The organism is Nocardioides hwasunensis, assembly GCF_014779665.1.
Lineage (GTDB): Bacteria > Actinomycetota > Actinomycetes > Propionibacteriales > Nocardioidaceae > Nocardioides > Nocardioides hwasunensis.
In genome coordinates, this window is sequence record NZ_JACXYY010000005.1 from 284,622 (window position 1) to 340,472 (window position 55,851).

The window sequence follows — 55,851 nt, forward strand, 5'->3', positions numbered from 1 at the left end:
GAGACCGGCCGATGAGGCGCGCGGCTGCGACGCTGCTCGTCGCGACCCTCGCCCTGGCCGGGTGCTCGGGGAGCACGTCGTCCGACGGCCCGCAGGTCGTGGTGACCACCAACATCCTGGGCGACGTCGTCCGCACCGTGGTCGGCGACGAGGCCGAGGTGACCGTGCTGATGAAGCCCGACGCCGACCCGCACTCCTTCGAGATCTCAGCCCAGGAGGCCGCCCTCCTGCGCGGCGCCGACCTGGTCGTCTCCAACGGCCTCGGGCTCGAGGAGGGACTGCAGCGCCACCTCGACGGCGCCGTCGAGGCCGGGGTGGAGACGTTCGTCGCGGGCGACCACGTCGAGGTGCTCGACTACTCCGCCGAGCAGGGCGGTGCGCCGGACCCGCACTTCTGGACCGACCCGACGCAGATGGCCGGCGTCGTCGATGCGCTGACCGACGAGCTCACCGACGTCGAGGGCCTGGACGGTGCCGTCGTCGCGGAGCAGGCGGCGGCCTACCGGGCCGAGCTGGAGAACCTCGACGCCGACATGGAGAGCGCCTTCGCCGCGATAGCCGAGGAGCGGCGCAGCCTGGTGACCAACCACCACGTCTTCGGCTACCTCGCCGACCGGTTCGGCTTCCGGGTGGTGGGTGCCGTCGTCCCGGGCGGCACCACGCTCGCCTCGCCGAGCGCCGCGGACCTCGAGGACCTCGCTCGGGCGATCGAGGACGCCGGGGTGCCGACGATCTTCGCCGAGTCCTCCCAGCCCGACCGACTGGTGCAGGTGCTGGCCGACGAGGCCGGCGTCGACGTCGAGGTCGTCGAGCTCTTCACCGAGTCGCTCACCGCCGCGGGCGGTGGCGCCGAGACCTACCTGGACATGCAACGCGCCAACACCGAGCGCATCGCCGCAGGCCTCTCGCAGTGAGGGCCTCGACCGAAAGGAACACCATGCAGCACCGACAGATCCGGGGCCTGCGGGCCGCCGCCCCCGTGGCGGTCCTCGCCCTGGCCCTCACGGCCTGCGGGTCCGACGGGGAGGCCGACCCGGCCACCTCGGCGGGCTCGGAGGAGACCACCGCGGCCACCAGCACACCCACCACGAGCGAGGCGGCCGCCGAGGCGGGCAGCCGGCTCGCGGTGTCGTACGAGGGTGGCGTCGCCGTCCTCGACGCCGACACGCTCGAGGTCGTCGACGAGTTCGACTCCGAGGAGTTCACCCGCCTCAACGCCGCCGGCGACGGGCGCCACGTCTTCGTCACCACGACCGCCGGCTTCCAGGTGCTCGACACCGCGACGCCCGAGCTGACCGACGTCGTCCTCCCCGCCGAGGCGGCCGGGCACGTCGTGCGCCACGGCGGGAAGACGGTCCTGTTCGCCGACGGGACCGGCGAGACGACGATCTTCGACACCGACGCGCTGCTCGCAGCCGACGGAGCTCTCCCCGAGTCCGAGACCTGGACCGCGCCCGAGGCGCACCACGGTGTCTCGATCGTGCTCGAGGACGGCACCCTGGTGACCACCGTGGGCGACGAGGAGTCGCGCTCCGGTGCGGTCGCGCTGGCCGACGAGGGCACCGGCGACGAGATCGCCAGCAGCGACCAGTGCCCGAGCATCCACGGCGAGGGCACGGCCGCCGGCGAGGCCGTCGTCTTCGGCTGCGAGGACGGCGCGCTGCTCTTCAAGGACGGCGCCTTCGAGAAGCTCCAGGCGCCCGACGACTACGGCCGGATGGGCAACGCCTACGTCTCGGAGACCAGCCCGCTCGTCGTCGGCGACTACAAGACCGACCCCGACGCCGAGGGCTACCTCCTCGACCAGGTCGCGCTGATCGACACCGAGGCCGCCACCCTCGAGCCCGTCAGCCTGCCGAAGGGCGTCGAGTACACCTGGCGCGGCGTCGTCCGCGGCCCGGACGACCTGGCCTACCTGCTCGGCACCGACGGCGCGATCCACGTCCTCGACCCCGCCACCGGCGAGCTCACGCGGGACTTCCCGGTCGTCGAGCCGTGGGAGGGGCCGGCCGACTGGCAGAACCCGCACCCGGCGCTGATCGTCCACGAGGGCACGGCGTACGTCGCCGAGCCCGCGAGCAACCAGGTGCACGCGGTCGACCTGGCCACCGGAGAGGTGACCGCCTCGGTCGAGCTCGACCACGAGCCCAACGAGATGGCGGTTGCACTGGGCTGACCTCCCGCGAGCAGGCCCGACGGGGCGTCCCGGGAGATCGCTTCCCGGGGCGCCCTCGTGGCGCTCCGCCTACGATCTGCGCATGCAGCCGTACCCGCCCGTCGGCCCCGTCGCCACCCGCAGGCCCCCGAAGTGGCTCTGGCTCCTGCCGGTGCTGTCCATCGGCCTGCTGGCGTTCGTCCCACCCATCGCCATCGCCGCCAAGGCGAGGACGCGCAGGACATGGGCGTGGGCGATCGGCCTCTCCGCGGCCTGGCTGGTCGGCTTCGCCACCATCGGCTCCAGCGAGTCCGACAGCGCCACGTCGGACCTCGGCGGCTTCATCTACTTCGGGACGTGGATCGCGTGCGTGGTCTACGCGCTCGTGATGGGACCCAAGGTCCCGTGGCCGGCCAAGGGTGCCTACGTCCCCGCCGGACCGCCGCCCTTCGACCCCAACGCCGCCGCGGTGGCCGGTGTGCACGCCGGGCGGCAGAAGCGCCACGAGGCGCGCGAGCTGGCGCGACGCGACCCGATGATGGCGCGCGACCTGCGCATCGGCCGCCCCGACCTGCCGCGGCAGTACGACGACGGCGGGCTGGTCGACGTCAACAGCGCCCCGGCCGAGGTGATGGGCCAGTGGCTCGGGCTCGCTCCCGCCGAGGCCGCGCAGGTCTTCGACGCCCGCCAGCAGCTCGGCCGGTTCGAGCACGCGGAGGACCTGGTCAACCTCGCCGGCCTCGAGCCGAGCACCTTCGACCGGGTCAGCGAGCGCGTCATCGTGATGTGAGGCCGGCTGGCACACTCGTGCCGTGACCGACACCCTTGCGGCCGTCCTGTGGGACATGGACGGCACCCTCATCGACTCCGAGCCGATCTGGATCGCGCAGCAGTTCGTGATGGTCGAGGCCCACGGCGGCACGTGGTCGCACGAGCAGGGCCTCGAGCTCGTCGGCTCCGACATGATGACGACCGCCGTCGCCATGCAGGCCGCCGGCGTCGACCTGGAGGCCGGCCCGCTCGTCGCCGACCTCGAGCAGCGGGTGCTCGAGTCGTTGCGCACGACGGTCCCGTGGTGTCCGGGTGTGCCGGGCCTGCTGGCCGCGCTGCGGGCCGAGGGGGTGCTGTGCGCGATCGCCACGACGTCCTCGCACGAGATGGCAGCACTGGTGGCCGCCGCCGCGCCCGAGGGGACCTTCGGCGCGATCGTCGGCGGAGACGACGTCACGCAGACCAAGCCGTCGCCGGAGCCCTACCTCCGCGCGGCCGAGCTGCTCGGCGTACGCATCGAGCAGTGCGTCGCGGTCGAGGACTCGCCCAACGGCCTGCGCTCGGCCGTCGCCTCCGGCGCCGCCAGCCTCGCGATCCCCCACGACGCCGCCCTCCCGACCGAGGGCGACTTCACCACCTGGCCGACCCTCGAGGGCCGGACGGTCGCCGACCTGGCCTCGCTGGTCCTCTGAGGGTGGCGGCCTGCGACATCTCGCAGGCGGGATCCGCCGTCGTACGCCGCCAGGGTGGCGGCAGATCGCCTGCCGGGGTGGCTCGGGGGTGCGATGTGCCGCGACCTCAGCAGATGACGGGCTACTCCCGGTGCCCGAGCGACGTCGGCACGACGAGGGGCGTGCCGGAGACGGGGTCCTCGATCACGACGCAGGGCAGCCCGAAGACGTCGTGCACGAGCTCGGGGGTGAAGACGTCGCGCGGCGCGCCCTCGGCGGCGATCGCGCCGTCCTTCATCACGATGAGGTGCGTGGCGTAGCGGGTGGCCTGGTTGAGGTCGTGGAGCACGGCGACGAGGGTGCTGCCGGCCCGGTTGAGCTGGGCGAGGAGATCGAGCAGGTCGATCTGGTGGGCGATGTCGAGATAGGTCGTCGGCTCGTCGAGCAGGAGCAGCGGCGTCTCCTGCGCGAGGGCCATCGCGACCCACACGCGCTGGCGCTGGCCACCGGAGAGCTGGTCGACCGGGCGGGAGGCGAGGTCGGCGACGCCGGTGGCGGCCATGGCCCGGTCGACGGCCTCCTTGTCGGCCGGTGACCACTGGCGGATCAGGCCCTGGTGGGGATAGCGGCCGCGGCCGACGAGGTCGGCGACCGTGATGCCGTCCGGCGCCTGCGAGGTCTGGGGGAGCAGGCCCACCAGCCGGGCCGCCTCCTTGGCGCGGTAGTCGGAGACGGCCCTGCCGTCCAGCACGACCTGGCCCGACGACGGCTTGAGCAGCCGGACGAGCGAGCGGAGCAGGGTGGACTTGCCGCACCCGTTGGGGCCGATGATCACGGTGAAGGAGCCGTCGGGGATCTCGACGGTGAGGTCGGTGGAGACGACTCGCCGGTCGTAGGCCAGTGTCACCGCCTCCGCAGCGAGCCTGCTGGTGCGGGCCTCGCCCGTGGGGGAGATCTCGGTCATGCGGCCTTCCTTCGGGCTTCGTGGGCCAGCAGCCACAGGAGGTAGACGCCGCCGACGACCACCGTGACCACGCCGACGGGCAGGGCCTGCGGCATCCAGTGTTGCGCGGCGAAGTCGGCGAGCAGGAGGAGGAACGCCCCGGTCAGCGCCGAGGCGGTCAGCGGCAGGCCGGCCGAGCGGCACAGCCGGTGCGCGACCTGCGGCGCCGACAGGGCGACGAACGCGATCGGTCCGGCGACCGCGGTGACGGCGGCCGTCAGCCCGACGGCGGTGACGATCAGCGCCAGCCGCACCGGCTCGACGCGTACGCCGTGCGCGCGGGCCGCGTCGTCGCCGAGCTCGAGCTGGCGCAGTGGGCCGCTCAGCGCGGCGACGACGGGCAGGAGCAGGCCGATGAGGACGAGCGCGGGGACGACGTCTCCCCAGGTGAGCAGGTTGAGCGAGCCGGCGCCCCAGGTGGCGGCCGCGACGGCGACCTCGAGCTTGGCGCGCAAAAGGAGGTAGGTGTTGACCGACGCGAGGAGTGCGGTGACCGCGATGCCGACGATGATCAGCCGGAAGCCGGCCACGCCGCCCTGCCAGGCGAGGGCGTAGACGAGCAGCGCCGTGCCGATGCCGCCGACGAGGGCGCCCCCCGCCACCGCGGACGCCGAGGTGCCGATGGTCGTGATCACGACCAGGGCGCCGGTGTAGGAGCCGGTCGAGAAGCCGATCACGTCGGGCGAGCCGAGCGGGTTGCGGGTCAGGCTCTGGAAGACCGCACCTGCCAGGCCGAGCGCCGCGCCGAACACCGCGGCGGCGAGGATGCGCGGCAGCCGCTCGTGCAGCACGACGTAGCGCGGATAGCCGGCGCCGAGGTCGCGGATGCTGTCGACCACCTCGAGCGGCGTCATCCTCAGGCTGCCGGTGCCGAGGGCGACCAGGCCGAGCACGACGACGGCCGCGACGAGGGAGAGCGAGACGACACCGGCGCGGGTGCGCGTCCGACGTACGGCGCCGGCGCGTGCCTGCTCGGCCGACGCAGGCGCCTCGGGCAGGTCCAGCGACGCGCTCACAGGGCGGCCATCCGGTAGCGGCGGACCAGGAACACCAGCACCGGCGCGCCGATGAAGGCGGTGACGATGCCGGCCGGGATCTCGCCGACCGGCAGCAGCAGTCGACCGACGATGTCGGCGGTGACCAGCAGGACCGGTCCGAGCAGGACCGTGAACGCCATGATCCAGCGCTGGTCGGGCCCCGAGATCCGGCGGGCGACGTGGGGGACCATCAGGCCGATGAACGTGACCGGCCCGGCGATGGCGGTCGCCCCGCCGGCGAGCAGGGTGACCGCCACGACCGCGATCGTGCGGGTGCGGAGCACGCGGGCGCCGAGGCTGGCGGCGAGGTCGTCGCCGAGGGCGACGGCGTTCAGCGCGCGGCCCAGGAGGAGCGCGACGACCGCGCCCGCGACGATCCAGGGCGCGGCGGGCGCGACGACCTCCCAGCCGCGGTCCTTGAGCGAGCCGGCCTGCCAGGCGCGCAGCGCGTCGAAGGAGCGCGGGTTGGTCAGGACCAGGCCGGAGGTGACCCCGTTGAGCAGCGCGGCGAGGGCGACCCCGGCGAGGGTGAGCCGGGCGATGCTGACCGAGCCCCGGTGGACGGCGCCGATCAGGTAGACCACGACCGTGGCCGTCAGCGCGCCGAGGAAGGCCAGCCAGAGGTACGTCGACGGCGAGACGACACCGCCGAGCGCGATCCCCAGCGCGATCGCGAATGCCGAGCCCGAGGTGACGCCGAGGATGCCGGGATCGGCCAGCGGGTTGCGTGTCACCGCCTGCATCAGTGCCCCGGCGACACCGAGTCCGAGTCCGGCGGCGAGCGCCGCCACCGTGCGTGGCACCCGGTCGTCGAGGATCACCGTCGCGTCGAAGGAACCGTCCCCGGAGCCGGTGACGGTGCGCCACACGACGTCGAGGGGGATCGCCCGCGCGCCCACGGCCAGGCTGACCGCGCACGCGAGGAGCAGGACCGCGAGGCAGGCGGCGAGCGCCAGCACCCGCGTGCCCAGCGGGCGCTCGGTCTCGTCGGGACCCACGCCGACCGCCGCGGCGGGGGCGGCGGCGAGCGGTCCGTCCCCCCCGAGGGTGGACGGTTCGGCGACGGGCATAGGCAAAGGTTAGGCTCACCTAAGCCCGATCGACCAGACGGGCCCCAGGCTGACCTGCCGAGCTCCCGAGAGGCACCCCGACCATGATCACCACCCTGCGCCGCCCCGCGGCCGCCCTCGCCGCCGCCGCGCTCGCCCTGAGCCTGGCCGCGTGCACCAACTCCGCCGAGGACGCGGGCGCCGATGCGGCCGACGGCGAGTCGACGTCGGAGGGCCCGCGCACCGTCGACACCAAGTTCGGTGAGATCGAGGTCCCGGGCGACCCGCAGAAGGTCGTGGCCCTCGGGTGGGGCGACGCCGAGACCGCGCTCGCCCTCGGTGTCCAGCCGATCGGTGCCTCCGACTGGCTCGGCTTCGGCGAGGACGACGACGGCGTCGGCCCGTGGGCCCAGGGGCTCTACGACGAGTCGCCGGAGCTCTTCGGCACCCTCGAGCTCGACACCCAGGCGGTCGGCGCCCTCGAGCCCGACCTGATCCTCGACGTCCGCTCGTCGGGTGACCAGGACCGCTACGACGCGCTCAGCAAGATCGCACCGGTCATCGGCGTCCCCGAGGGCGGTGACTCCTACCTCACCACGACCGAGCAGCAGGTCACGATGATCGCCGCGGCGCTCGGCAAGGAGGAGCTCGGCCAGGAGCTGCTCGACGGTGTCGACGACGCGTTCGCGACCGCACGCGAGGAGCACCCCGAGCTCGACGGCCTCTCCTCCACCGTGTCGGCGTACTCCAGCGACGGCTGGGGCGTCTACACCGAGGGCGACGCCCGCGTGCAGTTCATGGAGAACCTCGGCCTCACCCAATCCGAGGACGTCGCGGCGATCGAGTCGGACTCGTTCTACGTGCCGGTCTCCAACGAGGAGCTCGACCTCCTCGACGCCGACGTGATGGTGAGCTTCCCGATCTTCGTCGAGGCCTCCGAGATCTCGAAGCAGAGGCTCTACAACGCCCTGCCCGCCGTCGAGGACGGCCGCGCGGTCCTCATCGACGACCTCGACCTGAGCAACGCCTTCTCGATCGCCACGACCCTCGGCATCGAGTACGCCATCGACAACGTCACCCCCCTGCTGGCCGACGCGGCCGCGAAGTAGCGGTACGTCGACCGCCGGTGCGGTGCGCGCCCGGTCCTGGAGGCGGACGACAGCTGTCCTCGGGGACGGCCGGTCGGCACCGCAGGTGGAGGTGTCGACCCCGCCTGCGTTGACACCGTCTCGGTGTGACCACGAACCGCGTCCCGTCCCTCCGTCCGCTCGCCGCCATCGTCCTCGCGCTCGGCCTGCTCGCCCTCGGCTGCCGCGCCGCAGACGTCCCGGTCGGCTCCCTGCTGTCGAGCAGCGAGACGCCGGATCTCTCCCGGCCGACGGGCAAGCCGGAGCTCGACCGGATCGACCCCGACCTGCGGGCGGCGTTCGAGTCCGCGCGCGCCGACGCCGCGCGCGACGGCGTACGCCTCCACATCACCAGCGGCTGGCGCAGCCGCGCCCACCAGGAGCGGCTCTTCGAGGACGCGCTGGTGAAGTACGGCAGTGCCGAGGAGGCGAACCGCTGGGTCGCGACGCCCGACACCTCGGCCCACGTCACCGGCGACGCCATCGACATCGGCCCCACCGACGGGGCCATCTGGGTCGGCCAGCACGGGTCGGCGTACGGGCTGTGCCAGACCTTCGCCAACGAGATCTGGCACTTCGAGCTGCTCACCGAGCCCGGCGGCACCTGCCCCGACATGCTCGCCGACGGGAGCGCCCTCCGCTGACCCGCCCCCGATATCTGAGGACGCCACGTACGGCCAAGGCCCTGGATGACGTACGCGCCGTCCTCAGATATCCGGAGGGACCTGTGCGGACTAGCCTGCAGGGCATGGCACCTCGCATCGCGACGAACACCTCGGTCGAGCTCGACGAGCTCCTGGACTTCGTCCGGCCCCGGCACCGGATGGTGCTGCTGACGAAGCGGGCCGACGGCGCCCCGCAGGCCTCGCCGGTGTCCGGCGGGGTCGACGACGCCGGGCGGATCGTCATCGCGACCTATCCCCAGCGTGCGAAGACGAGGAACGCCCGGCGGCGCCCGGAGGTCTCGGTCGTCGTGCTCTCCGACGAGTGGGACGACGCGTGGGTGCAGGTCGACGGCGAGGCCGAGGTGCTCGACGCCAGCGAGGGCGAGGCCGCGCTGGACGCGTTCGTGGAGTACTTCCGCAGCATCGCCGGCGAGCACTCCGACTGGGCGGAGTACCGGCAGGCGATGCTCGACCAGGGCAAGTCGCTGCTGCGGGTCACCCCCACCCGGTGGGGCACCGTGTCGACCGGTGGCTTCCCCGCCGAGATCGCCGACCGCACCTGAGCCCACGTCCGGGCTTTCACCCCGGCTGTCACCATGACAGGCATGCAGACCGCGACCCGCGAGCCCGACTGGAAGAGCGCCGCCCTGCTCACCGGCGGCTTCGTGGCGCTGCTCTGGGTGCTCGAGGTCGTCGACCTCGCGACCGGCAACGCGCTGGACGGCTACGGCGTGCAGCCCCGCTCGGAGGAGGGCCTGCTCGGCATCGTCTTCGCGCCGGTGCTGCACTTCGGCTTCGACCACCTCGTCAGCAACACCGTCCCGGTCCTGGTGCTCGGCTTCCTGACCCTCGCCACCGGCATCGCCCGCGGCCTGCTCGCAACGGCGATCATCTGGTTCGTCGGCGGCGTCGGCGTGTGGCTGTTCGCGCCGTCCCTCAGCAACCACGCCGGTGCCTCGGTGCTGGTCTTCGGCTGGATCGTCTACCTGGTGGTGCGCGGATTCCTCAACCGCCACACGACCGAGATCCTCATCGGCGTCGCGGTCTTCCTGCTCTACAGCACGGTGCTGCTCGGGGTCCTGCCCGGCCAGCCGGGTGTCTCGTGGCAGGGGCACCTCTTCGGCGCGATCGGCGGCTTCCTCGCCGCACGCCTGCTGACCCGGGGCGCGCGGCGAGGGGCCGAGGTCACCTACTGACGAGCCGGGCGCTCACGAGTCCGTGGCAGGGCCGTCCGGGGTCGCGCCGCCCTCGGAGCCCCACCCCTCGTCGTCCGTCTCGTGGGCGGGATCGTCCTGCAAGTCGGGGTTATTGGCGGGGTCGGTGTCGAGGTGGGTCTGGGGATCGTCGTGAGGGCTCTGCTGCTGGTCGGACGTGGTCATGCTGGCTCCTGGGCTGGTCTGGGTCGTCCCGTCATTCGTACTCCGCGCCACCGGATCGGCCAGCACCCCCACGGGTGGTGGTGGCCGGGTGCAGTCTCCGCCCGCCCGGGCGGGTGTGGTGTCGCAGGAGCCGCGGAGGGACCATCGAACGATCAGGCCACACCGATGCAAAGGGGATGCCGTGGAGCTGTTGCCCCAGAGCAGAGAGGCCCTGGACGAGTACGTCACCCCGTCGCTGGACGACGTGGAGGCGCTGCTGAGGGTGATCGAGGGCTGGGCCGTGCGCACCGTCCCCGAGTGCGTCGCGCTCAGCGTCACCCTCCTCGACGAGGACCTGACGTTCACGCTCGTCGACAGCGAGGCGGCGTCGCGAGCGCCCGTGCCCACGGTGACCGAGGTCGAGGCATCGAGCGAGGTGCACGCCCTCGACGAGCTGGGGTGGGCCGACATGGCTCGTGAACGGGCCTTCGCCGGCATCGCCAGCACCGTGTCCCTCCCCGTGGTGGAGCACGGCCGGGCGGTGCTCACCATCGACCTCTACGCCTCCACGGCGCACGCCTTCCACGACCGGATCGACGGCCTGGTGGAGGCGCTCGGCGCCTGGCAGGCGGGCGCGGTGACCAACGCCGACCTCGGCTTCGAGACCCTCAGGCGCGCCGAGGAGGCCCCCGAGCGGCTGCGCGAGCAGCGCCTCGTCGACGTGGCGGTGGGTCTGGTCGCCGCCCATGTCGGGGTGACGACCGACGAGGCGCTGATCCTGGTCCGCAACGCCGCCGAGCGTGCCGGCGTGGCCGAGACCCAGGTCGCCGTGGTGGCGCAGGCGCTCTTCGCCTGACCGGTGTCCGTCGCGAGCATGCATCGGCCCCGGGCGGGGTACGGGAGGCGATGGACAGCGAGACGACCGGGGTGGCGCGCCAGCTGAGGCTGGCGCTGCTCGACGACAGCGAGCTCGTCGTGCACGGGCTCCGCACGATGCTGGAGCCGTACGCCGCCCGGGTCTCGGTCGTGTCCTTCGACGCGGGTGGTTCGGGCGCGCCGGCCGACCTGGTCCTCTACGAGCCGGCAGCCCGCCGGAGGGCAGGGACGGGGGGAGGGACGCCGACGCGGGTCGCGCCCCGGATGGTCGCCTTCGGCTGGGACTGCAGTGCGCAGGCGGTGTCGACCGAGATGGCGCGAGGTGCGGTGGGATTCGTGAGCAAGTGGCTGCCGGCCCGCCGGCTGCTCCAGGACCTGGTGCACATCGCGGGCGGTCGCACAGTGGTCGACGCCTGGTCGGGCCAGCGAGAGGTGGAGCAGCCCGTCGCGCGCGAGTGGCACCTGACCCACCGGGAGGCCGAGGTCCTCGCGCTGATCGCCGCAGGTCGGTCCAACGCCCAGATCGCCCTGCACTGCCACCTGAGCATCAACTCGGTGAAGTCCTACATCCGGGGCGCCTACATCAAGATCGGCGTCGGCTCGCGGTCGCAGGCGGTGCTCTGGGCGATCCAGCACGGGATGCTCGTCTCCGAGGCCGCGCCGACGCGCGCGCAGGCGGAGCTCGCCGCGCCGGCGCCCGGGGACGGCAGTTCGTGAGCCACCCGGTCCCTCACGCGGGGTCGGGGGCAGGAGCGATGGGCGTGTCGCGGTCCGAGACGATCTGGGCCGCGAGATCGCGCAGCTTGCGGTTGTCCTGCGAGGAGATGCGTCGCATCGCGGCGAAGGCCGCGTGCTCGTCGAGGCCGTAGCGTTCCATCAGCATGCCCATGGCCTGTCCGATGACCGTCCGGGACTCGAGGGCCGTGGCGAGCTGGTGGTCGTTGATCGCCTTGGCCAGCGCGACCGCACACATCGCGGCGACCACCTGTCCGTGCTGCACGTCGACCTCGGAGAACGCGTGAGGCGTGCGGGAGTAGAGGTTGAGGGCGCCCCAGGAGCGGTCGTGCCGGGTGAAGAGCCGGAAGCTCAGGCTCGCACGCACCCCGAGCTCCAGCACCATCGCACGTCCCCAGATCGGCCACCGGCTGTCGGTGGCGAGGTCTCCGATGATGACCACGGGGTCGTTGCGGATCGCCTCGTAGCACGGCCCCTGCTCCAGCTCGAACTGCGAGTCGTCGAGCTGACGCAGCAGCTCGTTGGTGGCGGCGGGCGTCCGGATCCGGTCGGGCTCGATGAGCGAGACCCCGACGAAGTCGCAGGAGTCGAAGAACTCAGGAGTGATCTCGACCATCCGCTGCAGCGTGTGCGGCGGGTCCACCTGGTCGTGCAGCTCTCGCACGGCCTCGGCGAGCCGACGCTGGAAGTCCTCACGCCCCACGGTCCGGCCTTCCTGTCTCCGTCGACCGTCGCACCCGTCGTGCCGCGCGACAAGGGGCTCGCGCGGCGGATCTCGCCAGCTCCCCCCGAGGGGTGAGTGGCGTGGTTGCGCCGGGGGCCCCGGGGCCGCTCAGGCGGGAAGAGAACCGGTGTCGAGGAGGTGCTCGGCGATCGTGCCGATCTTGGTGCGCCGGTTGCGCGCGGTCGATCGGAGAGCCTGGAACGCGGTGACGGCGTCGGCGCCCATCGATGCCATCAGGTAGCCGACGGCGCGCTCGATCACGACCCGGTAGTCGAGGGCGTACTGCAGCTGCTTGGCCAGCTCGCCGGCCGTGTGGGCCTCGAGCGCGGCGGCGAGCGTGGTGGCGATGACCTCGGAGTAGCGGGCCAGCGCCGTCACCTCGCTGTCGTCCCAGTCGTGGACCCGCTCGCGGTAGACGTCGAGGGTGCCGACGGTGACGCCGCCGAGCTGGATGGGGGTGCCGAGCACCGCGCGGACCGGCTGACCCACCATTGCCTCGGCCAGCCGCGGCCAGCGGACGGTCTCGGTGGTGACGTCGCGACTGGTGATGACCTTCGCCTGCCAGAACGACTCCGTGCAGGGCCCCTCACCGGCCTCGGACTCCATGCGCTCCAGCAGCCGGCCCGGGCCGGCGCTGGCGGCGGCGTAGGAGAGCACGTCCTGCTCGTCGGCGATCAGGATGCCCGCACCGTCGACGTCGAAGAGGTCGACGCACGCCTCCACGACGAGCTTGAGCGAGGAGGAGAGGGTGCCGTCGTCGGCGGGGGACTGGACGAGCGTGCGAAGGCTGTCGGCAAGGGCGGTGGCGTCGATGGTCATCGCTCCAGATCATCTCGCGGCCACGGCCCGGCTGGCCAGCCCGCGGGCGGTAGGTGGTCCAGGAGGATCGTGAGGAGCCGCCGGTCCTCGGCCGTGGCCGTGCCGTCGTGCGTGCTCACGAGCACCTGCGCCACGGTCTGCACGTCCGTGCCCGTGCGATGGGAGACCCGGACCAGCAGGCGACGCGCCTGCGCCGTGGTGCACGCGAAGCGGACGGATGCCAGTCCGACGGCCATGCCGACGGCACGGTGCGACCGGCCCGTGTGGTGGAGGTGGGCGATCTCGTCGTGGAGAGCGTCGGCGGGCTGCGCGGGCTCGCCGGGGTGAGGGGGTGTCACGGGCATGCGTCATCACCTTTCAATGACGTCGGGACCGCGGACACAGGGCGGAGCGTTCGATCAGCACGAGCACCTTACAGGGGGTCTCCGCGGCGATTCGGCCATGGTCTCGTGGGTGGTCGGGCTAGGGTCGTGGGGGACTCGAGCCCGCGGTCTTCGTCACGATCTTCGTGAGGCCCTCGATGCCCGACTCCGCCCGCCGGTCCCTGCCCCACGCCTTCGACTTCGAGGGTGACGGGGAACGGGCGCACCACTGGCTCGAGTCCGCGTACGGCACCACGCTGCGCCTCCGCGGCCGCACGGGCACCGTGCGGCACCGCCGCACCGACCACGCCGCCATCGCGTTCGACCACCTCACGATCGGCGCGCGGTTCGAGTTCGGCTCCGACCCGATGCGCGGCCTGGTGGTGGTCGACGTCCTCTCCGGCGACCTGGAGTACACCCGCGACCACGTGACGGACCGTGGCCGCGACGGCGACACCGTGCTGGTCGCAGGTCTCGACATGCCGTTCCGCGGCCGCGTCGACAGCTGCGCCCTGCGGACCACCACCTTCGACGTCGACGCCGTGGGTGCCGCGGTGCAGGACCTCGTGCCGGACCACCCGCGGCAGCGGGTCAGCTTCAGCTCGTACGTCCCTCGTTCGGCTGTCGCGGGCGCCCGGTGGCGTGCGACGGTCGACGAGCTCGCCACCTTCTTCCCGGGCGAGGAGTCGCCCCTCGGGCGAGGCGAGGCCGCACGGCTGCTCGGCCACACGCTGCTGGACACCTTCCCCAACGACGTGGTGGGCGCCGGAGACCCGCTGCAGTCGGGTCGCGACGCGCGCGACGCCACGCCGTCCACGATCAGGCGCGCGGTGCGCGTGATCGAGGAGCGTGCCCACGAGGACCTCAGCCTCGCCGACCTGGCCCTCGCGTGCCGCGTGACGCCCCGGACGCTGCAGTACGCGTTCCGCCGACACCTCGGCTGCACACCGGCGTCCTACCTGCGCAGGGTCCGCCTGGACCTGGCCCGGCAGAGCCTTCGCGACGGCTCCTCGAGCTCGGTCGGCGACGTCGCGGCGCGCTTCGGCTTCTTCAACCCCGGACGCTTCGCGGCGGACTATCGCCGCCTGTTCGACGAGTACCCGAAGGACACCCTCGCGCGCGCGACTCGCTGAGGCTGGCACTTCGCTTTACGGCTTTTGTGGATCTTGCGTATATGACACGTTGATCTTCGGGGGTGCTGACGACCCCCGGCCAGGACCTCGGCGAAATGGGAAGGAGGAGCACGTCCATGGTGCCCGTGAGGCTCGTCCCGGACCGTGTGGTCCGCACCGAGGCGCGCACGACCGACCAGCTCATCGAGGACCACGTCCGGGTCGCCCGCTCGATGGCGGCCCGCTACCGCGGGCGGGGGATCGACCTCGACGACCTCGAGCAGGTCGCGCTCCTCGGGCTCACCAAGGCAGCGCACCGCTTCGACCCCGAGGCCGGGCACGAGTTCATGTCGTACGCCGCCCCCACTGTCCGTGGTGAGCTGCGCCGCTACTTCCGCGACCACGGCTGGATGGTCCGCCCCCCACGCCGCGTGCAGGAGAACCAGGCGCGCATCACGCACGCCCGGGACGACCTCGCCGCGCGGCTGGGTCGCTCTCCCCGACCCAGCGAGCTGGCCGAGCACCTCGGTGCCGAGCTGGCCGACATCGAGGAGGCGTTGGCGGCCGACGGCTGCTTCACCCCCTCGTCGCTGGACACCCCCGTCGGGGAGGGCGACACCACGCTCGGTGAGCTGCTCGCGGGTGACGACCGTGGGCTCGTGCAGGCAGAGGCACGAGCCGTGCTCGCCCCCGTCGTGGGCCGGCTCTCCCAGCGCGACCGCGAGATCGTGGGCCTCCGCTTCCGCGACGAGCTGACCCAGCGGCAGATCGCCGCGGAGGTCGGGCTCACCCAGGCCCAGGTCTCGCGGGTGCTGACCCGGGCGCTGGCCGAGATGCGGGCCGGCCTGCTCGGGCGGACCTCCGCCGCCTGACCGAGCCGCCCGAGTCGGTCAGGAGTGGGTCAGGAGTCGAAGCCCAGCCCGGCCCGGTCGAGCGTGCGCAGGAAGGCGTTGCGGCGACCACCGCGATGGTCGGCCCGGTCGAGGGACCAGCGCGTCAGGTTGATGCCGACCGACGCCAGCGGCTCCGGCGGGAAGGGCACCGGTCGCCGGCGCACCATCTGGAGCCCGGTGCGCTCGGTCGGCGTGCCGGCCAGCAGGTCGAGCAGCACGTCGGCGGCGAACCGCGTCGCCCCGACGCCGAGCCCGGTGAAGCCCGCCGCGTGCGCCACCCGGTCGCCGTGGGTCAGGCCGTAGAACGCGGTGAACTGCGTGCAGGTGTCGATCGCTCCCGCCCACCGGTGGGTGAACCGCACGTCCTCGAGCTGCGGGAAGGTCGCCAGGAAGTGCGCGGCCAGCCGGGCGTGGCTCTCGGGCCGGTCCTCGTGGCGCGCGGCCACCCGCCCGCCCGCGGGGTAGATCGCGTCGTAGCCGCCCCACAGGATCCGGTTGTCCCGGCTCAGGCGCGAGTAGTGGAACTGGTTGGCGAGGTCGCCGAGTCCTTGCCGGCCCGCCCACCCGATCGACGCGAGCTGCTCGTCGCTCAGCGGCTCGGTCATCAGGACGTAGTCGTAGACCGGCACCGTCATCAGCCGGTTGCGGCGCAGCAGCGACGAGAACACGTTGGTCGCGAGCACGACGTGCTCGGAGGTGACCACGGCCCGGTCGGTGTGCACCTCCATCCGGGAGCTTCCGGAGCCCGACGACGCACGTCGCAGCGCGGTCGCCGCCGAGTGCTCGTGGATCTCCACGCCCAGGTCGGCGGCCACGCGGGCGAGCTCCAGCACCAGGCGGGCCGGATGCACCAGGGCGACGCTGTCGGGCTCGAGCGCTCCGCCGAGGAACAGCGGGCTGTCGATCTCGGCGCGCACCTGGGCGGCGTCGAGCGCGTGCTCCTCCCCGCGCAGCCAGTCGAGCTGGTGCTGCTCGACCGCGACGGAGATCATCCCGGTGCGCTCCCAGTCGCACGCCAGCCCGAGGTCGCGCACGTCGGCCTCGAAGCCGTCGAGGTTCGCAGCGCCGAGGCGGTCGAGGACGTCGTACTCGTCGGGCCAGCGCGAGCGCCCGTTGTCCTCGCCGTGGGTGATCGAGGCCTCGCAGAAGCCGCCGTTGCGCCCGGACGCCGCCCAGCCGACGGTGTGCGCCTCGAGCAGCACCACCCGGCGGCCGGGGTCGCGCCGCTGGGCGTGGACGGCGGTCCAGAGCCCGAGGTAGCCCCCGCCCACGACGGTGAGGTCGGCGGTGGTCGAGGCGCTGAGGACGTCGTACGTCGTCCGCGCGTCGGCGTCGTCGAGCCAGAAGACGGCCTGCCGGCTGTCGGCGAGCGCCCGCTCCACGACCCGCGGGTCGGGAGCGTGGCGCTCGTAGGCGGTGCTGTGGGAGGGCACGGCTCAGGCCGTGGCCGACAGGGCCTCGTCGAGGATGGCGAGTCCCTCGCGGACCTCGTCCTCGCTCGTGGTGAGCGGTGGCACGACGTGGATCCGGTTGAAGTTCACGAAGGGCAGCATGCCGCGCTCCTGGCATCCCTTGACGATCGCGGTCATCTCCGGGCTGGACCCGCCGTAGGGGGCGAGCGGCTCACGGGTCTCGCGATCGCTGACGAGCTCGACGGCCCAGAAGACGCCGGTGCCGCGGATCTCGCCGATGCGCTCGTGCTTCTCCGCGAGCTCCCGCAGCCCGGGGCCGATCACGTCCTCGCCGAGGCGGGCGGCACGGCCGACGACGTCCTCGTCCTCCATCGTGCGGATGGTCGCGACGGCGGCGGCGCAGGCCAGCGGGTGGCCGGAGTAGGTGAGGCCGCCGGGGTAGGACCGGTGCGCGAAGGTCTCGTGGATGGCGTCGCTGATGGCGACGCCGCCGAGCGGGACGTAGCCGCTGTTGACGCCCTTGGCGAAGGTGAGCAGGTCAGGAGTCACGCCTCCGTGCTCGACGGCGAACCAGCGACCGGACCGGCCGAAGCCGGACATGACCTCGTCGGCGATCAGGACGATGCCGTGGCGGTCGCAGATCTCGCGCACGCCGGCGAGGTATCCCGGTGGCGGGATCATGATGCCGGCGGTGCCGGGGATGGCCTCGAGGACGATCGCGGCGACGGTCGAGGCTCCTTCGAGGGCGACGACCTGCTCGAGGTGCTCGAGTGCGCGCTGGCACTCCTCGGCCTCGGTGGTGGCGTGGAAGGCGCTGCGGTAGAGGAAGGGTCCGAAGAAGTGCACGGTGCCGGTGGAGGCGTGGTCGGAGGCCCAGCGCCGCGGGTCGCCGGTCATGTTCACCGCGAGGTGCGTGCCGCCGTGATAGCTGCGGTAGGTGGTGAGCACCTTGTGGCGGCCCGTGTGCAGCCGTGCCATGCGTACGGCGTGCTCGTTGGCGTCGGCGCCTCCGTTGGTGAAGAAGACGTGGCCGAGGTCGCCCGGGGTGTGGGAGGAGATGAGCCGGGCGGCCTCCGAGCGGGTGCCGTTGGCGACGGCCGGCGCGACCGTGGCGAGGTGGCCGGCCTGCTCCTGGATCGCGGCGACGATGCGCGGGTGCTGGTGGCCGAGGTTGGTGAAGACCAGCTGGGAGGTGAAGTCGAGGTAGCGACTGCCGGCACCGTCCCAGACGTGGGAGCCCTCGGCGCGGGTGATGACCATCGGCGAGATCTCGGCCTGGGCCGACCAGGAGTGGAAGACGTGCGCGCGGTCGAGCTCGTAGGCCCGCTCGGCGTCGTGGGTCGTGGCGAGGTCGCTGGCGATGCCGTTCATCACGGTGGTCTCAGTCATTGCGCGGGAACCCCAGCTCGAGGCCGCCCTCGGGGCGGTTGGCCGGGTCGATCCACCGGGTGGTGACGACCTTGCCGCGGGTGAAGAAGTGCACGCCCTCGGTGCCGTGGGCGTGGGTGTCGCCGAAGAGCGAGCGCTTCCAGCCGCCGAAGGAGTAGTAGGCGACCGGCACCGGGACGGGGACGTTGACGCCGATCATGCCGACGGTCACGTCGGCCTCGAAGCGACGTGCGGCGCCGCCGTCGTTGGTGAAGACCGCGGTGCCGTTGCCGTACTCGTTGGCGTTGATGAGCGCGACGGCCTCCTCGTAGGTCTTGACGCGCACCACGGACAGGACGGGGCCGAAGATCTCCTCGGTGTAGACGTCCATGTCGGTGGTGACGTCGTCGAAGAGCGTCGGGCCGAGCCAGAAGCCCTGCTCGCCGCCGCGCGCGGAGACGTCGCGGCCGTCGACGACGACCTTGGCGCCGGCCGCCTCGCCGGAGTCGATGAAGGAGCTGACCTTGTCGCGGTGGGCCTTCGTGACGAGCGGGCCCATGTCGGCCTCGCGCTCGTCGCCGCCCTTCGTGCCGTCGCCGATCAGGAGGGTGCGGGTGCGGTCGGCGATCCGGGCGACGAGCTCGTCGCCGATCGGGTCGACCGCGACCAGCACGCTGATCGCCATGCAGCGCTCACCGGCGCTGCCGTACCCGGCGTTGACCGCCGAGTCGGCGGCCAGGTCGAGGTCGGCGTCGGGCAGCACGACCATGTGGTTCTTCGCCCCACCCAGCGCCTGCACCCGCTTGCCGTGCCTGCTCGCGGTCTCGTAGACGTACTCCGCGATCGGGGTCGAGCCGACGAAGCTGATGGCCGCCACGTCGGGGCTGGTCAGCAGCGCGTCGACCGCGGTCTTGTCGCCGTGCAGGACGTTGAAGACGCCGTCCGGCAGGCCCGCCTCGCGCCAGAGCGCGGCGATCCAGTTGGCGGCGCTGGGGTCCTTCTCGCTGGGCTTGAGCACCACCGCGTTGCCGGCGGCGATGGCGATCGGGAAGAACCACATCGGCACCATGGCCGGGAAGTTGAAGGGGCTGATGATCCCCACGACCCCGAGCGGCACCCGCTTGGAGTGCACGTCGACGCCCGTCGAGGCCTCCTCGCTGTGCCCGCCCTTGAGCAGGTGGGAGATGCCGCAGGCGAACTCGACGACCTCGAGGCCGCGCGAGATCTCGCCCATCGCGTCGGAGTGCACCTTGCCGTGCTCGGCGGTGATGATCGCGGCGAGCTCGTCCTTGCGGGCGTTGAGCAGCTCGCGGAAGCCGAAGAGCACCTGCGTGCGCCGTGCCAGCGACATGGTGGCCCACGAGCGGGCCGCGCGGGAGGCGGAGGCGATCACGTGCGCGGCGTCGGCCTCGCTGGCCAGGGCCACCCGCCCGGTGACCTGGCCGGTCGCGGGGTTGGTCACGTCGGCCCAGCCGGTGGGGGAGCCGGTCAGCTCGGCACCGTCGACCCAGTGCACGATCTCGGTCGCGTCGGCCGCGACCCTCGAGGAGGTGTCAGTCATGCCGCCATCGTCCTCGTCAGCCGGAGCCGGCGCGGGTGTCGGATCGTAGGGTTTGGTCGTCCGGTCAGAACAGTTCGTCACCTCGTTCCCGCGTACGATCGGTGCGTGGCCGAGACGATGCCGGGGGTGACGCTCCAGGAGGCGCTGGCGCTGCCCAGCCTCCGGCGGGCGAGCCCGCGCGTGGTCGCCGGCGCCGCCGGCACCGACCGGCCGATCCGCTGGGTGCACGCCACCGAGCGCCCCGACGTGCGCGAGCTGCTGCGCGCGGGCGACCTGGTGCTCACCATGGGCACCGGCCTCCCGGCCGACGACGACGAGGCCGGCCTGTCGGCCTTCGTCGACGAGCTGGTCGACGTCGGCGGCGCGGGCGTGGTGATCGAGCTGGGCCGCCGCTGGGAGCGAGACCTGCCGCAGGCCCTCGTCGACGCCTGCGAGCGGCACGGCCTGCCGCTGGTCGTGCTCGGTCAGGAGACCCGCTTCGCCACGCTCGCCCAGGAGATCGGCGAGCGCGTCGTCGACCACCAGCTCGCCGAGCTGCGCGAGGCCCAGCGGGTGCACGAGACCTTCACCGAGCTCAGCTTCAGCCAGGCCGGCCCGGTGGAGATCCTCCAGGCCGTGCAGCGGCTGGCTGAGGGTCCCGTCGTGGTCGAGAACGCCCAGCACCGACCGCTCGACTACTTCCCGGCCCCCGGTGACGAGGGCGGCTTCATCGACGGCTGGCCCGCGCGCTCGCGCCGGGTGGACGTCTCCGGCCGCACCGGGTGGGACGCGGCCAATGGCTGGCTGGTGACCCGCCTCGGCACGGCCGACGAGGCCTGGGGCCGGCTGGTCATCGGCTCGCCGCAGGCGCCGTCGCAGCGCCTGGTGGCGGTCGCCGAGCGCGCTGCCGCGGCCCTGGCCCTCCACCGGCTGCACGACCGCGACCGCGGCACCCTCATGCGGCGTACGCACCTCGAGCTGCTCACGGGCCTGAGTGAGGCCCCGGACGCGGACGAGGTGCTGCGTCGCTGCGAGCTGGCCGGCTTCCCGGTCCGCCGGCGCACCTTCGTCGGGCTCGTCGTCCGCCCCCGGATCGGCCCGTCCGCGCCCGCCGACCTCGACGAGGTCGCGGCGACCGCGGTGCGGGCCGCGCACGGGCTGCGGCTCCCCGCCCTGGTCTGCCAGGTCGAGCGCGACCTGCGGGTCGTGGTGTCGGCCGCGGCCTCGGCCGATGCCGACGACCTGGTCGACCGCCTGGCCGCGCGGGTGCTCGCGCACCACGACGTCGTGCTGGCGGCGGGGCGCGCGGTCGCGGAGCGCTCCGGCATCGCCCGCTCGGTCCGGGAGGCGGGGCAGGTCGCCGACGCGGCCCCGCAGGCGCGCCGCGACCAGGACCCCGACGTGCACCGGCTCGCCGACCTCCACCTGCGCGGTCTGCTCGCGCTGCTCGGCGAGGACGACCGGGTGCGGCTCTTCGTGGAGCGCGAGCTCGCCCCGCTCAAGCAGCACGACCGCGCCGACGGGTCACGCACCGAGCTGCTCGCCGCCCTGCGCGCGCTGCTGCTCCACCCGGCGAGCAAGACCGAGGCGGCGGCCAGCCTGCACCTGTCGCGGGCCGCGTTCTACGACCGGCTCGGCCGCATCGAGGCGCTGCTCTGCGCGGACCTCGACGACCCCGATGTGCGCGTGTCGCTGCACGTCGCCCTCGTGGCCGACTCGATGTCGCTCGACTCACCGGACGAACTGTCCGGCCGGGGCTCCGGATGACGACAGATCGGCGGGCGGCGTTCCCGGCCGCGGGTGGGGACGATGGTCAGATGTTCCGTGTGCTCGACGTCGAGGCCGCCGTGCCGACGACCCCCCTTGACCCCGCCACCGTCGTCGACGGCTCCCCTGCTGCCGGCTCCCGGGCGCTCGCCGCGGTCGCCGGCGTCGAGATCGGCGTGTGGGAGATGAGCCCGGGCACGGCCACCGACGTGGAGGTCGACGAGGTGTTCGTCGTCCTCTCCGGCTCGGCCACCGTGACCTTCGGGGACGGCGAGCGGGTCGAGCTCGCCCCGGGCACCGTCGTACGCCTCCGTGCCGGTGAGCAGACCACCTGGGTCGTCCACGAGACCCTCCGCAAGATCTACGTCGCCTGACCCGTCCAGTCCCAGGAGTCCTCATGTCCGACCCGATCCAGAACTTCGTCGACGGCGCGCTCGTCGACTCCGCGACGACGGAGTTCATCGACCTCGTCGACCCCACCACGGGCCAGGTCGACGGCCGCTCGCCGGTCTCGACGGCCGAGGAGGTCGACCGGGCCTACGCCGCCGCGGCAGCTGCGTCCGAGACGTGGAAGCGGCTCACCCCCGGTCGTCGCCAGGGCCACCTGCTCGACCTGGCGACCGCGATCGCCGAGCGCCGCGACGAGATCGCCGAGGTCCAGGCGCGCGACACCGGCCAGCCGATCCGCTACGTCGCCAGCGAGGAGGTCGACCAGGGCGTCGACCAGCTGCGCTTCTTCGCCGGCGCCGCCCGGCTGCTCGAGGGCAAGTCGGCGGGGGAGTACCTCGAAGGTCACACGTCCTCCATCCGCCGCGAGCCCATCGGCGTGGTCGGCCAGGTGACGCCGTGGAACTACCCCTTCGCGATGGCCATCTGGAAGGTCGCGCCCGCGCTCGCCGCCGGCAACACGATCGTGCTCAAGCCCAGCGACACCACCCCCCGCTCGACCGTGCTCCTCGCCGAGATCGCCGGCGAGGTGCTCCCTGCCGGCGTGCTCAACGTCGTCAACGGCGACGCCACCACCGGGCGCCACCTCGTCGAGCACCCGACCCCCGGCCTGGTCGCGATCACCGGATCGGTCCGCGCGGGCATCGAGGTCGCCACCTCGGCAGCGAAGAACCTCAAGCGCGCCCACCTCGAGCTCGGCGGCAAGGCCCCGGTCGTCGTCACCCCGGACGCCGACCTGCCCCGCGCCGCGGAGATGATCGCCGCCGCGGCGTACTTCAACGCCGGCCAGGACTGCACCGCGGCGACCCGCGTGATCGTGCACCGCAGTGTCCACGACGAGCTGGTCGAGCTGCTCGTGAAGGAGGCCGAGGGCACGCGTCCCGGCCCGCCGTCCGACGACGCGGCCGACTACGGCCCGCTCAACAACGCCGGCCACCTCGCCAAGGTCGAGGCGTTCCTCGCCGACCTCCCCGCTCACGCCGACGTGCGCACCGGCGGCTCCCGCCACGGGGACGCCGGCTTCTTCTTCGCGCCGACCGTGGTCACCGGCGTGCGCCAGGACGACCGCATCGTGCAGGAGGAGGTCTTCGGCCCCGTCCTCACCGTGCAGGCGTACGACGACGAGGCAGAGGCGGTGCGGATGGCCAACGGCGTCCCCTACGGCCTCGCCGGCAGCGTGTGGACGCGCGACCACGGGACCGCCGACCGGCTGACCCGCGAGCTCGACTTCGGCTGCGTGTGGGTCAACACCCACATCCCCTTCGTCTCCGAGATGCCGCACGGCGGCTTCGGGCACTCCGGCTACGGCAAGGACCTCTCCGGCTACGGCTTCGACGACTACACGCGCATCAAGCACGTGATGACCGCGCACTACTGACGAGGTGTGCCGCGACCCGTCGCGTGGCACCATCCAGCGATGAGGCAACGGGGACGGATCGCTGTGGCGATGTCGGTGCTGCTCCTCGGTGCAGCGACGGCCTGCTCGCCGAAGGTGGCCGACGAGGTCGACGACGATGCCGCTTGGCGCACCAGCGGCGATCCCGTGGACACCGGCGGCCTCGTCTGGGCCGTCGGCTCGACGGTGCACCTGGGTGACGGCTCGACGTTCGAGACCGGCGCGCCGATGCGAGCGCTCCTGCTGGGCGGGGACGGCGCGTTCTTCGTGCCGCTCGACCCGGAGGGCGACCACGGACGGTTCGTCGGCGCCGACCTGTTCTTCGTCGACGCGTCCGGGGGCGACGCGGTCGACACCGGCCTGGACGTCGACGACGAGGGGGTGGCGGTCACGCCCGACGGCACGCATCTCGCCGTCCTGGCCACCGACCACGACAGCGGCGCGGCGGAGATGCGCCTCTACGACCTGACCTCGGGCGCGAGCACCACGACCGAGGAAGGCTTCGACACCGACCCGGCCGACCGGGTGCGCGACCTCGACGAGTCCGAGGTCGCCATCCTCGCCATCACCGACGACGAGGTCTACGCCAGGACCACCGGTGGCGACGTCGTCTACGACCTCGACAGCGGCGAGGCGCGCGAGCTGGGCGTCGACGAGGTGGTGCCGGGGAGCGGCGAGGATCGGCTCCGGAGCCCGGACGGCGCCTGGCGGATCGAGCAGGGCGACGGCCTGCGCGACGTCCTCGCCGGCGCGTCCGGTGCGGACGTGGTGCCCGACACGGGATCTCGCCGGTGGAGCCTGACCCGCTGGCTCGATCGGCGGACGGTGCTCGGGATCACCGTCGACGGCCCGAGCGAGGGGGAGGAGATCGGACCTGACGACGTCCTGGCCCTGATGACCTGCCAGGTGCCCGCCGGCGCCTGCAGGACGGTGCCGGGCACCCGCGGCGAGCTGGTGCTCCTGCCCCTCGGGCCGGGAGGCGAGAGGCTCGACCTGCGTCCGCTCGAGCGCGGCTGACAGCGCTACTCCGCGGGCACGCCGACCTCGAACACGTCCAACAGCTGCGCGAGCGTGCGGTAGTAGCCGACCAGGACGACGAGCTCGGTCAGCGTGGTGCTGCCCAGCTCGGCGACGAGCCCGGCGTAGTCCTCGTCGGTGAGCCGGGAGCGGTCCTCGAGGAGGCGGCGACAGAGGTTGTACGCCGCCTGCTCGGCGGGGTCCGCGGACGTGAAGGCCCCCGCGGCCAGGTCGTCGAGCTCGCCGTCGGTCAGGCCCGCCGCGCGACCGATGCGCGCGTGGGCGTAGGCCTCGAAGTCGCTCCCGGTCGCCGTTGCGACGGCCAGGATCGCGAGCTCGCGGACCCGCTCGGTGAGCCCGGTGGCGTAGCGCACGGCGCCGCCGAGCTCCTGCAGCGGGGCCCCGATCGCCGGCGCGTGGACCATCACGCCGAAGGGGCCGGTGAGGGCGCCGTCGGCGGTGGTGAGGGGGAAGTGCTGGGTGCCGGAGGCCCGGGGGCCATCGGTGATCCGGTCGTGGAGGGCCCGCTGGGCGCCGTTCATCTCGGCCGGGGTCAGGTCGGGCAGGCGCATGGTGACCATGATGCCGATGGGTCCGACCCGTCGTGCAGGGGCGTCGGGCATCCTTGGGCCCATGCGCTTCACCGAGCACGAGCTGACCGTCGCCGTCACCGCCGCCGCGAAGATCGTCGCCGGCGGCAAGATCGGCAAGCGGGCCAAGGGCGAGGAGAAGTGGGAGGCGATGAGCAAGATCGACCGCTACCACCTCCTCGAGGCCGTCGGCAGCCAGGTGCTGCCGGTGCTGATCGCGCTACCCGACGTGGAGGTGCCCGCCGGGACCCGGCCGACGTTCACCGACGAGCAGATCGCCGCCGCGGTCGAGGAGACCATGGGGGACGACGGGGTCGTCAAGCTGCCCGGGAAGATGGGGCGGAAGGTGGCGGTGGCCGCGCGCGTGACCCTCGTGCGGACAGCTCTCGCGCAGCTCCCGGTGCGGCAGGACCCGGACGCGCTGGTCGTGCCCGACTCGCTCGAGGACCTCTGAGCCACCGGCCCCTCCTGAGAACCCTGAGCGCCACGCTCAGGTTCGGTGCGTACCGTCGATGGCGATGAACTCCTTGATGCGCACCCCCCGACCCCGCACCCGGCGGACCCGTACCGCCCTGGCCGCCCTCGCGACCGCCGCCCTGCTCGGCCTGTCCGCCTGTGGTGGCGGGGGCGACGGCGACGCCAAGGCCGACGACTCCGCGGCGAGCGGCTCGCCCTCCGCCGACGCCTCCCCGGATGCCTCGGACGGCGCCGACGCCGCCCCGAAGCCCGACCTCGACGGCATCCCGGACGTGGTCGCGGAGGTCAACGGCGAGGAGATCACCAAGGACGAGTTCACCCCGGTCTACGAGGCAAGCTTCGCGCAGGCCGCCTCCCAGGCGCAGATGGGTGGCGAGGCCCCCGACGAGGACGCGCTGAAGAAGTCGACCGTCGACGACCTCGTCGACACCGAGCTGCTGACGCAGGAGGCCGCCTCCCGCGGCATCGAGGTCAGCGACGACGACGTCGAGGCCGAGCTCACGAAGCTCGCCGAGCAGAACGGCATGAAGTCCGGCGACGAGCTGCTGAAGGCCGTCGCCGCGCAGGGGATGGATGCCGACACCGCGCGCTCGCAGGTCCAGACCCAGGTGCTGGTCGAGCAGCTCGTCACCGACGAGAAGGGCCCGATCGAGCCGACGGAGAAGGAGCTGCGCGAGATCTACGACGCGGCCAAGAAGCAGCAGGAGCAGTCGGGCCAGGAGGGCCAGGCGTTCCCGCCGTTCAAGCAGGTGCACGACCAGGTCGAGGAGCAGGCCAGGTCGCAGGAGATCGGCAAGGTAGCGCAGAGCCTGGTGACCGGGCTCCGCAAGGACGCCGACATCACCATCAACATCTGATCAACGCTCGGACCGTTGCCGTCCCAGGGGCGGCGACGGGCCTTACCCTGTCGCCCATGACGACGGCGCCCCTCCCCGTGCGGGCGGTGTGGGGCTTCACGATTGCGTACGCCGTGCTCACGGTCCTCGGGCGCCTGACGGTCGTGCACGGGCAGAGCGTCAGCCTGGTCTGGCCGGCGGCCGGGGTAGCGGCACTGTGGCTGCTCGCGGAGTCGCCGCACCGCCAGTGGCGGATGCTGGTGCCCCTCGTCGCCGTGCACGCCATGATCGTCTGGCTGACCGGCGGCACGCCGTCCCTGATGGTCTTCGGGGCGCTCTCGATCGCGGTGCAGACCTGGTTGCTGGGCCTGCTCGTCCGACGATGGTGCCCCACGCTCCTCGGCGCGGGTGGCACCGCCAGCCTGCGATCCCCGCGCACCCTGGCCACGGTGTGCTGCGCGGTCGCCCTGGGCTGCCTGGCCGGCGCCGCGGTCGGCACCCTGGCCCTGTGGACCAGTGACATGACGGTCGACGTGTGGACCGCCGTGGCCTGGTTCGCGCGACACGTCACCGGGGTGCTCTCGGTCGGCGGCGTCGGTCACCTGGCCTGGGAGTGGCGCACGCAGACCATCCCGCAGCGGGCCCAGGGCGGGCACCGCCAGGAGCTCGCGCTGCTCTGGGTGGTCTCCCTCGCGGGCACCGTCGTGATCTTCCTGCAGCCGCTGCCCCTCGCCTTCCTCGTCATCTCCTTCAGCGTGTGGTCCGCGGCACGCTTCCGGACCTTCCCGGCCGCCGTCCACTCCCTGGCCCTCGGTTCGGTCGCGCTCTGGCTCAGCCTAGAGGGACACGGTCCCTTCGCCCGGCTCTCCGACCCGGTCGAGGCGGCGCTCGTGTCGCAGGTCTTCGTGGTGGCCGTGCTGCTGACCAGCCTCGCCGTCGGCGCGCTGGGCGACCGGATCGACGAGCTGTACGCCGCAGCGCGGCGCGCGCGCCGCACGTCGGCCCAGCAGGCCCAGCTCCTCACCGAGATGACCGAGAGCATGGGTGAGGGGCTCATCGTCCTCGACCCCGCAGGCAAGGTGGACCGCAGCAACGGCGCGAGCCGGTGGCTCGCCCACCGGGTGCGCCCCGGCGCCCGGGACGCCGACGCGCTGGCCGTCCTCGTCGGCCTCGTGCTGGACCCGGCTCCGGCCAACGCCGGCGCGTCGCGCGCCGAGCTCGGCGTCGGCGACGTCGTCCTGCCGCTGCCCGACGGGGAGGAGATGGTCCTCGCCGTCACCCGGACCCCTCTGTCGGGAGCACGCGAGGACGACAGCCGTTCGGCCGTCCTGCTGGTGCTGCGCGACGTGACCTACCACCGGCAGGGACTGCGGCCCCTCGCCGGCTTCGCCTCGACAGCGGCGCACGACCTCCGAGGTCCGCTGAGCTCGGTCCGCTCGTGGCTGGAGCTGGCCGCCGAGGACATCGAGCCCGGCTCGCTCGCCCTCGACTCGATGCGTCGCGCGGAGCGCTCGGCCGACCAGATGGGCGACCTGATCGACGACCTGCTCGCGCACGCGCTGGCGGAGTCCGGCGGGTTGAGGGCGGAGGACGTGGCCCTGGGCGGTGAGCGAGGCGTGCTGGCGCAGACCCTCGGCCTCCTCGGTCCCGACGACGTCCTCGACGTGTCGTCCGACCTGCCCGCCGTGCACGCCGACCCCGTCGCCGTACGTCAGCTCTTCGGCAACCTGGTGGGCAACGCCGTCAAGTACGCCACCCCCGGCACGCCGGCGCGGATCGAGGTCCGCGCCGAGCAGCAGGGTGCACGCGTCGTCGTCGAGATCCACGACAACGGGGTGGGGGTGCCCGAGGAGGACCGGACGCTCATCTTCCAGCGGTTCCACCGCAGCGACGCGGTGCGGGCGAAGTTCGGCGGGACCGGCATCGGGCTCTCGATCTGCCAGACCATCGTGACCCGCCACGGCGGCACCATCGAGTGCCTGGCCACCCCACCCGGCACCGGGTCGGTCTTCCGGTTCGACCTGCCGGCCGCGGACTAGGTCGAGCCTCTAGGTTTCGAGCCGCCCGTCACGACCTCGTTCCTCGGTCGTGGGGCTTCCTCAACCTCTTCGCGTGGGCGTCCTCGCTCCGCTCGTCCGCCAGGCTCAGACGTTGCGCCGGTACTGCCCGCCGACCTCGAAGAACGCCTCGGTCACCTGCTGCAGCGAGCAGACGCGGGCGGCGTCCATGAGCACCGCGAACACGTTGTCGCCGTTGACGGCGGCGTCCTTGAGCCGGGCGAGCGCCTCCTGCGCCTCGGCGCCGTGCTCGGCCTGGAAGGCTCGCACCCGCGAGAGCTGGCCCTCCTTCTCCGCCTCGGTGGCGCGGGCGAGCTCGATCTCGTGCGGCTGGGCGTCGGCGGCCGACTCCTTGACGAAGGTGTTGACGCCGACGATCGGCAGCGAGCCGTCGTGCTTGCGGTGCTCGTAGAGCATCGACTCGTCCTGGATGCGTCCGCGCTGGTAGCCGGTCTCCATCGCGCCGAGCACGCCACCGCGCTCGTTGATCCGGTCGAACTCCTCGAGCACGGCCGCCTCCACGAGGTCGGTCAGCTCGTCGATGATGAAGGAGCCCTGGAGCGGGTTCTCGTTCATCGCCAGGCCCCACTCGCGGTTGATGATCAGCTGGATCGCCAGTGCGCGGCGCACGGACTCCTCGGTCGGGGTCGTCACCGCCTCGTCGTAGGCGTTGGTGTGCAGGCTGTTGGCGTTGTCGTAGATCGCGATGAGGGCCTGCAGCGTGGTCCGGATGTCGTTGAAGTCCATCTCCTGCGCGTGCAGCGAGCGGCCGCTCGTCTGGACGTGGTACTTCAGCTTCTGCGACCGGTCGTTGGCGCCGTACTTCTCCTTCATCGTGATCGCCCAGATGCGGCGCGCGACGCGACCGATCACGGAGTACTCCGGGTCCATGCCGTTGGAGAAGAAGAACGACAGGTTCGGCGCGAAGTCGTCGATGTCCATGCCGCGCGCGAGGTAGGCCTCGACGTAGGTGAAGCCGTTGGCGAGGGTGAAGGCGAGCTGGCTGATGGGGTTCGCCCCGGCCTCGGCGATGTGGTAGCCGGAGATCGACACCGAGTAGAAGTTGCGCACCTCGTGCTCGATGAACCACTCCTGGATGTCGGCCATGCAGCGCAGGCTGAACTCCGTGGAGAACAGGCAGGTGTTCTGGCCCTGGTCCTCCTTGAGGATGTCGGCCTGCACGGTGCCGCGGACGTTCGCGACGGCGTACGCCGCCAGCGTCGCGCGCTCCTCCTCGCTCGGCTCGCGGCCCTCCCGCTCGCGGAACGCGTCGACCTGCTGGTCGATGACGGTGTTGAGGAAGAACGCCAGCACGGTCGGCGCGGGTCCGTTGATCGTCATGCTCACCGAGGTCGAGGGCGCGACGAGGTCGAAGCCGTCGTAGAGCACCCTCATGTCGTCGAGGGTGGCGACTGAGACGCCCGAGGTGCCGACCTTGCCGTAGACGTCGGGCCGCGGGTCGGGGTCGCGACCGTAGAGGGTCACCGAGTCGAACGCGGTCGAGAGGCGCTTGGCGTCGCCGTCCTTCGAGAGGATCTTGAAGCGGCGGTTGGTGCGCGCCGGGTCGCCCTCGCCGGCGAACATGCGCGCGGGGTCCTCCCCGTCGCGCTTGAACGGGAAGACGCCGGCGGTGAAGGGGAAGTAGCCCGGCAGGTTCTCGCCCCGCCAGAAGCGCACCAGCTCGCCGTGGTCGGTGAAGCGGGGCAGCGCGACCCGCGGCACCTTGTTGCCGCTGAGCGACTCGCGGGTCAGTGGGGTGTGGATCTCCTTGTCGCGCACCACGACGACCTGCTCGTCGCCGGAGTAGGACTCCACGACCGCCGGCCAGCCGGTGATCTGGTCGGCGACCTCGTGCGGCACGTCCTTGCGTGCGGACTCGAGCAGTCCGGCGACGTCCGCGTTGCCCGGGAGCTCCGCGGCCACCGCCTGGACGCGCTGCAGCCGCTGGGCCGAGCCGACGAGCCGCTCGGTCTCCGCGTGGTAGCCCCGGACGGTCTCGGTGATCTCGGCCAGGTAGCGCACTCGGTCGGCCGGCACGACCTGCCGGATGCCGGAGGAGTGGCGCACGTCGACGTGCGGCAGCGAGCCGTCGGAGACCTCGAGGCCGGCCTCGGCGAGCTCGTCGCGCAGGTGCTGGTAGAGCGCGGTGACGCCGTCGTCGTTGAAGGTCGCGGCGCTGGTGCCGAAGACCGGCATGTCGTGCGGCTGCTGGCCGAAGGCCTCGCGGTTGCGGACGAGCTGGCGACCCACGTCGCGCATGGCGTCCTTGGCGCCGCGGCGCTCGAACTTGTTGATCGCCACCGTGTCGGCGAAGTCGAGCATGTCGATCTTCTCCAGCTGGGAGGCGGCGCCGAACTCCGGCGTCATGACGTAGAGCGAGTGGTCGACCAGCGGCACGATCCCGGCGTCACCCTGGCCGATGCCGGGGGTCTCCACGATCACCAGGTCGTGCCCGGCGGCCTTCATCACGTCGATCACGTCGGCGAGGTGGTCGGGCACCTCGTGCGAGCCGCGGGTGGCCAGCGAGCGGAAGAAGACCCGGTCGCCGTCCAGGGAGTTGGCGCGGATCCGGTCGCCGAGCAGCGCGCCGCCACCCTTGCGGCGGGTCGGGTCGACCGCGATCACCGCGATCCTGAGCTTGTCCTGCTGGTCGGTGCGGAAGCGGCGTACGACCTCGTCGGTCAGCGACGACTTGCCCGAGCCGCCGGTGCCGGTGATGCCGAGCACGGGTACCACGCGGCGCCGCGCGGCGGCGCGGACCTCGGCCAGCAGCTCGTCGCCGAGGCGGCCCTCCTCGGCGCCGGTGAGGGCGCGGGCGACGGCGAACCGGTCGCCGGTCAGCACCTGGTCGACGGTGACCGCCTGCTCGGCCCACAGGTCGACGTCGCAGTCGGCGACCACGGAGTTGATCATGCCGACCAGGCCCATCTTCTGGCCGTCCTCGGGGGAGAAGATCGTGACGCCCGACTCGCGCAGCCGGCGGATCTCCGACGGCACGATCACGCCGCCTCCACCCCCGACGACCTTCACGTGACCGGCACCGGCGGCGCGCAGCGACTCCACGAGGTACTCGAAGTACTCCACGTGGCCGCCCTGGTAGGACGACACGGCGACACCCTGCACGTCCTCCTCGAGCGCGGCGTCCACGACCTCCTGCACGGAGCGGTTGTGGCCGAGGTGGATGACCTCGCAGCCCTGGCTCATGAAGATGCGCCGCATGATGTTGATCGACGCGTCGTGGCCGTCGAACAGGCTCGAGGCGGTCACGAGCCGGACGGGGTTCTCCGGGCGGTGCAGGGCGGGGGCGAGGTCGGCCATGACCAGATACTAGGACATCCAACTAATTACTCGCCAGTCACTGGGTCGTCGGGAGTCACCGGATATCCGGTGACCACCCCGCTTGTCACACCAGATCTCGCACACCAAGCGGGAGACTCGGGCGCAAAGCCCGCGCGGGGACTAGAAGGTGTCGCCGAGACCCGCGCGCAGGGCGGTGAGCCGGTCGGTCAGGGCGCGTACGTCGCCCGCCGGCAGGCCGGGTGCCTCGAAGACCTCGCCGTTGAGGGCCGCCGTGGCCTCCTCGACCGCGTCTCGGCCGGCGGAGGTCAGCACCGCGCGCACCACCCGCTTGTCCTCGTCGCTGCGCACGCGCTCGACGTAGCCCTGGGCGACGAGCCGGTCGACGGCGCTGGTGACGCTCGTCGGGTGGACCTGCAGCAGTGACCCGAGCCGCGACATCGGCATCGCCGCCTCGCGGGTGAACGACAGCAGCCGCAGCACCTCGTAGCGCGCGAAGGTCAGCCCGCGCGGGCGCAGCACGCCGTCGATGCGCTCCATCAGCAGCTGCTGCGCGCGGACGACGGACGTCACCATGGCCATCCCGTCGGCGGCGCCGGGCCAGCCGTGGGAGACCCACTGGCGGTGGGCCTCCGAGATCGGGTCGCGCGTCATGGCTGCAGGGTAGTGAGCAGGGCGTGCGCCTCGACCATCGCGGGGCCGTACCAGGTCAGCAGCCGGCCCGAGACCAGCCGGGTGGGGGTGCTGAAGGCCTCAGGCCCGTCGTCCTCGGTGAAGACGTACGGCTCGTCCGGCAGCAGTACGACGTCCGCGCCGGCGCCGTCGACGTCCGCGAGGTCGACGGCCGGATAGCGCCCCTCGAGGCCGGCGAGCACGTTGGTCAGCCCGGCCGTGCGCAGCAGGTCGTCGGTGTAGGTCGAGGAGCCGACCACCATCCAGGGGTCGCGCCAGATCGGCACCGCGACCCGCAGCCGGGGGGCGGCCGGCGCAGCCCACAGCGAGCGCGCCGAGGTGAGCCACGTGGGCTCGGCCAGGCCGAGCGCCTCGCCGAAGAGGCGCGACATCGAGTCGAGGGACTCCTCGACGGTCTCGATCCGCGTCACCCAGACGTTCACACCGGTGTCGCGGAGGCGACGCACGTCGAGCTCCCGGTTCTCCTCCTGGTTGGCGACCACCAGGTCCGGTGCGAGCGACCGGATCGCGGCCAGGTCGGGGTTCTTGGTGCCGCGGACCCGCGCCACGTCGAGGTCGACCGGGTGCGTGCACCAGTCGGTGGCGCCCACCAGCCGAGACGGTGCGGTGGCGGCCAGCGCCTCGGTCAGCGAGGGCACCAGCGAGACGACACGGGTGGCGGCCGCAGTCAGGGGAACGTCGGCACCGAGGTCGTCGCGCATCCCTCGAGGCTAGGGCGTGCGGCCAGGGCGTGCTGGGGCCAGCACGTCGGGCGGCGCGGCGCCGGCCGGGTCTCGCGCCGAGCGCACGCATCGCCAACGCACGGGGTGCCGTGATGGAGTTGGCCCATGAGCAAGCACGCCGGCGCCGACGGGCTGCCGATCGACGGCGCCGTGCGGACGACCGCCGAGGGCTGGACCTTTCTGGCCCGCAGCCCGGCGACCGGCGAGCACCTGTGGGACGTCCCCGACGCAGGTCTCGCGGACGTCGACCACGCCGCAGGCTCGGCGTGGAACGCCTTCCACGCCACGGGCTGGAGCACCGACCGGGGCATGCGGTTCGACGCGGTCACCGGGCTGCACGGGGCGCTCAAGGCGCGTGCCGACGACCTGGTCGAGCTGATGGCGACCGAGACCGGCGTGCCGGTGTCGCTGCGCACGGCGCACCTCGACGCCGCAGTGGTGGAGTTCGCGAGCGAGCGCCATCCGCAGCCCGGGGTGACGGTCGTGGTGACGCCGGCGACCGCGCCCCTGTCGGTCGCGGTCGAGGAGATCGGCCGGATCCTGACCGCTGGCGGCACCGTCGTGCTCAAGCCGGCCCCCGAGGCAGCCAGTGCCGCGCTGGAGCTGGGGCGCATCGCGCTGGAGTTCCTGCCCCGCGGGGTGCTCAACGTGGTCGCGACCCGCGACGTCGACGTCGCCATCGCGCTGACGCAGGACCGTCGCGTCGACGAGGTCTCCTTCACCGGGTCGGCGTACGCCGGCGAGCGGGTGCGCGATGCCGCCGAGCGGGCACGCAAGCGGGTCCGCCTCGACGTGGGCGCGCCGCTGACCATCCGGGCGGCCGACGACGCCGACCTCCGTGCGGTGGTCTCGGCCGCCGCGGTCACGGTCGCGGCCAACGCCGGTCAGTCCTGCCGGCTGCCGTCGACGGTGGTCGTGCCGCTGCACCGCTACATGGAGGCGCTGGGCGCGGCCGTCGAGGCGATGGAGTCCGTGGCGGTCGGCGACCCCTCCGCCCCCGGCACCCTGTGCGGACCGCTGCGCTCACCGGTCGCGCGCGACCGGGTGCTGCGCTACGTCGACCTCGCCCGCGCCGAGGGCGGCGACGTGGCCCTCGGCGGCCACACCCTCGACCGTGACGGCGGCTGGTGGATCGCGCCGACCGTGATCGGCGGGCTGGACCGTCAGTCGCGCCTGGTCAGCGAGGAGGTGCTCGGCCCGGTGCTCATGGTCGTGCCCGAGGGGCGCGGCTCATCGGGACGTGGTTGATGCCGTCCTCGACGAACTCCGGCCCGCTGACCTCGAAGCCGTAGCCGCCGTAGAACGCGGCCAGCGGGGTCTGCGCGTCGAGGCGCACCTCGCGCTCGCCGCACCACGCCATCGCCTCGTACATCATCGGCCCGGCGAGCCCGCGGCCTCGCGCCGACGCGGCCAGCACGACGCGCCCGACACGCGCCCACCCGCCGTCGTCGAGGATGCGCAGGGTGCCGATCACCACCTCGCCGGCACCGTCGTCCTCCAGCAGCACGACGTGCCGGGTCGTGTCCTCAAGGTCGCGCCCGTCGAGGTCGGGGTAGGCGCAGTCCTGCTCGACCACGAAGACCTGCTGTCGCAGGCGCCACACGTCGTACGCCGTGCGTGCCGGCAGCTCGTCGAAGGTGGCGGTGAGCAGGCGGACGCTCGGGCTCGCGGACATGGCGCGCAGCCTACAAACGACGGCCGGGGCCGGACGGAGTGACTCCGTCCGGCCCCGACTCCTGGTCCGGCGGTCGCGGTCAGGACGCCCGGAGGCGTGCCCGCTTGGTCACGACCCGGACGTTGCCGGCCTTGTCGACGGCGGTGGCGCGGGCCACGACGAAGGCCTGGCCACCCTTGCGGGTCACCTTGGTGACCTTCACCGAGCAGCGCGCGAGACCCGAGCGCGGGTCGGAGGCGACGCACCGCACGTTCTTCGGCACCGAGGAGTAGTCCTTCCGCCCGAATCCGGCGAGCCGTGCCCGGGGCTTGCCCTTGTCGATGAACATCGGCGTGCGGACCGTGGCGGTGTCGCCGTCGGCGGTGCTGACGGTGCCCGTGAAGACCCGGCCCTTCTGGGCGCGCGGCACCACCCGGGGAGCGGGGCACGAGACGACCGCACTGCCGTTGCCGGCACACGTGTAGGTGATCGTCACCGCGCCGCGGTACCAGCCGTCCTTGCTCACCGGGTGCTCGCTGGTGAGCGCGGCGGTGATCGTGGGCAGGCCGAGGTTGACCGCCACCGAGCGGCTGGCGGGGGTGGCGTCGGTGTTGCCGGCGGCGTCGGTCGCGCGCACCTCGAAGGTGTACGAGCCGTCGGTCAGGCCGGTGAACGTCCTCGACGCGCCGGCGCAGGCCTCCCACGCGGCGGTCTGGCCGGCCGCCACCAGGCGGCACTCGAAGGTCGACCCGTCCTCGTCGGCGGCGAAGCCGAAGCTCACCGATCCCGTGCCGACCACCGGGTCGGGAGCGGTGGTGATGCTCGTGCCGGGTGCGACCGTGTCGACGGTGAAGTCCCACGTCGTCGGCGCGCTGGCGTTGCCTGCGTCGTCGACGGCGACCACGGTGAAGCGGTGCTCACCGTCGGCGAGCTGGCCGGCGGTGAAGCCCGCGGCGTCGCAGGCGACCGGCGAGCCCGACTGGGCGCCCCTCGGTGCCACGAGGCACTCGAAGTGGTCGACGTCGGCCAGGTCGCTCGTCCATGCGAACGTCGGCGTCGAGACGTTGCCGAGGGCCTGCGGTTTCGCCGTGAGCACCGGCGCGGCCGGGCGGCTCGTCCGGATGGTGAAGACGTACGTCGCCGGCTCGCTGGCGTTGCCGGCCCGGTCGACGGCGACCACGGTGAAGCGGTAGCCGCCGTCGGCGAGGGTCGTCGAGGTGAGCCCCGCTGCGTCGCAGGCGGCCAGCGTGCCCGCCCGGTCGGCCACGGGAGCGAGCAGGCACTCGAAGTGGTCGAGGTCGTCGGCGTCGCTGGTCCACGCGAACGACGGCGTCGTGACGTTGCCCAGGGCCTTCGGCCTCGACGTCAGCACCGGTGCCGCCGGTGCCTCGGTGTCGACGGTGAAGTCGTACGTCACTGCCTCGCCCAGGTTGCCGGCCTTGTCGATCGCACGGACCTCGAAGGTCCAGGACCCGTCGGCGAGGCTGGCGACCTGCTGGGAGTCGGTGCCGCACTCCTCGAAGTCGGTGCTCTCGCCCGCGCCGGTGGCGTGCACGCGGCACTGGACCGTCGCCACGTCGTCGGGCGGGGTGAACTCGTAGCCGAACACCGGCGCCGGATCGTTGGTCAGGGGGCCGGGGGCGCCGGTGATGGCGACGTCCGTGGGGGTGCGGTCGATGGTGAAGGCGTACGACGTGGTCTCGCCGAGGTTGCCGAGGTCGTCGGTGCCACGGACCCGGAAGACGTACGAGCCCTGACCCGCGCCGATGACCTGGTAGTCGTCGGTGCAGGCCGACCACGCCGACGCGGGACCATCGGCCGGGCTGAGGCTGCACTCGGTCGAGTCGAGATCGGTGTCCTCGCTCGTCCAGGCGAAGCGCGGGGCGTTGTCGTTGCTCAACGGTGCCGGCGTCCGGTCGAGCTCGATCCTCGGGCCGGTGGTGTCGATCGTGAAGTCGGTGGACGTCACCTCGCTCGGGTTGCCGACGAGGTCGGTCGTGCGGACGCTGTAGCGCCAGTCGCCGTCGCCGAGGGGGGTGAGCTCCTCACCCGAGGTGCAGTCCTCCCAGGCGGAGGGCTCGCGGGAGGGGCGGGACTCGAGGCGGCACTCGAAACCGTCGACGTCCTCGTCGGCGGACCACGCGAGCGTCGGCGTGGTGTCGGTGGACCGCGTCTCCGGCGTCTCGGTGAAGGTGATGACCGGGGCGGTGGTGTCGATCGTGAAGTCGTACGACACCGCGTCGCCGAGGTTGCCCAGGTCGTCGGTGGCGCGGACCGCGTAGGTCCAGTCGCCGTCGCCGAGGTGGACCAGCGGCTCGCCGTCGGACTCACAGGCCTCCCACGACGCCTCCTCGGCGCGGAGCAGGACGCCACCCGAGCCGCGGGTCAGGCGGCACTCGTAGGACGCCACGTGCGCGTCGTCGGACACCCAGCGGAAGAGCGGCTGGTTGTCGTTGGTGAGCTGCGAGGGCGTCGCGGTGAACCTGGTCGCGGGACCCGTGGTGTCGACCGTGAAGGTCCGGCTCGCGGCGTCACCGACGTTGCCCGCCCGGTCGACCGCGCGGACCTCGAACGTCCAGTCGCCGTCGACGAGGTCGGTGGCGTCGTAGGCGTCCGCACCGCACCCGGTGAAGGATGTCGGCTCGCCGCTGAAGAGGCGGCACTGTGCCGCGGCGACGTCGTCGGAGGGGTCGAAGGAGTATTCGAGGCGAGCGGTGGTCGCGCGGATCCGTCCCTCCGGGCCGGAGGTGATCGTGGCACCGGTCTTCACGGTGTCGACGGTGAAGTCGTACGACGTCACCGCTCCGACGTTGCCCAGGTCGTCGCTCGCGCGGACCCGGAACGTGCGGTCCCCGTCGGCCAGCGACTCGAAGGATGCCGGGCTGACGCAGGTCGTCCACTCCGGCACGTCGCCGGCGGTGGTGAGCGCGCACTCGTAGGACGCGAGGTCGGTGGCGGCCGTCGACCAGGCGAAGGAGGCCGTGGCGTCGTTGGTCCGTGAGGCGGGCTTCTGGGTGATCGCCGTCGTCGGACCGGTCCGGTCGACGGTGAAGGTGTGGGAGGCGGGGGTGCTGTCGGTGCTGTAGAACACGTCCACGGAGCGCACCTCGAACGTGTAGGTGCCCTCGGCGAGGTCCGCATAGGACTTCTCACCGTCCGGGCACGTCGCGAAGGCGGGCTGCGGGCCCGTCCCCGACGTCAGCCGGCACTCGAAGCGGAGGTGCTCGCCGGAGGCGGCGGTCGAGGTGTAGGCGAAGCTCGCCGACGAGGACGTGGAGCGCGCGGCCGGCTTGGCGGTGATGGTCGTGTCGGGGGCCACGATGCCGGCCGGCCGGCCCTCGCGGAAGCGGAAGACGTAGCGACCCGCGACGTCGGACTCGCGCGAGCGGCGCACCAGCCCCGAGGTGGTGTTCGTGTCGAGGAACGAGCCGGCGGTGCCCGACCCGGGGAAGACGTAGACGCCCTCGCTGCGGCCGTTGCCTGCGCTGAAGCCGACCTGGGCCGGCGTCGCGTTGCCCGCGGTGTCCCACGTGACCTGGCCGTAGTTGAGCACGATGTCGAAGTCGCCCGTCGCGACGTCGCTGCGGTCGACGAGGAGCACCTGGAAGGAGTTGAGCAGGCCGGCCTGCTGGTTGAAGCGGCCGACGCCGGGCCACGTGGCGCAGAAGGCGCGACGCCCGTTGAACGACGTCGTGCCGTAGGTCACCTGTGCGGACGCCGCGGGTCGGGTGTCGACGTCGGCGAAGAAGGGGGCGATCAGCGGCGTGCTGAACGAGGAGATCTGCCCGGTGAAGGAGGTCAGGGGCGCGGCGAACGTCAGGTTGCCGTTGGTGTTGACGTAGACGTTCGAGAGCTGGTTGCCGTAGAAGTTGAGCGTCGCCGGCAGCGCACCGGCGAGGTGGCTGCCGTCGTCGTCGCGCGCCACGGTCGTCGTACGACAACCGGCGTCGGTCACGATGGCGGCGGTCGCCGCGGAGGCGGCGGTCGGGACGAGCGCGACGGCACCGGTCGCGGCGAGGACAGTGGCGGAGGCGAGGCGCACGAGGCGTGACCACCGCCCGGAAGGCTTGGACATGCTGACCCTTCGGATGACGAGGTGTCGCACCCCCACGGTGCGCACCCGTGCATCAGACCCCGGTCGGTGCGGGCGGCACCGGGGAACGTCCGCCCTGTTACCGGCCTGTGGAGCACGGAGGCCTGTCGGACTAGACCAGTCGGTCAGCCGACGAAGCCGACCACCTGCCGCATCGCGCGCCGACCCTCCGGTGTGAGGGGCAGCAGTCCGTAGACGTGGATCAGGTCGGGCTCCTCGACCGCGATGAGGTCCCACCCGGCCTCTGCGGCCCGGCGCGCGAGCAGGCGGCAGCCCGGGTGCAGCAGGTCGCGGGTGCCGTAGAGCACCATCGCCCGCGGCAGGCCGGAGAGGTCCGCGAGCGCGGGGGACACCTCGCGGCGGCCGAGGTCGCCGGCGGAGCCCGCCCACCACTCGGCGTAGGCGAGCAGCTTGCCGTGGAAGAGCCAGGGGTCGATCGCGTCGGCGGCCCTCGTCTCCTCCGCGGTCGAGGTCGTCAGGTCGACCCACGGGGCGTGCATCACCAGGTGGGTGGGCGCGGTGAGGCCACGATCGCGCACCGACAGCGCCATCGCGAGCGCGAGCCCGCCGCCCGCGGAGTCGCCGGCCAGGACGGCGCCGCCGTCGCGAGCGGCCCACCGCGCAGCATCCTCGACGAGCGCGTCGTGGGAGTCGGCCCACGTGTGCTCCGGCGCGAGCGGGTAGTCCGGAAGCACCACCCGTGCTCCGATCCGATCGGCCAGACGGGTGGCGTAGCGGACGTGGAAGGCGTCGATCGGCGCCATGAAGCCGCCGCCGTGGACGTAGTGCAGGGTGCGTCGCGCCCGCCGGTGCCGCGGCTCGAGGACGTACGACGGGAAGCCGAGGTCCTCGACCGTGACCGCCCAGCGCCTCGCGAACCCCGGAGTGGCCCGGGTCGGCAAGGTGCGGTCGAGGGTGCGGTGCCAGCGCTCGACGCGGTCGCGCTCGGCCTGCTCGTCGTCGATGTCGCGCGATCCGCGGATCCGGGGGACGACGGCGGCCAGCAGCTGGTGGCGGAGGCTCGGCATGGACGCAGCGTAGGTCGCTGCAGGCGCCGGGCTAGGCTGGGCCCACACAAGACAGGGGAGCACGCGCAGGCGTGCTGAGAGTGCGGACCAGCCGCAGACCCTATGAACCTGATCCGGTTAGCACCGGCGATAGGGAGTCCAGATGAAGCACGTACGTGTCCGCGCTGCCCTCGCAGCAACCTCCGCACTGGTCCTCGCCGGCTGCAGCCTCGCCGGGGGCGGGGACGGCGGCACGACCGCCGCCGAGAGCTCGACGTCGCCCGGCGAGCCCGGCGGCACCGTCGTCCTCGCCACGCACGAGTCCTTCCACCTGCCGGAGAAGCTGGTGAAGGCGTTCGAGGAGGAGAGCGGCTACACCCTCGAGGTCCGGGCCGCGGGGGATGCCGGCACGCTGGCCACCAAGCTCAGCCTGACCGCCGACAACCCGATCGCCGACGCGGCGTTCGGCATCGACAACACCTTCGCCTCCCGCCCGCTCGACGAGGGCGCGTTCGCCGAGCTCACGTCGAGCGTCACCCCGCCCGCGGAGTACGCCCTGCCCGAGGGCGGCGACCGGCTCACGCCGATCGACTCCGCGAGCGTGTGCGTCAACGTCGACACCTCGTGGTTCGACGCGGAGGGCCTCGCCCCGCCGAGGACGCTCGCCGACCTCACCGACCCGGCGTACGCCGACCTGCTGGTCACCCCCGGCGCGTCGACGAGCAGCCCCGGCATGGCCTTCCTCCTCGCCACCGTCGCGGAGTACGGCGACGACTGGCCGGACTACTGGAGCGACCTGATGGCCAACGGCGCGAAGATCGTGGACGGCTGGGAGGACGCCTACTACGGCGACTTCACGGCCGCGGCGAAGAACGGCACCCGGCCCATCGTCGTCTCCTACGACTCCTCGCCCGCCTTCACCGTGAAGGGCGGCCGGACGACGACCGCCGCGCTGCTCGACACCTGCTTCCGCCAGGTGGAGTACGCCGGTGTGCTGGCCGGCGCCGAGAACCCGCAGGGGGCTCAGGCGCTGGTGGACTGGTTGCTCAGCGACGAGGTGCAGAGCGCGCTGCCGGAGTCGATGTACGTCTTCCCGGTGATGCCCGGCGCGACCATCCCCGACGACTGGGCGACGTTCGCGCCCCAGCCCACCGACCCCTACGAGGTCTCGCCCGAGGAGATCTCGGCCGACCGCGAGCAGTGGCTGACCGAGTGGACCGACGTCATCTCCCGATGAGGGAACGCTCCTGGGTCTCGGCACGCTCGTTCCTCGCTGCTCAACCGGCTGAGAGGGCCCGCCGGTCGAGCAGGGCGCCCCGGCGCCCGTGTCGACACCCGGGGACCCGACGGTGAGGCGCATCGCCGGCCTCCTCCTCCTGGCCGCCGGGCCGGTGCTGGTGCTCGGCGTCCTCTTCGTCCTGCCGGTGGCCGGCATGGTGTCGGAGGGCTTCGTCGCCGACGGCCGCTTCGCCCCGGGGGCGGTGCTCGACGTGCTCGCGCGTCCGCGGGTGCACCGCGTCGCGTGGTTCACCGTGTGGACCTCCGGCGTGGCCACGCTGGTCGCCGTGGGCCTCGGGGTCCCGGCCGCCTTCGTGCTGCACCGGCTCGCGGTCCCCGGCCGCACCGTCGTACGCGCGGCGCTGCTCGTGCCGTTCGTGCTGCCGACCGTCGTGGTCGGCGTCGCCTTCCGCCAGCTGCTGGGGGAGGGCGGGCCGCTCGGCTTCCTCGGGCTCGACGGCACGCCGGTCGCCATCGTCTGCGGCCTCGTCTTCTTCAACGTCGCCGTCGTGATCCGCACCGTCGGCGTGGCCTGGGAGTCCCTCGACCCGCGCCCCGGCCAGGCAGCCGCGGCGCTCGGGGCCTCGCCCCGGCAGGTGCTGCGGACCGTCACGCTGCCGGCGCTGCGACCGGCGATCGTCGGCGCCGCGAGCATCGTCTTCCTCTTCTGCGCGACCGCGTTCGGCATCGTGCTCACCCTCGGCGGCGTGCGCTACTCCAGCGTCGAGACCGAGATCTACCTGCTGACCACCACGATCTTCGACCTCCGGGCGGCCGCGGCGCTGTCGGTGCTGCAGATCGTCGTGGTGGTCGGGCTCCTCGCCGTGGCGGCGCGGCTGCGCGCGACCCCGGACCCGACCGCCCTGCGCGCGGTGACCCCGGTGCGGACCGTACGCCGGGGGGACCTGCCGGCGCTCGCGCTGACGCTGCTGGTGCTGGCTGCGATGCTGCTGCCGATCGCCACCCTGGTGCTCGGCTCGCTGAGCGTCGGCGACGGCTGGGGCCTCGACAACTACCGCGCGCTCACCACCGCCGGCGACGGGCAGGCGCTGCTCGTGCCGGTGACGACCGCGCTGGTGACGAGCCTGCGCACGGCCGTCGACGCGACCTGGATGGCTCTGCTGATCGGCGTCTCGGTGTCGGTGATCGTCACCCGCCGCTCGCACTCGGCGGCCGAGCGCCGGGTGCGCTCGACCCTCGACGGCTTCTTCATGCTGCCGCTCGGGGTCAGCGCGGTGACGCTCGGCTTCGGCTTCCTGATCACCCTCGACCAGCCTCCGCTGGACCTGCGTGACTCGCCGCTCCTGGTGCCGATGGCGCAGGCGCTGGTCGCCCTCCCGCTCGTGGTCCGCACGCTGACGCCGGTCCTCGGCGGCATCGACGACCGGCAGCGGCAGGCGGCCGCCTCGCTGGGCGCGTCGGCCTGGCGCACGCTGCTCACCGTCGACCTGCCCGTGGTGTGGAAGCCGATGCTCGCGGCGAGCGGGTTCGCCTTCGCCGCGTCGCTGGGCGAGTTCGGAGCGACCTCGTTCCTCGCCCGCGACACCAGCCCGACGCTGCCGGTGGTGATCTTCCGGCTGATCGGCCACCCGGGGGAGATGAACTACGGCATGGCGCTCGCCGCCTCCGTCGTCCTCGCCGTCGCCACCGCCGTCGTGATGATCGCCGTCGAGCGCCTGCGTGTGCCCGGCGTGGGAGCGTTCTAGGAGATGACCACCATGCTCGCGACCAGTGACGCCACCGTCCGCTACGGCGACACCACTGCGGTGGACCACGTCTCGCTCGACCTCGACTCCGGGCAGGTGCTCGCGGTGCTCGGCCCCTCGGGCTGCGGCAAGTCCACCCTGCTCCGCGCCGTCGCGGGCCTCGAGCCGCTCACGGCGGGCTCGATCTCGTGGGACGGCGCCGACCTGGCCGGCACGCCGACCCACAAGCGCGGGTTCGCGCTGATGTTCCAGGACGGCCAGCTCTTCACCCACCTCTCGGTGGCCCGCAACGTCGCCTACGCCCTCAGGCTCCGTCGCGTCCCGTCCGCGCAGGTGGTGGCCCGGGTCGCCGAGCTGCTGGAGCTGGTCGGGCTCTCGGGGTACGCCGAGCGGCTGCCCGGCACCCTGTCCGGCGGCGAGCGCCAGCGGGTCGCCCTGGCCCGCGCGCTGGCCGTCGAGCCGCGGCTGCTCCTCCTCGACGAGCCGCTGACGGCCCTCGACGCGACGCTGCGCGAGCGGCTCGCCGGCGACCTGCGCTCGATCCTGCAGGCGGCCGGGACGACCGCGCTGCTCGTCACCCACGACCACGAGGAGGCGTTCGCGCTCGCCGACCGCCTCGCAGTGATGCGCGCGGGCCGGGTGGTGCAGTCCGGTGCGATCGACGAGGTCTGGCGCGAGCCGGTCGACGAGGACACCGCGCTCTTCCTCGGCTACGCCCGCGTCCTGCGCGACGAGGCAGCGACCCGGGTGCTGGCCGCGGCGGGACTCGGGTCGTCGTACGCCGTCGCCCTCCGGCGCTCGGCGCTGGTCCTCGACCCCGCGGGCCCGGTGCGAGGGGTGGTGGAGTCGGCGCGGGTGACGCCGGAGCAGGTGCGCCTCGTCGTCGCGGGGGACGGGATCGGGGCCGTGGACGCGGTGGCCCCGCTGGGGAGCCGGGTGGCGCCCGGCGACGAGGTCACCCTGCGAGTCGATGTGACCCGCCTCGCGGTGCTGCCGATCGTGGGCCAGGCTTGACGCGTCCCTAGACTGACTCCTTGTGTACAGACCTGCCTATGCCCTGCTCGTCGGGGTCGCAGGCACCATGGGGGTGCTGGCCGTCACGGCCGCGATCACGCTGAACCGGCCGCTCGTCGACCCCGAGGGCTTCCTCGGCCCGTCGTGGCTGCGCCTCCCGCTTCTGGTCCTCGGTGCGTTCCTGCTCGACCTGCTCCCGCGGACGCTGTGGTACTCCCGGCTGAAGCCGCCGTTGATGCTCGACATCGCGCGGGAACGGATCCGCACCCACTGGGACCGCGAGCGGATCATCCTGGTGGTGCTCGGGCTGGTGTCCTTCTACGTCACCTACGTCTGCTACCGGAACCTCAAGTCGTTCCTGCCCTTCATCATGGGCGAGGACAAGTACGACCGCGAGCTGCACCTCATCGACCGCGCGCTGATGTTCGGCCACGAGCCCGCGACGATCCTCCACGCGATCTTCGGCACCTCGATCGCGCCGCACATCCTCTCCACGATCTACCTCTGGTTCCTGCCGCTCGTGCCGCTGGCCCTGGCGGCCTGGCTGGTGTGGTCGCGCAACATCACCTTCGGCTACTGGTTCGCCACCTCGCAGTGCCTGGCCTGGTCGCTCGGCACGGCCTCCTACTACGCGCTCCCGACGCTCGGCCCCGGCTTCCAGTACAGCTACCTCTACACCGACCTCCCCGACACCGGGTCGAGCGCGCTGATGGAGGCCCTGTTCTACGGGCGCAAGGGCGTGATCCGCGACGGCGCGGAGGGCGCGGTCCAGTCGGTGGCGGGCTTCGCGTCGCTCCACGTCGCGATCACCCTGCTCGTCGCGCTGATGGTGCAGTACACGCTGCGCAACCGGCTCATCCGGATCGTCTTCTGGGTCAACTTCTCGATCACCGTGGTCGCCACCCTCTACTTCGGCTGGCACTACATCGCCGACGACCTCGCTGGCGTCGTGATCGCCCTGTTCTCCTTCTGGCTCGGCGGGCTCGCCTCCGGGCAGAAGTTCGACAGACACGGGCTCGCCTCGCACCCGACCTCCACCACGCGTCAGGTGCCCGTCGACGCCGAGTGAGCGGCGTACGCCCCTGCCCGTCTGGGCTGGAGTCACCGGATATCCGGTGACCACCCCGCTTGTCACGCCAGATCTCGGTCACCAAGCGGGGGACTCGGGTGCGAACCCGGGCGTCAGGACGCCAGCTTGTTGCGGGATGCCATCACGCGCCGGATCCTGGCCGCCAGCTGTTCGGGGCGGGCCAGGGCGGCCCAGCCGATCCGGATGCAGGTCCAGCCGGTGAGCTGGCAGACCAGCTCCTCGCGCTCCTTCTCGCGGACGAGGAACTCCTCGAGCGTCTCGCCCGGCCTGCGGTAGCGCTCGTACTTGATCCGCCCGTCGAACTCGAGGAACACCCCGAGATCCGGCCACGCGAAGTCGACCCGAGCCACCATGAGGCCGCCCTCGTCGAAGATCTCGACCTGCGGCTCGGGCTTCACCAGGCCTTGGGCGTGCGCCAAGTAGCTGAAGCGGTCCTCACCCACGGACTCCAGGCGACCGTCGGCGAGATGAAGGACGAGGTTGGTCGTCAGGCTGCCGGGCCAGTCGCGGTGCACCTCTGCCTGCTCCTTGAAGTCCTCGAGCGTCATGGCCTTCGCGTGCAGTAGCCGATTCACCGCCACGAGTGCAGCCTCGACACCGGCGATGGTCGTCACCTCGAACGCCGAGCGTGCGGCGACGCTGACCGTCACGCCGTTCAGCTCCTCGAGGTCGTCAGGTTCGAGCACGCCGCGGTGCGGGACCCAGTCACGCTGTTGGCGGCCGGCGCGCTCGGGACCCGTTCGGGTCGTGTGGACCACGTCCAGGGAGAAGCCCCACAGCGGTATCCCGCGTTCGACGAGTGACGACACGTGGGTCACGGCCGTCTCGCTGTGAGCCCGCGCCAGGACCGCGCGGGTGAGCAGCCGGTGCCGATCTTCGGGCGTGAGCTCGTCCCACGCCGCGTAGTCGACGTACGCCCCGTAGCGGATCCGCTTGAGGGCCTTGGCTCGCACCAGCCGGTCGATCTGGTTGTCGGTCATGCCGCTGGCGAGGAGGTCGCGGCGCAGGCGTACGACACCGTCGAGGTCGATGCGTGGGCTTGTCATGTAGGCCCGATGCCCTCGCGCCCGAGCCCGTACGCCTGTCTCGGTGCATCTGTGGACAACCGCGCCCCACAGCGGCTTCGCGCCTGAGTTTCCCGCTTGGTGGCCCAGATCTCGGGTGCTCACCGGGGTGGTCACCGGATATCCGGTGACTCCAGCCCCGACCAGGCACGAGAATGACATCGATGTAGTTCGCAAGCCGACACGCCGACGAGTTCTGAGATTCTTGGGAAAACTGTTCCCCGTGTGACGAAAGTTCACTAACGTGCCTCGAGTTGCCCGTGCGAAGGGGAAGTCGCACGGGCCCGACACCCGAAGAGGAACCCCCGTGCCCTTCGCAGCACCCCAGCACCTGCCGGACCCGCGTCGTACGACGTCGCGGTGGGCGAGCGCGCTCGTGCTGGTCGCCGGGCTCGCGGTCGGCGGGCACGGCGTGGCGTTCGCGAAGGACGACCCCAGCGACCAGGTGGTCCCCAGCGAGGCGGATGTCGCCGAAGCCGAGCAGCACGTCGCGGACAAGGGACGTGACGTCGCCGCGGTGCAGGCCGACCTGATCCGGGCCAACCTCGCCCTCGACGCCGCGGGCGACACCGCCGGGCAGGCGGCCGAGGCGTGGAACGGCGCCCGCTGGCGCGCCGAACAGGCGCGCGAGGAGTCCGAGCAGGCCGACGCCGCCGCCGAGGCCGCCCGGGCCGACGTCGCCGAGCAGCGCCAGCTGTACGCCGACACCGTGGTGCAGTCCTACGAGGAGGCCTCGCAGGTCCAGGGCCTCGCTGCGGTCGTCGAGGCGGACGGCATCTCCTCGCTCATCGACCGCTCGGTGACGATGGGCAACACCTCGGAGGCGCTCGACGACCAGTACAGCTCGTACGTCGCCTCCTCTGCCGTCGCCGAAGCCACCGCCACCGCCGCGACGCAGGCGAGCGACCGGGCCGAGGCCGCCGAGCAGGAGGCCGAGTCGGCCCGCGACGAGGCCGCCGCCGCGGAAGCAGACGCCGGCGCACTGAGCGCCTCCATCGCGGCGACGAAGTCCGACCTGATCGCCGAGCTCGCCGAGCTCAAGGGCATCAGCGTCCGCCTGGCAGGCAAGCGCCAGCAGGCACTCGAGGAGCAGGCAGCTGCCGCCGCAGCAGCCGCAGCCCAGGCGGAGGCCGAAGCAGAGGCGGAGGCCCAGGCCCAGGCGCAGCAGGAGCAGGAGCAGCAGTCGACACCGACGCCCACTCCGACGCCCACCCCGACCAGCACACCCACCCCGACGCCCACCAGCACGCCGACGGCGACCCCGACCGAGACGCCGACCCCCACGCCCACGCCCACCCCCACGCCCACCCCCACCTCGACCAGCACGCCCACGAGCGCGCCCACCCCGACCCCCGAGCCGCCCCCGGCCACGGGCGACGCCACCGCCGTCATCGCGTTCGCGCAGTCACAGATCGGCAAGCCCTACCGCTGGGGCGCGGCCGGCCCGGACTCCTGGGACTGCTCCGGCCTCACCTCGGTGGCCTGGGCGCAGGCGGGCAAGTCGCTGCCGCACTACTCGGTCGCCCAGTACTCCGAGTCGACGAAGATCTCCGCGAGCCAGCTCGCACCCGGGGACCTCGTGTTCTGGGGATCGTCGAGCAGCCCGGGCTCGATCTACCACGTCGCGCTCTACATCGGCGACGGGCAGATCATCCACGCACCGCGCACCGGGCGCCCGGTCAGCCAGGAGTCGATGTACTCCTGGCGCGCGCCCACCTTCTTCGCCCGTCCCTGAGGCTTCGCACCCAGGTCTCCCGCTTCGCCCCCCAGATCTCGGGTGCAAAGCGGGGTGGTCACCGGATATCCGGTGACTCCAGCCCCGACGCGAGGCTCAGCGCACCTTTCGCGCGAACCGGGCGGCCAGCTCGGCGGGATCGAGGTCGCCGTCGAGCACGAGCCGGGTCGGCCAGGCCGAGGTGTCGATCCCGGAGAGCTCCTCGAACAGCGCGAGGTCCCTGGCGTAGACCTCGGCGACCCGGGCCAGGTCGTCACCGGTGGGGGCGGTGCCGGGGACCTGCTCGGCGCCGGCGTGCCAGTTCCGCAGGGGCGGCACCTGCTCGAAGCGCGGCAGCCCGAGGAAGTCGGTGGTCCGCTCGACCGTCGCCGAGAAGTCGCCGAGCATCTGCCTCAGCTCGAGCAGCAGCCACTGCTGTCGCGGGAACAGCTCGAAGCCGCGCTGCAGCTGCTCGCCGTAGAACCCGCGCGCGATGCCGGTCATGTGCCGCCACCGCATGGTGCGCACCTCGTCGGGCGAAGGCACCTCGTCGGGCAGCGAGGTGTGCGGCCACTCGGTGAGGAAGTCGGGCCAGTCGGGCCACTCGAGGTTGCGCGAGCGCAGCATCACCCAGTGGGAGAACAGTCGCTCGAGCGGGTCCCGGAAGACCGCGATCAGCGGCATGTCGGGCTGGTAGGCGCGCATCCGCTCGAGCGCGTGCGGCCAGTAGAGGTACGTCGGTGAGGCGTCGCCGAGCAGCTGGTGGACCGGCGCCCGACGCGGGGCGGTGTAGTCGCGGGCGTGGTCCGGCGCCGACCAGTCGACGGTCTCGTCGTCGAAGTAGTGCCGCTCCTTGTCGGGTGGCTGGCACACCAGCCGGTGCTGGTTGAGCGTGACCGCCAGCGTCGACGTACCGCCCTTCTGCACGCCGACGACCGCGTAGTTGTAGGCCATCTCCCCTGGAGGAGTGGCAGCGGCGGACGCGTTCATCGCCGTGAACCTACCCGGATGGCTACGTTGGGGCCATGACGGCACAGGAGCAGGCGCCGGAGGCGGAGACCACGACGGAGGCCGACGGCTACCGCCAGCCCGACGTCGACGTCGACGCCGTGCGCGTGCTGCTCGACGGGCCCTACCGCGAGGTCCGCGACCTGGTGCGCACCGACCTCGTCGAGCACGCGCAGGTCCTGCTCGACGCGGAGCAGATGACCACCGCCGACTTCCGCGAGCGGGTCTTGGACGTCGTGGTGACGATGGCCGGCACCGGCCAGACGGGGATGGGCTTCCCCGAGGAGTACGGCGGTGGCGGCGACATCGGCGCCTCGGTCGCCGCCTTCGAGACCCTCGCGTTCGGGGACCTCTCGGTCCTGGTCAAGGTCGGCGTGCAGTTCGGGCTCTTCGGTGGCGCGATCCTCCAGCTCGGCACGAAGCCCCACCACGACGCCCACCTCGCCGATGTCGTCGCCGGCCGCACGATGGGCTGCTTCGCGATGACCGAGACCGGGCACGGCTCCAACGTGCAGGCCCTCGGCACCGTCGCGACGTACGACGTCGAGGCCCAGGAGTTCGTGATCGCCACCCCCGACGACGCGAGCCGCAAGGACTACATCGGCAACGCGGCGGCCCACGCCGAGCTCGCCGTCGTGTTCGCCCAGCTCGACATCGGCGAGGCAGAGGCGCGCGAGCGGCACGGCGTGCACGCCTTCGTCGTGCGGATCCGTGAGGACGGGCAGGTCGTCGACGGCGTCCGCGTCGAGGACTGCGGCCCCAAGACGGGCCTCAACGGCGTCGACAACGGCCGGATCTGGTTCGACGGTCTTCGGGTGCCGCGGACCGCCCTGCTCGACCGGTTCGCCGAGGTGACGCCCGAGGGCCGCTACCTCTCGCCGATCGACAACGCCGACAAGCGCTTCTTCACCATGCTCGGCACCCTCGTCCAGGGCCGTGTCTGCGTCGGCGGCGCCGGCATCAACGCCGCCAAGGTCGCCCTCACCATCGCCGTTCGCTACGCCGTGCGCCGTCGTCAGTTCGAGGCGACCGAGCCCGACCGGGAGCAGGTGCTCCTCGACTACGGCATGCACCAGCGCCGGTTGCTGCCGCTGCTCGCGCGCACCTATGCGCTGCACCTCGCCCAGGAGGTCGTGGCGGGCCAGCTGCACGACGTCTTCTCCCGGGAGGAGGACGACGAGCACGCCCGCCGGATGCTCGAGTCACGCGCCGCCGGCACCAAGGCGCTCGGCACCTGGCACGCGACCCGCACCATCCAGGAGTGCCGCGAGGCCTGCGGCGGCGCCGGCTACCTCAGCGAGAACCGCTTCGCCGCGCTCAAGGCCGACACCGACGTCTTCACCACCTTCGAGGGCGACAACCACGTGCTGCTCCAGCTCGTGGCCAAGGGGTTGCTGACCGACTACGCCGGCGAGTTCGAGGAGATGGACCAGCTCGGCATGGCCCGCTTCGTCGCCGGCCTGGCGGTCGACACGGTCGTCGAGCGGACCGCCGTCCACAAGCTCGTCCAGTCGGTGCGCGACCTGCTCCCCGGCGGCGAGAGGTGGGACCAGGAGGCCGGGCTGCTCGACCCGAACTACCAGCTCGCCATGCTCCGCTTCCGCGAGGAGCACATGATCGGCGGCGTGGCCCGCCGGCTCAAGCACGGCATCGGCCAGGGGGAGGATCCCGGCGCCGTCTTCTCCCGCGTGCAGGACCACGTCATCGCCGCCGCCCGCGCCCACACCGAGCGGCTGGTGCTCGAGGCGTTCGTCGCCAGGACCGCCTCGCTCCCCGACGGCGACCTCAAGGTCGCGCTCGACCTGCTCTGCGACCTCCACGCGCTGAGCACCATCGAGGCCGACCGGGCCTGGTTCATGGAGCACGGGCGCCTGTCCAGCACCCGCTCGAAGGCCCTCACCCGCGAGGTCAACGCGCTGTGCCGCAAGGTCCGTCCGCTCGCCGTCGACCTCGTGGACGCGTTCGGGGTGCCCGACGAGGTGCTGCGCAGCCCCGAGCTGCTCGGCTGGACCGACACGGGACCGGTCCGATGACCTTCGGCGGGTCGCCCACTCGCTTCGAGCCGTCGAGGGCCAGCCGGGGCCTCGCGCTGGTGGCCCCCGGCCGCGCGTACTCGCCCAGCAACCCCCTGCTCGACTTCACCCGGGTCGCGCTGCTGCAGCACGGCTTCACCGTCCAGCAGCTGTGGTGGGACACCACTGCGCGCGGCGACGCCGAGGACCCCGAGCCATGGGTACGCCGTCACGTCGCGGCGGCGCACGCGGCAGAGGATGCCGACCACGTGCTGGTGGTGGGCAAGTCGCTCGGCACCCGCGCCGCGTCGTACGCCGCCGAGCGCGGGCTCGACGCGATCTGGCTCACCCCGCTGCTGGTCGACCCCGCGGTGGCCGAGGCGATCGCGGCCAACCCCGGCCGCCAGCTCCTCGTCGGTGGCCTGGCCGACGAGCTCTGGGACCGCGCCGTCGCCCGCGAGCTGGCCGACGCCGGTTGCCGGCTGCTCGAGGTGACCGACGCCGACCACGCCATGGCCACCCCCGACGCGGTCCGCACCGCCGAGATCCACCTCGAGGTCGCCCGCGCCGTCGAGGCCTTCCTCGCGGGCCTCCCGGGCCGGCCGGCGGCCTGATCATGCGCCTGCCACGAGGGCTCGTCGGGGCGTGGAGCCAGGACCCGCTCTGGGCGAAGGTCTACCCGGTCCTCATCGAGCACCCGGTGCTCGGCGCGCCGCTCTGGCGGCTCGGGCTCGGCACCGACATCCGTCGTCTCCGCGCCGCCGCCAGCGAGATCGGCGAGCTGCCCGACGGCTCGCGCGTCCTCGACGTGCCGGCCGGAGGAGGGGTCGCCCTCCGCGGCCTGCGGCCCGACGGGCACCTCGACTACGTCGCCGCCGACATCTCGCCACGGATGCTCGAGCGCACCCTCGCGGCGGCCCGCGACCGGGGAGTGGCGGGCCAGGTCACGACCTCGCTCGCCGACGTCGGCCGGCTGCCCTTCGCCGACGGGACGTTCGACCTGGTCGTCTCCTTCACCGGCCTCCACGTCTTCCCCGACCCACAGCGAGCCCTCACCGAGATGGTCCGCGTCCTCAAGCCGGGAGCCGCGCTGAGCGGCAGTGCGATCTTCGCCGACGACTTCCGGGGGATCGAGCGACGCTACGAGCTGGTCCACGCCGCCGGTCGGCTGGGCCGGGTGCTCGGCCCGATGTGCTCCTCGACCGACGCGGTCCGCTGGCTCGCCGAGGCCGGCGCGCTCGACGTACGACTCGAGATGAGCGGAGGAATCGGCTGGTTCCACGCGGTGCGGGCGGTGTCGTGACCGGCACCTGTCACAGATCGTCGGCGGTCGGTGTCTCCCTGTCATCCACCCGATCGACCAGGAGATGACATGCCCAGCAGCTTCCGCGTCCCGCAGGCCAGCCTCGACGGGGTCTACGGCGCGATCATGACCCGTGTGGCGAGGCGCATGTGGGGCCAGGTCCCCGACAACGCCTACGTGCTCTGGCACCACCGGCCCGTGACCCGGGCGATCTTCGGCTTCGAGCAGAAGGTCGCGCGGTGGAAGGCCCTCGACCCGCACCTGAAGACGTACGCCGAGATGGCGGCCGCGGGCGTCATCGGCTGCTCGTGGTGCCTCGACTTCGGCTACTTCATGGCGCACGCCAAGGGCCTCGACGAGTCGAAGGTCCGCGAGGTGCCGCGCTGGCGCGAGTCCGAGGTGTTCACCGACCTCGAGCGCGACGTGATGGCGTACGCCGAGGCGATGTCGGTGACCCCGCCCGAGGTCACCGACGAGATGGTCTCCGCCCTCGACCGCCGGCTCGGTCACGCGGCCGTCGTGGAGCTGACCATGATGGTCGCCGTCGAGAACGAGCGCTCGCGCTTCAACTCGGCGATGGGTCTGGCCTCGCAGGGCTTCAGCGACGTCTGCGAGCTGCCGCTCGCCCGGGCCGGGGCGGCCGGCCAGTGACCGAGCCCTTCCTCACCCACCGCAACCTGCTCTTCACGGTCTCCTACGAGATGCTCGGCTCGGCCGCCGATGCCGAGGACGTGCTGCAGGAGGTCTGGCTCCGGTGGGACGGCGTCGCGGTGGGGGAGGTGCGCGACCCGCGCGCCTACCTCGTCCGGATGACCACCCGGCTCTCGCTCAACCGGCTCCGCACGCTCGCCCGGCGCCGCGAGGACTACGTCGGCACCTGGCTGCCCGAGCCGGTGCTCACCGTGCCCGACGTGGCGCAGGACGTCGAGCTGGCCGACAGCGTCTCGACCGCGATGCTGCTGGTGCTGGAGACGCTGCCGCCGGTCGAGCGGGCGGTGCTGGTGCTGCGCGAGGTCTTCGACGTGCCGTACGCCGAGATCGCCGAGGCGGTCGAGAAGTCCGAGCCGGCGGTGCGCCAGATCGCCCGCCGCGCGCGGGCGCACGTGGCCGAGCGCCGCCCGCGGACCGCGGTGAGCGTCGCGGAGCGCGACGCGGTGATCGAGCGGTTCCGCGCGGCGACCGAGACGGGCGACCTGCAGTCGTTGATGGACGTGCTGGCGCCCGACGTGGTGCTGATGACCGACGGGGGCGGCAAGGTGCAGGCCGCGCTCAGGCCGATCTTCGGGCGCGACAAGGTGCTGCGCTTCCTCACCGCGGTCACCCCGGACGCACTCGAGCTGGTGCCGGTGTGGCTCAACGGGTCGCCCGGGATCCAGTTCGTCATCGCCGGCCACCGCGACGGCGTCGGCACGATGCTCGTCGAGGACGGCGTGGTGACGCGGCTGTTCCTCGTGCGCAACCCCGACAAGCTCGGCTCCGTCACCGACCCGGTCGACCTCGCCCGACTGTGACGCCGACGTTCGCGGTGGGCGAACCGCGATCCGGAATCCCGACCGGCGCGAGGTGTGTTGAGAGGACATGACGCAGAACCTCTCGCTCCCCGTGGTGTTCCTCCACGACACGGTCGTGCTGCCCGGCATGGTCGTGCCCATCGAGCTCGACGACTCGGCCCGCGCGGCCATCGACGCCGCGCGCCTGGCCAGGGACTCCGCGAAGGAGTCCGGCCCCGACGCAGAGTCCGAGCCCACCCGCGTGCTCGTCGCACCGCGACTCGAGGACCGCTACGCCACCCACGGCGTCGTCGCCGTGGTCGACCGGGTCGGCCGGTTCGCCGGCGGCAAGCCCGCCGCCGTGCTCCGGGCCGAGCGTCGGGTCGCCATCGGTGCCGGCGTGACCGGTCCCGGTGCCGCCCTCTGGGTGGAGGCCGAGGCCGTCCCGGAGACGCCGGTGACCGACGAGCTCCGCGCCCTCGCCGAGGACTACCGCGCCCTCGTCGTCTCCATCCTCGAGCGTCGCGAGGCCTGGCAGATCATCGACAACGTACGGCGGATCGCCGACCCCGACGTGCTCGCCGACATGTCCGGCTACGCCCCCTACCTCTCCGACGACCAGCGGCGCCAGGTGCTCGAGACGCCGGACGTGGGCGACCGGCTGCGCCTGCTCGTCGAGTGGACCCGCGCCTACGACGCCGAGGACGAGGTCACCGACAAGATCAGCCAGGACGTCCGCGAGGGGCTGGAGAAGAACCAGCGGGAGTTCCTGCTGCGCCAGCAGCTCGCGGCGATCCGCAAGGAGCTCGGCGAGGGAGAGCCGGACGGCTCCGACGACTACCGCGCCCGGGTGGAGGGCGCCGACCTGCCCGACGCGGTCCGCGAGGCCGCGCTGCGCGAGGTCGACAAGCTCGAGCGGTCCAGCGAGCAGGCCCCGGAGGCCGGCTACATCCGCACCTGGCTCGACACCGTCCTGGAGCTGCCGTGGCACGAGCGCACCGAGGACGTGAACGACGTCATCGCCGCCCGCGCGGTGCTCGACGCCGACCACCACGGCCTCGACGAGGTCAAGGACCGCATCACCGAGTACCTCGCCGTCCGCGCCCGCCGCGCCGAGCGCGGCCTCGAGGTCATCGGCGGCCGCGGCTCCGGCGCCGTCGTGCTGCTGGCCGGTCCGCCCGGTGTCGGCAAGACCTCGCTCGGCGAGTCGGTCGCGCACGCCCTGGGCCGGAAGTTCGTCCGGGTCGCCCTGGGTGGCGTCCGCGACGAGGCCGAGATCCGCGGCCACCGCCGGACCTACGTCGGTGCCCTTCCCGGTCGCATCGTGCGCGCGATCAAGGAGGCCGGATCGATGAACCCCGTCGTCCTGCTGGACGAGGTCGACAAGGTCGGCGCCGACCACCGCGGCGACCCGGCCGCGGCGCTGCTCGAGGTGCTCGACCCCGCGCAGAACCACACGTTCCGCGACCACTACCTCGAGCTCGACCTCGACCTGTCCGACGTGCTGTTCATCGCGACCGCCAACGTCGTGGAGCAGATCCCCTCGGCCCTGCTGGACCGCATGGAGCTGGTGACCATCGACGGCTACACCGAGGACGACAAGGTCGCCATCGCGCGCGACTTCCTCGTGCCCCGCCAGCTGGAGCGAGCCGCGCTGACGCCCGAGGAGGTCACCGTCTCCGACGAGGCACTGGCCGAGCTCGCGGCCAACTACACCCGCGAGGCCGGCGTACGCCAGCTCGAGCGGCTGCTGGCCAAGGCGTTCCGCAAGGCGGCGACGAAGCTCGCCACCGGCGAGGTCGACCGGCTCGACGTCGACCTGGCCGGCCTCAAGGACCTGGTGGGCCGGGCGCGCTTCACGCCCGACAGCCACGAGCGCACCGATGTGCCCGGCGTCGCCACCGGCCTGGCCGTGACCGGCCTGGGCGGAGACGTGCTCTACGTCGAGACGTCCGCGGCCGAGGGCACGGCCGGGCTCACCGTCACCGGACAGCTCGGCGACGTGATGAAGGAGTCCGCCTCGATCGCCCTGTCGTGGGTGCGGGCGCACGCCACCGAGCTCGGGATCGAGCCGTCCGCACTCGACCAGTCGATCCACGTCCACTTCCCGGCCGGAGCGGTCCCGAAGGACGGCCCGTCGGCAGGCGTCACGATGGTCACCGCGCTGGTCTCGCTGCTCACCGGGCGTCCCGTGCGCTCGGACGTCGGGATGACCGGCGAGGTGTCGCTCTCGGGCCGGGTGCTGCCGATCGGCGGGCTCAAGCAGAAGCTGCTGGCCGCCCAGCGCGCGGGGCTCGGCACGGTCTACGTGCCCGAGCGCAACCGCCCCGACCTCGACGACGTACCGGCCGAGCTGCTGGCCGAGCTGGACGTACGCCCCGTCGGACGGGTGAGCGACATCCTGGCCGAGGCCCTGGAAGCGGCCGCGCCGGCCGCGGGGTC

General features: G+C 72.7%; 51 protein-coding genes and 1 riboswitch (2 of these 52 running past the window's edge). Of the genes, 32 read left to right on the forward strand and 19 right to left on the reverse strand.

The window, feature by feature from the left end:
* From IEZ25_RS13770 to IEZ25_RS13790, 5 genes are all read left to right on the forward strand, one after another.
* Positions 1-15, forward strand: partial view of an ABC transporter gene (locus IEZ25_RS13770; RefSeq protein ID WP_191200005.1) — the 3' end only. Its footprint begins 1,221 nt before the window's first position; the window shows 15 of its 1,236 coding nt (coding positions 1,222-1,236); the start codon falls outside the window, past its left edge; the stop codon is at positions 13-15.
* Positions 12-914 (forward strand): zinc ABC transporter substrate-binding protein AztC, encoded by a 903-nt coding sequence (gene aztC / locus IEZ25_RS13775; RefSeq protein ID WP_191200006.1) that lies wholly within the window; start codon positions 12-14, stop codon positions 912-914. The genes IEZ25_RS13770 and aztC overlap by 4 nt, the downstream gene beginning before the upstream one ends.
* A 23-nt stretch (positions 915-937) precedes the next feature.
* Positions 938-2,176, forward strand: coding sequence for a zinc metallochaperone AztD (gene aztD, locus IEZ25_RS13780; RefSeq protein ID WP_191200007.1), 1,239 nt, complete (start codon positions 938-940; stop codon positions 2,174-2,176).
* An 82-nt stretch (positions 2,177-2,258) separates the two neighbouring features.
* On the forward strand, positions 2,259-2,945 hold the full coding sequence (locus tag IEZ25_RS13785) for a ComEA family DNA-binding protein (protein ID WP_191200008.1): 687 nt from the start codon (positions 2,259-2,261) through the stop codon (positions 2,943-2,945).
* Positions 2,946-2,967: 22 nt separating this feature from the next.
* Entirely contained in the window at positions 2,968-3,618 is a 651-nt protein-coding gene (locus IEZ25_RS13790) for an HAD family hydrolase (protein ID WP_318152229.1), read from the forward strand.
* Between the two features lie 121 nt (positions 3,619-3,739).
* On the opposite strand, the gene IEZ25_RS13795 is transcribed toward IEZ25_RS13790, so the two are convergent.
* From IEZ25_RS13795 to IEZ25_RS13805, 3 genes are read right to left on the reverse strand one after another with little or no spacing between them, the layout of a single operon-like run.
* Complete coding sequence (locus IEZ25_RS13795; RefSeq protein WP_191200009.1) at positions 3,740-4,561, reverse strand: ABC transporter ATP-binding protein; 822 nt, start codon at positions 4,559-4,561, stop codon at positions 3,740-3,742.
* Positions 4,558-5,616 carry a FecCD family ABC transporter permease gene (locus tag IEZ25_RS13800; RefSeq protein ID WP_191200010.1) on the reverse strand — a complete coding sequence of 353 codons (1,059 nt, stop codon included), beginning with the start codon at positions 5,614-5,616 and terminating at the stop codon, positions 4,558-4,560. The genes IEZ25_RS13795 and IEZ25_RS13800 overlap by 4 nt, the downstream gene beginning before the upstream one ends.
* Positions 5,613-6,707, reverse strand: a complete 1,095-nt coding sequence (locus IEZ25_RS13805) for an iron chelate uptake ABC transporter family permease subunit (protein WP_191200011.1) — start codon at positions 6,705-6,707, stop codon at positions 5,613-5,615. The genes IEZ25_RS13800 and IEZ25_RS13805 overlap by 4 nt, the downstream gene beginning before the upstream one ends.
* An 83-nt stretch (positions 6,708-6,790) precedes the next feature.
* Here IEZ25_RS13805 and IEZ25_RS13810 point away from each other — a divergent pair, with 83 nt between their 5' ends.
* The 4 genes from IEZ25_RS13810 to IEZ25_RS13825 all read left to right on the forward strand — a co-directional run bounded on the left by IEZ25_RS13810 (position 6,791) and on the right by IEZ25_RS13825 (position 9,674).
* Positions 6,791-7,795, forward strand: coding sequence for an iron-siderophore ABC transporter substrate-binding protein (locus IEZ25_RS13810; protein WP_191200012.1), 1,005 nt, complete (start codon positions 6,791-6,793; stop codon positions 7,793-7,795).
* A gap of 125 nt (positions 7,796-7,920) precedes the next feature.
* Positions 7,921-8,457, forward strand: a complete 537-nt coding sequence (locus IEZ25_RS13815) for a M15 family metallopeptidase (RefSeq protein ID WP_191200013.1) — start codon at positions 7,921-7,923, stop codon at positions 8,455-8,457.
* A 104-nt stretch (positions 8,458-8,561) separates the two neighbouring features.
* The gene (locus tag IEZ25_RS13820; RefSeq protein ID WP_191200014.1) at positions 8,562-9,041 is read left to right on the forward strand and encodes a PPOX class F420-dependent oxidoreductase; all 480 of its coding nucleotides are present in this window, start codon (positions 8,562-8,564) and stop codon (positions 9,039-9,041) included.
* A 42-nt stretch (positions 9,042-9,083) separates the two neighbouring features.
* Entirely contained in the window at positions 9,084-9,674 is a 591-nt protein-coding gene (locus IEZ25_RS13825) for a rhomboid family intramembrane serine protease (protein ID WP_224748977.1), read from the forward strand.
* A gap of 12 nt (positions 9,675-9,686) precedes the next feature.
* Here IEZ25_RS13825 and IEZ25_RS13830 read toward each other — a convergent pair whose 3' ends face one another.
* The gene (locus tag IEZ25_RS13830) at positions 9,687-9,857 is read right to left on the reverse strand and encodes a hypothetical protein (RefSeq protein WP_191200016.1); all 171 of its coding nucleotides are present in this window, start codon (positions 9,855-9,857) and stop codon (positions 9,687-9,689) included.
* Between the two features lie 190 nt (positions 9,858-10,047).
* On the opposite strand from IEZ25_RS13830, the gene IEZ25_RS13835 reads away from it, so the two are divergent.
* Both IEZ25_RS13835 and IEZ25_RS13840 read left to right on the forward strand, forming a co-directional pair.
* Positions 10,048-10,692, forward strand: a complete 645-nt coding sequence (locus IEZ25_RS13835; RefSeq protein WP_191200017.1) for a hypothetical protein — start codon at positions 10,048-10,050, stop codon at positions 10,690-10,692.
* Positions 10,693-10,742: 50 nt separating this feature from the next.
* Positions 10,743-11,429 (forward strand): helix-turn-helix transcriptional regulator, encoded by a 687-nt coding sequence (locus IEZ25_RS13840; protein WP_191200018.1) that lies wholly within the window; start codon positions 10,743-10,745, stop codon positions 11,427-11,429.
* Positions 11,430-11,442: 13 nt separating this feature from the next.
* Here the strand turns inward: IEZ25_RS13840 and IEZ25_RS13845 are convergent, their stop codons facing one another.
* The 3 genes from IEZ25_RS13845 to IEZ25_RS13855 all read right to left on the reverse strand — a co-directional run bounded on the left by IEZ25_RS13845 (position 11,443) and on the right by IEZ25_RS13855 (position 13,334).
* Entirely contained in the window at positions 11,443-12,150 is a 708-nt protein-coding gene (locus tag IEZ25_RS13845) for a GAF and ANTAR domain-containing protein (protein ID WP_191200019.1), read from the reverse strand.
* A gap of 129 nt (positions 12,151-12,279) precedes the next feature.
* Positions 12,280-12,990, reverse strand: a complete 711-nt coding sequence (locus tag IEZ25_RS13850) for a GAF and ANTAR domain-containing protein (RefSeq protein WP_191200020.1) — start codon at positions 12,988-12,990, stop codon at positions 12,280-12,282.
* A complete protein-coding gene (locus IEZ25_RS13855; protein ID WP_191200021.1) occupies positions 12,987-13,334 on the reverse strand; it encodes an ANTAR domain-containing protein in 348 nt (115 codons plus the stop codon). The genes IEZ25_RS13850 and IEZ25_RS13855 overlap by 4 nt, the downstream gene beginning before the upstream one ends.
* Before the next feature lie 176 nt (positions 13,335-13,510).
* Here IEZ25_RS13855 and IEZ25_RS13860 point away from each other — a divergent pair, with 176 nt between their 5' ends.
* Together IEZ25_RS13860 and IEZ25_RS13865 are read left to right on the forward strand one after the other, a co-directional pair.
* Positions 13,511-14,485 (forward strand): helix-turn-helix transcriptional regulator, encoded by a 975-nt coding sequence (locus IEZ25_RS13860; RefSeq protein WP_191200022.1) that lies wholly within the window; start codon positions 13,511-13,513, stop codon positions 14,483-14,485.
* Positions 14,486-14,601: 116 nt separating this feature from the next.
* Positions 14,602-15,336, forward strand: coding sequence for a sigma-70 family RNA polymerase sigma factor (locus IEZ25_RS13865; protein ID WP_191200023.1), 735 nt, complete (start codon positions 14,602-14,604; stop codon positions 15,334-15,336).
* A 29-nt stretch (positions 15,337-15,365) separates the two neighbouring features.
* Here IEZ25_RS13865 and IEZ25_RS13870 read toward each other — a convergent pair whose 3' ends face one another.
* Genes IEZ25_RS13870 through IEZ25_RS13880 form a run of 3 tightly spaced genes read right to left on the reverse strand, consistent with a single transcriptional unit; the run spans position 15,366 to position 19,698 of the window.
* Complete coding sequence (locus IEZ25_RS13870) at positions 15,366-16,790, reverse strand: NAD(P)/FAD-dependent oxidoreductase (RefSeq protein WP_191200024.1); 1,425 nt, start codon at positions 16,788-16,790, stop codon at positions 15,366-15,368.
* A 3-nt stretch (positions 16,791-16,793) separates the two neighbouring features.
* Positions 16,794-18,158: an aspartate aminotransferase family protein gene (locus IEZ25_RS13875; protein WP_191200025.1), complete on the reverse strand. Its 1,365-nt coding sequence runs from the start codon at positions 18,156-18,158 to the stop codon at positions 16,794-16,796.
* Positions 18,151-19,698, reverse strand: coding sequence for a CoA-acylating methylmalonate-semialdehyde dehydrogenase (locus IEZ25_RS13880; RefSeq protein WP_191200026.1), 1,548 nt, complete (start codon positions 19,696-19,698; stop codon positions 18,151-18,153). Before IEZ25_RS13880 ends, IEZ25_RS13875 begins: the two co-directional genes overlap by 8 nt.
* Positions 19,699-19,803: 105 nt before the next feature.
* On the opposite strand from IEZ25_RS13880, the gene IEZ25_RS13885 reads away from it, so the two are divergent.
* Genes IEZ25_RS13885 through IEZ25_RS13900 form a run of 4 tightly spaced genes read left to right on the forward strand, consistent with a single transcriptional unit; the run spans position 19,804 to position 24,304 of the window.
* Positions 19,804-21,444 carry a PucR family transcriptional regulator gene (locus IEZ25_RS13885; protein WP_318152230.1) on the forward strand — a complete coding sequence of 547 codons (1,641 nt, stop codon included), beginning with the start codon at positions 19,804-19,806 and terminating at the stop codon, positions 21,442-21,444.
* Between the two features lie 50 nt (positions 21,445-21,494).
* Positions 21,495-21,818, forward strand: a complete 324-nt coding sequence (locus IEZ25_RS13890; RefSeq protein WP_191200027.1) for a cupin domain-containing protein — start codon at positions 21,495-21,497, stop codon at positions 21,816-21,818.
* Between the two features lie 23 nt (positions 21,819-21,841).
* The gene (locus IEZ25_RS13895; protein ID WP_191200028.1) at positions 21,842-23,269 is read left to right on the forward strand and encodes a gamma-aminobutyraldehyde dehydrogenase; all 1,428 of its coding nucleotides are present in this window, start codon (positions 21,842-21,844) and stop codon (positions 23,267-23,269) included.
* A gap of 39 nt (positions 23,270-23,308) precedes the next feature.
* Positions 23,309-24,304: a hypothetical protein gene (locus tag IEZ25_RS13900; RefSeq protein WP_191200029.1), complete on the forward strand. Its 996-nt coding sequence runs from the start codon at positions 23,309-23,311 to the stop codon at positions 24,302-24,304.
* Positions 24,305-24,309: 5 nt separating this feature from the next.
* Here IEZ25_RS13900 and IEZ25_RS13905 read toward each other — a convergent pair whose 3' ends face one another.
* Positions 24,310-24,927: a carboxymuconolactone decarboxylase family protein gene (locus tag IEZ25_RS13905; protein ID WP_224748978.1), complete on the reverse strand. Its 618-nt coding sequence runs from the start codon at positions 24,925-24,927 to the stop codon at positions 24,310-24,312.
* Positions 24,928-24,937: 10 nt separating this feature from the next.
* On the opposite strand from IEZ25_RS13905, the gene IEZ25_RS13910 reads away from it, so the two are divergent.
* The 3 genes from IEZ25_RS13910 to IEZ25_RS13920 all read left to right on the forward strand — a co-directional run bounded on the left by IEZ25_RS13910 (position 24,938) and on the right by IEZ25_RS13920 (position 28,246).
* A complete protein-coding gene (locus IEZ25_RS13910) occupies positions 24,938-25,348 on the forward strand; it encodes a hypothetical protein (RefSeq protein WP_191200030.1) in 411 nt (136 codons plus the stop codon).
* Between the two features lie 64 nt (positions 25,349-25,412).
* Entirely contained in the window at positions 25,413-26,228 is an 816-nt protein-coding gene (locus IEZ25_RS13915; protein WP_191200031.1) for a SurA N-terminal domain-containing protein, read from the forward strand.
* A 56-nt stretch (positions 26,229-26,284) separates the two neighbouring features.
* Entirely contained in the window at positions 26,285-28,246 is a 1,962-nt protein-coding gene (locus IEZ25_RS13920) for an ATP-binding protein (protein ID WP_191200032.1), read from the forward strand.
* 105 nt (positions 28,247-28,351) lie between these two features.
* Here IEZ25_RS13920 and icmF read toward each other — a convergent pair whose 3' ends face one another.
* The 3 genes from icmF to IEZ25_RS13935 all read right to left on the reverse strand — a co-directional run bounded on the left by icmF (position 28,352) and on the right by IEZ25_RS13935 (position 32,955).
* A complete protein-coding gene (gene icmF, locus IEZ25_RS13925) occupies positions 28,352-31,582 on the reverse strand; it encodes a fused isobutyryl-CoA mutase/GTPase IcmF (RefSeq protein ID WP_191200033.1) in 3,231 nt (1,076 codons plus the stop codon).
* Between the two features lie 141 nt (positions 31,583-31,723).
* Positions 31,724-32,215, reverse strand: a complete 492-nt coding sequence (locus tag IEZ25_RS13930; RefSeq protein WP_191200034.1) for a MarR family winged helix-turn-helix transcriptional regulator — start codon at positions 32,213-32,215, stop codon at positions 31,724-31,726.
* Entirely contained in the window at positions 32,212-32,955 is a 744-nt protein-coding gene (locus IEZ25_RS13935; protein WP_191200035.1) for a helical backbone metal receptor, read from the reverse strand. Before IEZ25_RS13935 ends, IEZ25_RS13930 begins: the two co-directional genes overlap by 4 nt.
* A gap of 126 nt (positions 32,956-33,081) precedes the next feature.
* On the opposite strand from IEZ25_RS13935, the gene IEZ25_RS13940 reads away from it, so the two are divergent.
* Positions 33,082-34,224 (forward strand): aldehyde dehydrogenase family protein, encoded by a 1,143-nt coding sequence (locus IEZ25_RS13940; protein ID WP_191200036.1) that lies wholly within the window; start codon positions 33,082-33,084, stop codon positions 34,222-34,224.
* Here IEZ25_RS13940 and IEZ25_RS13945 read toward each other — a convergent pair.
* From IEZ25_RS13945 to IEZ25_RS13955, 3 genes are all read right to left on the reverse strand, one after another.
* Complete coding sequence (locus IEZ25_RS13945) at positions 34,181-34,651, reverse strand: GNAT family N-acetyltransferase (RefSeq protein WP_191200037.1); 471 nt, start codon at positions 34,649-34,651, stop codon at positions 34,181-34,183. The two genes, IEZ25_RS13940 and IEZ25_RS13945, sit on opposite strands and share 44 nt — an antisense overlap.
* A gap of 79 nt (positions 34,652-34,730) precedes the next feature.
* On the reverse strand, positions 34,731-38,705 hold the full coding sequence (locus IEZ25_RS13950) for an Ig-like domain-containing protein (protein WP_191200038.1): 3,975 nt from the start codon (positions 38,703-38,705) through the stop codon (positions 34,731-34,733).
* 143 nt (positions 38,706-38,848) lie between these two features.
* Entirely contained in the window at positions 38,849-39,751 is a 903-nt protein-coding gene (locus tag IEZ25_RS13955; RefSeq protein WP_191200039.1) for an alpha/beta hydrolase, read from the reverse strand.
* A gap of 43 nt (positions 39,752-39,794) precedes the next feature.
* Positions 39,795-39,904: riboswitch (TPP riboswitch) on the forward strand.
* On the opposite strand from IEZ25_RS13955, the gene IEZ25_RS13960 reads away from it, so the two are divergent.
* From IEZ25_RS13960 to IEZ25_RS13975, 4 genes are all read left to right on the forward strand, one after another.
* Positions 39,894-40,967, forward strand: a complete 1,074-nt coding sequence (locus tag IEZ25_RS13960) for a thiamine ABC transporter substrate-binding protein (RefSeq protein WP_191200040.1) — start codon at positions 39,894-39,896, stop codon at positions 40,965-40,967. (Overlaps the previous riboswitch by 11 nt.)
* A gap of 112 nt (positions 40,968-41,079) precedes the next feature.
* Positions 41,080-42,714 (forward strand): ABC transporter permease, encoded by a 1,635-nt coding sequence (locus tag IEZ25_RS13965; RefSeq protein ID WP_318152231.1) that lies wholly within the window; start codon positions 41,080-41,082, stop codon positions 42,712-42,714.
* Between the two features lie 3 nt (positions 42,715-42,717).
* Complete coding sequence (locus IEZ25_RS13970) at positions 42,718-43,728, forward strand: ABC transporter ATP-binding protein (protein WP_224748979.1); 1,011 nt, start codon at positions 42,718-42,720, stop codon at positions 43,726-43,728.
* Positions 43,729-43,750: 22 nt separating this feature from the next.
* Positions 43,751-44,797 (forward strand): phosphatase PAP2 family protein, encoded by a 1,047-nt coding sequence (locus IEZ25_RS13975; RefSeq protein ID WP_318152232.1) that lies wholly within the window; start codon positions 43,751-43,753, stop codon positions 44,795-44,797.
* A 113-nt stretch (positions 44,798-44,910) separates the two neighbouring features.
* On the opposite strand, the gene IEZ25_RS13980 is transcribed toward IEZ25_RS13975, so the two are convergent.
* Positions 44,911-45,864: a hypothetical protein gene (locus tag IEZ25_RS13980; protein WP_191200041.1), complete on the reverse strand. Its 954-nt coding sequence runs from the start codon at positions 45,862-45,864 to the stop codon at positions 44,911-44,913.
* A gap of 325 nt (positions 45,865-46,189) precedes the next feature.
* On the opposite strand from IEZ25_RS13980, the gene IEZ25_RS13985 reads away from it, so the two are divergent.
* Positions 46,190-47,617 carry a C40 family peptidase gene (locus tag IEZ25_RS13985; RefSeq protein WP_191200042.1) on the forward strand — a complete coding sequence of 476 codons (1,428 nt, stop codon included), beginning with the start codon at positions 46,190-46,192 and terminating at the stop codon, positions 47,615-47,617.
* 96 nt (positions 47,618-47,713) lie between these two features.
* Here IEZ25_RS13985 and IEZ25_RS13990 read toward each other — a convergent pair whose 3' ends face one another.
* Positions 47,714-48,586, reverse strand: coding sequence for a sulfotransferase domain-containing protein (locus tag IEZ25_RS13990; protein WP_191200043.1), 873 nt, complete (start codon positions 48,584-48,586; stop codon positions 47,714-47,716).
* 35 nt (positions 48,587-48,621) lie between these two features.
* Between IEZ25_RS13990 and IEZ25_RS13995 the strand changes: the two genes are divergently transcribed.
* The 6 genes from IEZ25_RS13995 to lon form a co-directional block, all read left to right on the forward strand.
* Complete coding sequence (locus tag IEZ25_RS13995) at positions 48,622-50,637, forward strand: acyl-CoA dehydrogenase family protein (protein WP_191200044.1); 2,016 nt, start codon at positions 48,622-48,624, stop codon at positions 50,635-50,637.
* Positions 50,634-51,230, forward strand: a complete 597-nt coding sequence (locus IEZ25_RS14000; RefSeq protein ID WP_191200045.1) for an alpha/beta hydrolase — start codon at positions 50,634-50,636, stop codon at positions 51,228-51,230. The genes IEZ25_RS13995 and IEZ25_RS14000 overlap by 4 nt, the downstream gene beginning before the upstream one ends.
* A 2-nt stretch (positions 51,231-51,232) precedes the next feature.
* Positions 51,233-51,919 carry a class I SAM-dependent methyltransferase gene (locus IEZ25_RS14005; protein ID WP_191200046.1) on the forward strand — a complete coding sequence of 229 codons (687 nt, stop codon included), beginning with the start codon at positions 51,233-51,235 and terminating at the stop codon, positions 51,917-51,919.
* Between the two features lie 69 nt (positions 51,920-51,988).
* Positions 51,989-52,570 (forward strand): carboxymuconolactone decarboxylase family protein, encoded by a 582-nt coding sequence (locus IEZ25_RS14010; RefSeq protein ID WP_191200047.1) that lies wholly within the window; start codon positions 51,989-51,991, stop codon positions 52,568-52,570.
* Positions 52,567-53,430 (forward strand): RNA polymerase sigma-70 factor, encoded by an 864-nt coding sequence (locus tag IEZ25_RS14015; RefSeq protein ID WP_318152233.1) that lies wholly within the window; start codon positions 52,567-52,569, stop codon positions 53,428-53,430. Before IEZ25_RS14010 ends, IEZ25_RS14015 begins: the two co-directional genes overlap by 4 nt.
* 67 nt (positions 53,431-53,497) lie before the next feature.
* Positions 53,498-55,851, forward strand: partial view of an endopeptidase La gene (lon, locus tag IEZ25_RS14020; protein ID WP_191200048.1) — the 5' portion only. 19 nt of this gene lie beyond the right edge of the window; 2,354 of the gene's 2,373 nt are visible here — the first part of the coding sequence; its start codon is at positions 53,498-53,500; its stop codon lies off the right edge, out of view.

Excerpts from the sequence above, each read along its gene's own strand:
- aztC (WP_191200006.1), top strand. The coding sequence starts at position 12 with ATGAGGCGCGCGGCTGCGACGCTGCTCGTCGCGACCCTCGCCCTGGCC.
- aztD (WP_191200007.1), top strand. The coding sequence starts at position 938 with ATGCAGCACCGACAGATCCGGGGCCTGCGGGCCGCCGCCCCCGTGGCG.
- IEZ25_RS13785 (WP_191200008.1), top strand. The coding sequence starts at position 2,259 with ATGCAGCCGTACCCGCCCGTCGGCCCCGTCGCCACCCGCAGGCCCCCG.
- IEZ25_RS13795 (WP_191200009.1), bottom strand. The coding sequence starts at position 4,561 with ATGACCGAGATCTCCCCCACGGGCGAGGCCCGCACCAGCAGGCTCGCT.
- IEZ25_RS13805 (WP_191200011.1), bottom strand. The coding sequence starts at position 6,707 with ATGCCCGTCGCCGAACCGTCCACCCTCGGGGGGGACGGACCGCTCGCC.
- IEZ25_RS13810 (WP_191200012.1), top strand. The coding sequence starts at position 6,791 with ATGATCACCACCCTGCGCCGCCCCGCGGCCGCCCTCGCCGCCGCCGCG.
- IEZ25_RS13820 (WP_191200014.1), top strand. The coding sequence starts at position 8,562 with ATGGCACCTCGCATCGCGACGAACACCTCGGTCGAGCTCGACGAGCTC.
- IEZ25_RS13825 (WP_224748977.1), top strand. The coding sequence starts at position 9,084 with ATGCAGACCGCGACCCGCGAGCCCGACTGGAAGAGCGCCGCCCTGCTC.
- IEZ25_RS13830 (WP_191200016.1), bottom strand. The coding sequence starts at position 9,857 with ATGACCACGTCCGACCAGCAGCAGAGCCCTCACGACGATCCCCAGACC.
- IEZ25_RS13840 (WP_191200018.1), top strand. The coding sequence starts at position 10,743 with ATGGACAGCGAGACGACCGGGGTGGCGCGCCAGCTGAGGCTGGCGCTG.
- IEZ25_RS13850 (WP_191200020.1), bottom strand. The coding sequence starts at position 12,990 with ATGACCATCGACGCCACCGCCCTTGCCGACAGCCTTCGCACGCTCGTC.
- IEZ25_RS13855 (WP_191200021.1), bottom strand. The coding sequence starts at position 13,334 with ATGCCCGTGACACCCCCTCACCCCGGCGAGCCCGCGCAGCCCGCCGAC.
- IEZ25_RS13860 (WP_191200022.1), top strand. The coding sequence starts at position 13,511 with ATGCCCGACTCCGCCCGCCGGTCCCTGCCCCACGCCTTCGACTTCGAG.
- IEZ25_RS13865 (WP_191200023.1), top strand. The coding sequence starts at position 14,602 with ATGGTGCCCGTGAGGCTCGTCCCGGACCGTGTGGTCCGCACCGAGGCG.
- IEZ25_RS13875 (WP_191200025.1), bottom strand. The coding sequence starts at position 18,158 with ATGACTGAGACCACCGTGATGAACGGCATCGCCAGCGACCTCGCCACG.
- IEZ25_RS13880 (WP_191200026.1), bottom strand. The coding sequence starts at position 19,698 with ATGACTGACACCTCCTCGAGGGTCGCGGCCGACGCGACCGAGATCGTG.
- IEZ25_RS13890 (WP_191200027.1), top strand. The coding sequence starts at position 21,495 with ATGTTCCGTGTGCTCGACGTCGAGGCCGCCGTGCCGACGACCCCCCTT.
- IEZ25_RS13895 (WP_191200028.1), top strand. The coding sequence starts at position 21,842 with ATGTCCGACCCGATCCAGAACTTCGTCGACGGCGCGCTCGTCGACTCC.
- IEZ25_RS13900 (WP_191200029.1), top strand. The coding sequence starts at position 23,309 with ATGAGGCAACGGGGACGGATCGCTGTGGCGATGTCGGTGCTGCTCCTC.
- IEZ25_RS13905 (WP_224748978.1), bottom strand. The coding sequence starts at position 24,927 with ATGCCCGACGCCCCTGCACGACGGGTCGGACCCATCGGCATCATGGTC.
- IEZ25_RS13910 (WP_191200030.1), top strand. The coding sequence starts at position 24,938 with ATGCGCTTCACCGAGCACGAGCTGACCGTCGCCGTCACCGCCGCCGCG.
- IEZ25_RS13915 (WP_191200031.1), top strand. The coding sequence starts at position 25,413 with ATGAACTCCTTGATGCGCACCCCCCGACCCCGCACCCGGCGGACCCGT.
- IEZ25_RS13920 (WP_191200032.1), top strand. The coding sequence starts at position 26,285 with ATGACGACGGCGCCCCTCCCCGTGCGGGCGGTGTGGGGCTTCACGATT.
- icmF (WP_191200033.1), bottom strand. The coding sequence starts at position 31,582 with ATGGCCGACCTCGCCCCCGCCCTGCACCGCCCGGAGAACCCCGTCCGG.
- IEZ25_RS13930 (WP_191200034.1), bottom strand. The coding sequence starts at position 32,215 with ATGACGCGCGACCCGATCTCGGAGGCCCACCGCCAGTGGGTCTCCCAC.
- IEZ25_RS13935 (WP_191200035.1), bottom strand. The coding sequence starts at position 32,955 with ATGCGCGACGACCTCGGTGCCGACGTTCCCCTGACTGCGGCCGCCACC.
- IEZ25_RS13940 (WP_191200036.1), top strand. The coding sequence starts at position 33,082 with ATGAGCAAGCACGCCGGCGCCGACGGGCTGCCGATCGACGGCGCCGTG.
- IEZ25_RS13945 (WP_191200037.1), bottom strand. The coding sequence starts at position 34,651 with ATGTCCGCGAGCCCGAGCGTCCGCCTGCTCACCGCCACCTTCGACGAG.
- IEZ25_RS13950 (WP_191200038.1), bottom strand. The coding sequence starts at position 38,705 with ATGTCCAAGCCTTCCGGGCGGTGGTCACGCCTCGTGCGCCTCGCCTCC.
- IEZ25_RS13955 (WP_191200039.1), bottom strand. The coding sequence starts at position 39,751 with ATGCCGAGCCTCCGCCACCAGCTGCTGGCCGCCGTCGTCCCCCGGATC.
- IEZ25_RS13960 (WP_191200040.1), top strand. The coding sequence starts at position 39,894 with ATGAAGCACGTACGTGTCCGCGCTGCCCTCGCAGCAACCTCCGCACTG.
- IEZ25_RS13970 (WP_224748979.1), top strand. The coding sequence starts at position 42,718 with ATGACCACCATGCTCGCGACCAGTGACGCCACCGTCCGCTACGGCGAC.
- IEZ25_RS13980 (WP_191200041.1), bottom strand. The coding sequence starts at position 45,864 with ATGACAAGCCCACGCATCGACCTCGACGGTGTCGTACGCCTGCGCCGC.
- IEZ25_RS13990 (WP_191200043.1), bottom strand. The coding sequence starts at position 48,586 with ATGAACGCGTCCGCCGCTGCCACTCCTCCAGGGGAGATGGCCTACAAC.
- IEZ25_RS13995 (WP_191200044.1), top strand. The coding sequence starts at position 48,622 with ATGACGGCACAGGAGCAGGCGCCGGAGGCGGAGACCACGACGGAGGCC.
- IEZ25_RS14000 (WP_191200045.1), top strand. The coding sequence starts at position 50,634 with ATGACCTTCGGCGGGTCGCCCACTCGCTTCGAGCCGTCGAGGGCCAGC.
- IEZ25_RS14005 (WP_191200046.1), top strand. The coding sequence starts at position 51,233 with ATGCGCCTGCCACGAGGGCTCGTCGGGGCGTGGAGCCAGGACCCGCTC.
- IEZ25_RS14010 (WP_191200047.1), top strand. The coding sequence starts at position 51,989 with ATGCCCAGCAGCTTCCGCGTCCCGCAGGCCAGCCTCGACGGGGTCTAC.